Source organism: Shewanella sp. 10N.7 (genome assembly GCF_020806285.1).
GTDB lineage: Bacteria > Pseudomonadota > Gammaproteobacteria > Enterobacterales > Shewanellaceae > Shewanella > Shewanella electrodiphila.
This window is the reverse complement of record NZ_JAJGZS010000012.1, coordinates 59,523-117,193: the sequence shown is the minus strand read 5'-3', so window position 1 is coordinate 117,193 and position 57,671 is coordinate 59,523. Positions and strand designations below refer to the sequence as shown.

The window sequence follows — 57,671 nt, the reverse complement described above, 5'->3', positions numbered from 1 at the left end:
TTCACATTCCTTTTCTGTTTTGTTTTTATACTGTTTTGGCAGTGACAAATTTTCAATAGTTCGACTCGTTCCATTTCGCAATGTACGCACAAAATTTTTCTTTTGCCAACTTGACTCATCGATGAAGCTTCCAGTTTATCATTAATGTTATTATTAGTTTATTAACTATAAAGAATAAAACGTTAAGGTTCTGTGTATTAAATCAAAGAAAGTGAGTTGATTTTAAATATTGTCACAGTTAATTATTCTTTTTAGAAATAAAGCGGCTGATTTTAAATGATTATTTATTTTTAAATAAAAATAATTCAATTGTTTTTGAAATTTTTATTGTTTATCGAAGGTCTAATTATTCGTGTGGTATGAAATGAAGTGTTTTACGGAATACATGAAATTAAATTGGAGCTTAACATGAATACTAAACTTACATTATCGGCAGCACTCGGATTATTATTGACAAGTTTTGCTGCGCAATCTTCTAGCATAACCTTCCATGACGACCTTGATGTTGATAGTGTCAATGGTGTTGTGATTGAGTTTGAACGTGAAGTCGACTTAGGCACTGGCGAACAGTTAATCGAAGTTAGCTACAGCGACTTGTTCCAAGATAACGCTGATGACTCTGGGCATTGGGTTAAGTCACAGCCTTTGTACTTAAAGTTAGATGTGTCAGGGAATGAAAAATATCACCTAGAATTACCAGAATTATATTCAGCTGATGATGCTAAAGATTTTTTACAAAACCCAGTTTTATCATTAACGATAGATGGTCAACAGCATCAAGATATTACTTTATTAAGTCAGTCTCAATTATTTACACTGTTACTTTTAAACAAATAGCTTATAATTTTATTTACTATTCAATATAGATGATTTAAATACTTGTGTAGACTTATATTTATTATGCTGGCCTTGAACGTTTATTAGTGATTTTTTACAGCTTATTTATATTTTATTATTACTCCATGTCATTTTATATGAAATGGCACTTATTGTGATTAATATCATTGGGCAAACAATGTTTTAAGATGTCGTTATAAAGATGTCGTTATAAAGATGTCGTTATAAAGTGGACGTTATAAAGATGTCGTTATGAACGTGACATTTGAAAGGTGACATTTGAAAGGTGACATTTGAAAAGTGGATAGAAATAAGTAGTTCATCCTAAAATAAACGCCATTTAATATAAATTAAATGGCGTTTTTGTTTGCCGATAGACAAGATGTGCTCAACATGCGCTGTGGTTGCACTAAGTTCATTTGCTAATGAGGGAAAACCTCTATAATTGAGTGTTGTAACTTGCGTTCCCCTGTTAGGATCCTTATCATCGCGATCCCAAATTTAAAAAGGCAGCATCATGGCAATCAGAATCAAGCTTAGACCCAAGCGTGAAAAATCACTCGAACGTAAACATCCTTGGGTATTTGCTAGTGGTATACATAACATTAAAGGTAAGCCGCAAGCAGGTGAAACGGTTGATGTTGTTGCGCATGATGGTCATTGGTTAGGCCGTGGTGCATGGTCGCCAGAATCGCAAATTCAAGTACGAGTTTGGACATTTGATAAAGAAGAGCAAATCGATAAAGACTTCTTTACTCGACGCATTCAGCGTGCACAAGCGGGTCGAGAAGCGCTTATTGCCGAACAAGGGTTAACGGGTTATCGACTGATTGCTGCAGAATCTGATGGACTGCCAGGCATCACCATCGATAAGTATGCCAATGTATTAGTGTGTCAATTATTAAGCACTGGTGCTGATTTCTGGCGTGACACCTTAGTTGAGGTCTTAGCTGAGTTATACCCTGATTGTGCTATTTATGAGCGCTCAGATGTGGACTCTCGTAAGAAAGAAGGGCTGAAGCCTGTCACTGGTTTGCTTCATGGCGACTTGCCTGAAATGCCTGTAGTGATAGAAGAAAATGGTATCAAGATTTCAGTGGATGTGACTAAAGGCCATAAAACAGGTTTTTATTTAGATCAACGTGACAATCGTGCAATTGCAGCGCGTTTTGTTAAAGGCAAGTCGGTATTAAACTGTTTTTGTTATACAGGCACATTTGGCTTATACGCAGCCAACGGCGGCGCGGCCAGCATCGAAAATGTTGATGTATCAAAATTAGCGTTAGATACGGCCCGTTTAAACATGGAAATTAACGGGTTTAGTGATGAGCATGTTAATTACCATGAAGCCGATGTGTTCAAGCTATTACGACAGTATCGTGATGAAGGTAAAACATTTGATGTTATCGTTCTAGACCCACCTAAGTTTGCCGATAACAAGGCGCAGTTAAATGGCGCGTGCCGTGGTTATAAAGATATTAATATGATTGCAATGCAACTGCTTAACCCAGGTGGAACCTTACTGACATTCTCTTGTTCAGGGTTAATGGCTGCCGATTTATTCCAAAAGGTTGTTGCTGATGCTGCGCTGGATGCGAAACGTGATGTACAGTTTATTGATCGTTTAAGCCAAGCTAGCGATCATCCTATTGGCAGTGCATTTCCAGAAGGGTTTTACCTTAAGGGCCTTGTTGCTCGGGTGTTCTAAGGTTTAAGCGGTTTCTTAATGAGTCGTGTTTTACTCATTAACGCGTTAAGGCTACCAATTGGTAGCCTTTTTTTGTTTCGAGAGTTTCTAGAGTTTCGCCATTATATAAAATGTAAAATGATGTTGTTTTGGATAAAAATTCGCAAATTAACGCAGTTTGCATAATGATTATATTAATCGACTTAACAGCTGAGCGAGTAGGTAATGAAAATGAAGGCTTTAATGATAAAACTAGTAGCAGTAGCCAGTTTTTCAATGTTGATGACTAGCGTGCAAGCACACGAAACGTTTGAACTAACCACATCAAATGATGGTACGTATATTCAGTCATTTGAGTTTAGTAATGGCCAAAGTTTAGTGATTGCAGAGGGGCGAATTGAACCTCGCTCAATTGGCTCGATTACCATTAAATTGTTTAAAGATTTATATGTAGGTGACTTTACCCAGGGGATTGTCATACCAAGAGATGGCACCATTCTTAACGTTGAAGTCATGGAGGATACTGATCAAGTACAAAAAGTGAAAATAACCACTGTGACTGCAGGCAGTGGTAATTATCAGTCTTCGCAATTGATTTGTGTCGAGAATAACAAACTATTTGAATGTGAATAAAAACAGGCTGCAAGAGCAGCCTGTTATTTAAAACATAATAAATGAAGTCACTAAGTTAACTGATCCAATAAAGCCCTAGGCTACTCATACATGCGAGCATCATTGTGGCTTCAAAAAACGTTTTGCTACTCAATAAACTCTGCTTTCCTTGCTTCAAGCTTGCGATCAACTGATTTTGCTTATAAAGCCGACAGGTAAGTTGTTCTGTTTGAGGGTCAATAAGTAATTGTAATCGACAGGGTTTACCGCTTTTAAGCTCAATTTTATGGGTACTACGTTGTCCAAAATTAACCTTAGTCGACACGATTTTGTCATTAACTAAAACACGTTCTAATCCGATCCAGTCACTAGCCAGCAATTCAATCTTTTCCTGATTTAATTGATATTTGAAACTCGTCATAAACATCTCCTTGGCTTGTGAACCTACCTTAAGGTAAGCAGACAAATGTGACGTTTTCCAGCGAGAAAAATGAAGTTTTTTTGAATCGATCGGTATGTGTTTGTTGAGATTAAAGATTTTATTTTAATTATTTTTAATTGACAAAATTTACTTTTGAACTAGTAGTTAAAGTATCTGGCTTTTGATGATGACACTATATTTAACATCTTAAAATCATAGGCTTAAGTTTAATTCTCGGCCTTATTGTTATCCACTTTTACCAAGCCGCAATAGTGTCCAAGCAAGTCTCGCCAGCTGACGATCCCAACTAACTCATCATCTTGTAGAACAGGGAAACAGGTAATGCCTTTACTAAGCATTAATTGCGATGCACTTTGGATATCTAATGACGGGGTAATAGTAATTGGCCCGTGAGCCATCACCTGATGAACGCGTTTATTGAGGGTCTCAATGTCTCTGGTGAGCTCTGCTGCTGTGCCTAAATTAGGGCTGAGAGCATTGAGCAAATCAGTACGGGCTAAAATGCCTGAAATGGTTTTGTTTTCATCAAGCACCACTAAATGATGAAAAGGCACATTATCAAATATTTCTTTTGCTGTGCTAATGCGGTCATCCATTTCAATGGTGACCACTCTCGGGCTCATTATTTGCTCAATTGTGACCATGATGATCCTCCTTTTCAATTAATCTATTTATATCAGACAATTGTAAAGTGAACAAATCATCACAGCCTTTATTTGCGGTATTCAAACCATATAAAAAGTCGCTGTTAGTCTATATTTTTAGTCTTTGAGTGATAATCGATGTAGCGCTGACGTTTTTTAGGCTTAAGAGCATGAACATCCACCAAAACCAGTCCGTCAATACAATTGCCGAAGTCAGTATCAATACCAAAATCGAGAAACTTCACACCATCATCTTGGCAAAGTTCACCATATTGCTTATAAAGCGGAGGCACTGCCGCGCCCATGTTTGCCAAGGTGTGCTTTAACACCTTAAAACAGCTTGAGTAATCATTATCCTGATATAAACCGTTCAACTGGTGTAGACGTTCATCTGTGAACTGATAGGGGCTATTAGATTGTGCCAGTTCGTTTGGCATTGAAAAGTGTTGCTGGTAAAAATGCACCATCATTTCTTTGGCTTGCTCAGGTAATTGGTCGCTAATCGACACAGGGCCAAATAAATATCTAAATTGCGGGTTTTTAGCTAAATAAGCGCCAATCCCTAACCATAAATAATCAAGACTCCGTTTACCCCAATATTTAGGTTGTACAAAACTTCTACCTAGCTCAAGTCCGCTTTCAAAATATGGCGCAAACTCATCTGAATACTTAAATAATGACTGGCTATATAGCTTTTCTGGGCCTTGTTCTTCATGGACTTTCTTAGCACTGGCGAATCGGTATGAGCCGACAATTTCCAATGCATCTTTATCCCACAACACTAAGTGCTGATAGTAAGGATCGTATTGATCGTTATCGCGGCGATTACCGCTGCCTTCGCCGACCGCGCGAAAAGCGATTTCACGTAATCTGCCAATTTCACGCATGATTGGGCTGCAATGATGGTGCTGATATAAAAATATCTGTTTGTTGTCGTTAGTCTCACCCAGTAACTCACACTGCTGCAGCGCATGTTGCAACTCACTTCGCGACTCAGGATGAGCGATTGCGTTTTGTGTAGCAAAAAGCGGGCTGCGGTTTTTACCAATCCGATAAAGATGATTCTTAAGCAACTGTACTTTGGTTTTACGGGAAAAGTCATTGCTGGTTATGGCTTCTTTGGGGATCAATTGCCCAATACGAACAGGCATAGTGCGCTTGGCTTGTTTAAACATCTCTTTGACCAGCATTAAGCTCGCAAGGGGTTTGTAAATCATCGATGCGCCGTAAAACGCTGCTGAGTTTTTAGCATCAACGAATATGGGTAACAAAGGTGCATTGCAAGTGTTAGCCATTTTTAAAAAGCCTGAATGCCACTTTAAGTCGGTCACGCCAGAAGGTCGTAACCGTGATACTTCTCCAGATGGAAAAATCAGAACTGCACCTTCACTTTTGAGATGAAAGTGAATATTTTCAAGATGTTGCCTTGGGGTTCCACCAGACATGTTATTAACAGGCAACAATAAGGAATGCATGGGCTCTAGCGCCATTAATAACTCGTTTGCTACCACTTTAATATCGGGTCTGACTTTACTGATGAGTTTTATTAATGCCAGTGCGTCGAGTGAGCCGATAGGGTGGTTGGCGTAGATCACCACTCGACCTTCTATGGGAATGTTTTCGATTTCATTACTTGGCACTGAATAATTAAAGTCAAAACACTCCAGAACGTGCTCAACAAAATCAACGCCTTTTAAATATGAAAATTCAGCCGCTATTTCATTGCACTGCTTTTCATTAAGTAAGTAACGCAGCATGGCCTTAGTGGGGGTCGCAAGCCATGGGGTTTGGTTCAGTTTGGGTAAGTTCTGCTGAACTACGTTCTCTACGGAAAAAATCATTTTGATGACCTTTGTTGTTATCAATGCGAAAAAGCGGTTTTACTTAACTCACATTTAGTTCGCTAACAGTATTGGTTAAGCGACTTTCTGCTTAAATTCACTGCTTGGCTGCACGTTAAGTTGGAATTGTTTAATGACTTTGGTGGTGGATGCTTCGTCACTCCAACGTAATAGTTGTAATTGACCGCTGAAGGTTTCTGCTATTAAGGTGCAGTTTTCAACCCAGTCACCGTCGTTGGCGTAAATAATGTCATCGTGAAGTGACAATTCAGGTTGATGAATATGACCGCAAACAACCGCTTGTACCTGTTGAGTTTTGGCATAACGTAAAACGGCATCTCGGTACATTTCTATCGCATGTTGTGCTTTGTTGACCCGCAGTTTGACGTAACTTGCTAGTGACCAGTATGGAAAGCCACAAGCGTGTCTGATTTGATGTAATTTACGGTTAAGGAACAGTAATACGTCATATAAATGGTCCCCTAATTTGGCATACGCACGGCTAACACAAACTTCAGAGTCAAACTGGTCGCCATGAAGCATTAAGATTTTTTCGCCTGTGATGCATTCATGGATATATTCATTTGCCATGGTTATTCCCCACAAATGAAAGTCGGTATAAGACTTAAAGGCTTCATCGTGGTTACCTGGGATATATTTTATCTGGGTGCCATCTTTGGCCAGTTGCAGTAATTTTTGTAAGACGAGGTTATGGGTTTCCGGCCAATAAACTTTCCGCTTCAGTGCCCAAATATCAATAACGTCGCCGACTAAGTAAATTTGCGCTGCTTTTGTTTGAGTCAGTAAATTCAGCAGAAATTCAGCCTTACAATCAACACTGCCTAAATGAATATCTGATAGCCAAAGGGCATTGAACTGTTGTTTTATATTTTCAGGAGGAAGCGATCGACCATTGGCAGTTATCGCTTCAGAGAATGGATTAAAGTTTGCTTTGTTATCAACATGACTTTGAGACATTGACGCTTCCCTGAATATGGATTTCAAGGCTAGCTTATGGGACGTTTTTGAATAACAGATGACGATAGTATGTCAAATCGGTGACAAACTTTATAAAACAACAGGTTGGCAATAGGTGATGAATTAAGCGTTTTAAATGATTTGCAGTGAATAGAAAGCTGCTAACACTTTATTAATAGACATAAAAAAGGGAGTCACTGTTTAGTGACTCCCTTTCATTTCTAACTGGTTTCGAATAACCAGATTATTTTGCTGCGTTAATGATGGCGCGAGCCATGTCATCTGCAACATCACCTGTTGTACGGTTATCTTTTTCAGCTTCATCAAAAATTTTGATTAAGGTGGTGTAGATTTCTTCTACTTTTGCGCTTGATTTAGCCGCATCATAATCACTTTCGAAAGAGACATTAATAATACCGCCAGCATTAATCACGTAATCTGGAGCGTATAAAATACCTTTATCTTTCAGGATTTCACCATGACGAACTTCGGCTAGTTGGTTGTTCGCGCAACCAGCAACAATCGTTGCTTTCAACTGTGGGATAGTCGTGTCATTAATCGTAGCGCCAAGTGCACAAGGTGCATATACATCAACATCTTGGCTATAGATATCTTGTGGAGCAACGACTGTCGCACCAAATTCTGTCGCCACTTTATCTAAAGATGCTTGGTGAATATCGGTAACGATAAGTTCAGCGCCTTCTTCATGCAAATGCTTACATAAGTAGTAACCTACGTGACCCACGCCTTGAACTGAAATCTTAAGACCTTTAAGACTATCAATACCGCGTTGATGCTTAACGGCTGCTTTGATGCCTAAGTAAGTTCCTAAAGCTGTGAAAGGAGAAGGATCGCCACTTTTACCTTCAAGACCTGCCATGTAAGGCGTTTCTTGATGTGCAATCATGATATCTGCAGTTGAAACACCCACATCTTCAGCTGAAAAGTACTTGCCGCCAAGTGTATGAATGCAACGGCCAAATGCACGGAATAGCGCTTCACGATCTGTTGTTTTAGGATCGGCAATAATCACTGACTTACCGCCACCCATAGTTAAACCTGCAAGGGCATTTTTGTATGTCATGCCGCGCGAGAGGCGTAATACATCGTTTACTGCTTCATCATCTGAATCGTAGTTCCACATACGACAACCACCTACGGCAGGGCCGAGGTTAGTGTTATGAATTGCAATGATTGCTTTTAAGCCACTTTCTTCATCTTGACAAAAAACGACTTGTTCGTGGTTATCAAACGATACATGATTAAATAAAGCCACTGGTGATCTCCGCTGTGCGATAAAATAGTCGTTAGAGTTATACGGGATAACGACTGCTTGTTATTATTTATTGCAGAACGATAGCATTTAGCGATACTCTCAACAAAGATAGATTCATATAATTTTGTGATCTACGTGGCAATTTAGCTTGCCACTTTACGTAAACGTAAACTTTTTATGCGTTTCGTTACATTTGTCACCTTTTTATAGGTGTTGATGTTATTTTATGATGACAAATATAACAATAAAATAGGAAGAAAGAATGACCGAATCAGTGGCTGAGCCTAAAGTAGAACAACCCGATCCAGAAGTGCAAAGACAACAATGGGTCCAAGCGCAATTTCAAAAAGCCAATCGTTTCCTTGCTGAGAAAGGGGTCATCCCGTCTAAAGTACTTGCTGATGAAAGCCGTTACCTTGTGCCTTACCTCGCTATTTGGAAAATGGAATCTAAGCAACCGACTAAACAAACGTTCTGGGTTATGTCTGGTGACTTACCTTCAGATTATGTCGACGTGAAAGTAGCGGGTACTGCACGTGAAGCAATTCGTCATTTTTCAATGATGTGGCAGTTAAAAGCTGAGAACCTGCATAAGTCAGGCGCGACACGTGATGAAACCCAACTAAAATTTGCTAATTTATTGGTATCTCGTGCAGAGAGCCTTTACAACATGCAAAATGATGAGAAGCTATGGGAAGAGCAAGCTTAGTTTTGACAACAAACTTTTGAGTTAACAAATGAATGTTAGCGAACAATAAAGGCACCTTAAGGTGCCTTTATTATGTCTAACGGATTTATTATTTATAAACGTATTTATGTATCGATGTACCTATGAATGAATTAAAGCGTTATTTTCTGTTCAAATGACGCTGCATTAAATTCTGGTTAACTTCAGCCATAGAAAGTTGCTGATCTTCTAACAAAACAATCAAGTGATACATCAAATCAGAGGCTTCATTAATCAACTCTTCTTTATCATGAGTTGCTGCAGCTAAGGCTGTTTCTAAGCCTTCTTCACCGACTTTTTGCGCAATTCGTTTAGTACCTCGTTCAAATAAAGAAGCGGTGTAACTTGAATCTGCACTTTGTCCTTTGCGAGAAATGATCACATTGGTTAAGTTATCGATAAACGAATGTGCGTTGCCGTCAGGCCAGCAACTTTCAGTGCCTGTGTGACAAGTTGGACCATTTGGAATGACTTGTACCAGCAAGCTGTCATTATCACAATCTTTATCAATAGCCACTAGATCTAACGTGTTCCCAGAGGTTTCACCTTTAGTCCATAAACGTTGTTTTGAACGACTATAAAAGGTGACTTTTCCTGTGGCTAAGGTATGTTCTAAAGCGGCCTTATCCATATAACCTAACATGAGCACCTTGCCAGTCAGGTGATTCTGAACAACTGCAGGGAGCATGTTGTCTTGTTTATCCCAAGCCAGTTCTGAAGTGTCAAATTTTACTGTTGAAGATTGTGTCATTATTCTTTTCTCTTGTTAATTAGCACATCTGTCTTATTTAGTGGCGTTTAAATGACTATATTTAATTATAGACGTATCGCAATATTCTCATTGGCTAAGTATTTTTTTAACTCATTGATATCAATTATGCCTTTGTGAAATACACTAGCGGCAAGTGCTGCATCAACATTGGCTTGTTCAAACACTTCTTTAAAGTGCGCCATGGTTCCTGCGCCGCCAGAAGCAATTAATGGCACATCACATATCGCTCTGACAATGCTGAGCTGTTTAATATCATAACCACCACGAACGCCATCTTGGTTCATCACATTGAGTACGATTTCACCGCAACCTCGTTTTTGCACTTCTTCAACCCAATCTTGGGTAAACCATTGCGTATCTTTGGTCGCAGCCTCGTCACCGGTAAATTGTTTAACCTTATAGCTGTCTGACTCGGCGTCATAAAATGAGTCAATGCCTATCACGATACATTGTCGGCCGAACTCATCTTGTAAGCGCGAAATCAAGCTAGGGTCGCTAAGTGCAGGGGAGTTAATTGAAATCTTATCCGCCCCATAAGCCAGCATTTGTCTTGCTTGTTCGATAGTTTTAATCCCGCCAGCAACACAAAATGGAATATCAATTTGTGCTGCAACACGGCTCACCCAAGATTTATCAATGACTCTGTCGTGGGCACTGGCAGTGATATCGTAAAATACTAATTCATCGGCGCCTTCGAGCGCGTATCTTGCGGCTAATGGCTCAATGTCACCAATGATTTCATGGTTACGAAACTTCACACCTTTAACAACTTGACCGTCACGGACATCAAGACAAGGGACTAAACGTTTGGCCAACATGCAATTGCCTCCGCAACAGTAAAGTTCTCAATTAATAAGGCTTTGCCAATAATGATACCGTTAACTTTGCTATTTCTTACCGCTGCAACATCATCAAGTGTGGCAATGCCACCAGATGCCTGCCAATTTATTTCTGGATATGTGCTTGCAAGCTCTTGATATAAGTCAGTGTTTGCCCCTTGAAGGGTACCATCACGGCTAATATCGGTGACTAAAGCATGTTTCAGTCCAACGGTACTGAATTCGCTCACAAGGGATTCAAGTGACTTGCCGCCTCCAGTTTGCCAACCAGAAACTGCGACAATTTTTTCACCTTGCTCATTAATGTTCACATCTAATGCTAAACAAATCGCATCGCTACCGTATTTCACAAACCAGCTTTTAACCAGTTCAGGTTCTTTAACCGCAAGCGATCCGATAACGACACGCTTAACGCCAATATCGAGTAATTCTTTAACTTGCTGCTCACTGCGGATCCCACCACCGACTTGAATGTCAGTGTTAAGTCCTGCTGCTAATTCTGAAATCAGTTTTATTTGACGTTTTTCAGGATTTTTTGCACCGGTTAAGTCCACAATATGAAGTAAGTTAGCACCCTGAGCTTCATATGATTGCAGCTGTGCTAAAGGGCTTAAATCAAAGGTCGTTTTTTGTTGATAATCACCTTGGTATAAACGTACAACTTGGCCATCGATCAAATCAATTGCTGGAATAATCATGCTTGGCTCCCCATGTTCAGGAAATTCTGTAATATTTTTGAGCCGATAGCGGCACTTTTCTCTGGATGAAATTGCACCCCGAAGAAGTTATCTTTACCGATGGCAGCACTAAATGATTCACCGTATTGTGATGTGGCAATCGTGTATTCACTGATTGGCGCTTTAAAACTATGGACAAAGTACACATAGCTACCATCTTCAATACCATCAAAAAGAGGGTGGTCTGAGACTGAGATTTGATTCCACCCCATATGAGGTAATGGCAAACCTTGACTGTCTAAGTCATTTATTTGTGTCGGAATCAAGCCTAAACAATCGATATCACTATCCGTGCGCCCGCCATGTTCATTGGATTTTTCTGCTAGCATCTGCATGCCTAAACATACGCCCATCACAGGCTGAGTTAGGCTATTAATGATTGTGACTAAGTCACGGTTCACTAACGCATCCATCGCAGCACCTGCTGTACCAACACCTGGTAAAACTACACGTGCGGCAGATTTAATCACTTGATGATCGGCAGATACAATGACATTAGCTTGTAAACGCTCGAAGGCGAATCTTACAGAGCTTAAATTTGCACAGCCTGTATCAAGAATCACAGTCGTGTTTGCTTGATTCACAGCACTCACATTATTCACCCTACTTAAACCATTGTCTGTTGTCGTTGAGTTTGTCATTTGTACAACCTTAAAGAACACCTTTACTTGAAGGTAAAATATCACCCTCGACTTTAACCGCTTGACGCAGTGTTCTACCTAACACTTTAAACAAGGCTTCAACCTTGTGGTGATCGTTATCACCTTCAGTACTGATGTGCAGGGTACAACGAAGACCATCTGCGAATGAACGGAAAAAGTGTGGCACCATTTCAGTGGCCATTTCACCTACCATTTCTCGGTCAAATTGTGCATTGAACTTGATGAGTGGGCGACCAGAGATATCCATTAGACATTCACCGTTTGCTTCATCCATAGGTAAGCTAAAACCAAAGCGCGCAATGCCACGTTTATCGCCTAATGCTTGACGTAGTGCATCACCAATAGCGAGTGCGGTATCTTCGACACTGTGGTGATCATCAATTTCTAAATCACCATCAACACTCACGTCCATTTTGAAATTACCGTGGGTTTGGATTTGATCAAGCATATGGTCAAAAAAGCCAATGCCAGTATCAATTTTGCCTTTGCTGGTATCGTCTAGGTTAATGTTAACTTTGATATCAGTTTCTTTGGTCGTACGTACCACTTCACTGGTGCGTCCTTTATTTAGCAGGGCATCGGTAATGGCTAACCAATCTAAGCTTTCACGTTGATATTGAAAGCTGGCAATGCCCATTGCATTAGCCAGTTCAACATCGGTATGGCGATCGCCAATGACTGCTGAAGTGGTAAAATCGACTTTACCTTGGGTTAAGTACTCTTTAACTAAGCCAAGTTTAGGTTTACGGCAGCTGCAATTTTCATGGTCAAAATGTGGACAAATGACCACGTCATCAAATTTAATCCCTTGGCTTTCGAATATTTGCATCATCATATTATGTGGTGCATCAAAGTCAGCTTGTGGGAAAGAGTCTGTGCCTAAACCATCTTGGTTTGAGACCATGACTAGGCGAAAGCCCGCATTTTGTAATTTTAACAATGACGGAATTACTTGCGGTTCAAAGACAAGTTTTTCTAATTTATCTAATTGCTTATCAATTGCCGGTTCTTCGACTAATGTGCCATCTCTATCAATAAACAATATTTTCTGCTTCATGGGACTTCCTTAAATTTTTTGTCATTCTGTATGGTTATCAGTGACGTTCTCACGAGGTTAAACACTAAGGGTTACTGCTGTATACAGCACTAACTTATGCCTTAATTCATGCCCTAACTCGAGCCCTGATAACGCTATTATTTGTTTTTACTAAAGATGGCAATGAGCCTATCGGTATCTGATTCTTGGCTGAAACTAAAACGAATTCGATTTTTTAAGCGTACATCTTTATATGCTCTTGCGACTATCCCAGCCTGCTGCAGCGATTGGCTGACTGCATCTGTGTTAGTAAATTCTGCTAACACAAAGTTGCCATTAGCGGGTAGCACTTTGGCACCGTAAGCTTCAAGCGCTTGGCTTAAGCGTTTACCTTGCTCAGCTAATAGACTCACTTGCTGACGCATTAATTCAACCCCCTGGGTTGATAACGCTTTTTCTGCCACTTCAGATACAGGTAGCGGCACAGGGTAAGGGGCGATGACGCGCATGATTAAATCGATAATGTCAGTGTTTGCCATTAAAAATCCACAACGCGCACCTGCAAGTGCAAAGGCTTTAGATAGGGTTCTTAGCACCACAAGGTTTGGGTATTTCTCGATTAAATCCGCGACTGAATACTCAGCTGAAAATTCAATGTACGCTTCATCGATAACCACAATAGCATTAGGCATAGCGGCAATAGCCTGTTCAATGTCTTGTTTGCTAATGATGGTACCCGTAGGGTTATTCGGATTACAAATAAAGACAACTTTGGCACCCGCAGTTTGCTCAGCAAAACCATAAGGTAGTTGATATTCATCAGTTAACGATAAATTAATAACATCAACATTCACGGTTTTGGCACTGATGGCATACATACCATAAGTGGGCCCGAAACAGGCAATACTGTCTTTTACTGGGGTGCAAAAAGCGCGAATAAGAAGTTCAATGCCTTCATCTGCGCCACGAGTTGAAACAATTGACTTTGCTGCCACGCCCGAATATTCACTGTATGCTTTTATCAAACTTTCAGGCTGGCATTCAGGGTAACGATTAAGTTTATTGAGTTCACTATTATTAAATGGTGATTCATTAGCATTAATCCATACATCACCACGACCACCAATACGTCTTGCGCTTTCATAAGGCGTAAGATCAAGTAACTCAGGTCTAGCGAGCCTTTGTGCGAGTGTTAATTCGCTGTTTTGCTTTATGGAATTAGCCATTATCTTCTTCTTTATTTAACCAGTGGTGATGTATGCGTTTATAACGAAGCCAGTCTAATGGCTACGGCATTTTTATGTGCATCAAGTAGTTCGTTTTCAGCTAATATCATGACTGTTTCCCCTAAACTTTGTAAGCCTTGTGGGGTGAGCTCTTGTACCGTAAAACGGCGCGAGAAATCAGCGAGCGATAAACTTGAAACACTGCGGCTGTAGCCATATGTCGGTAATACATGGTTTGTGCCACTGGCATAATCACCAACAGACTCAGGTGTATATGCCCCTAAAAACACACTACCGGCAGCACGTATATTGGCTAAAATGGCTCTTGGGTTTTCAGTCTGAATAATTAAATGTTCAGGGCCGTATAGGTTTGAAACCATCGCAGCTTCAGTCATGTCTTTCACTAATATAGTGCGGCTACAACTTAAGGCTTCTGCTGCAATATCTTGGCGAGAAAGTTCAGCAAGCTGTTTTTCTAGTTCAACATTGACCGCATCGGCGATATTGGCTGATTCAGTTACTAACATCACTTGCGAGTCTGGGCCGTGCTCTGCCTGAGACAATAAATCGGCTGCGATAAATGCAGGGTTTGATTTCTCATCTGCAATGACGAGTACTTCTGATGGCCCTGCTGGCATATCAATGGCGACACTACAGCGACCATCTTGCGATACTAAACGTTTTGCTTCGGTAACAAAGCGGTTTCCTGGTCCGAATATTTTATCGACTGCAGGAACTGATTCCGTACCAAAAGCCAGGGCGGCAATCGCTTGAGCACCGCCCACTTGATAGATCTCAGTAATACCACACACTTTGGCTGCGTAAACAATCGCATCATTGATGGGTGGTGGGCTTACTAGCACTCTTTGCTCACAACCTGCAATTCTTGCGGGTAGTGCTAGCATCATGACGGTAGAAATCAACGGAGCACTGCCACCAGGAATATACAAACCCACTTTTTCAATCGCTTCAGAGCGAAGTTCGCAGCGAATACCCGGCTGAGTTTCCACATCAATAGCTTTGAAAGCCTGTGCCTGGTGAAATGTCTCGATATTGCTAACCGCATTTGCAACTGCTTGTTTAACGTCATCACTGACTCTTTCACAAGCTTGTTCTATCTCAAGTGCCGATAAACCCAAAGATGAAACATTAATACCATCAAAACGTTGGCTATACTGCTTAAGTGCTTCATCTCCATCTGCAACGACGGTATTGATGATGTCACGTACAGACTGTTCAACACTGTTGTCGCCAATCAAAGGCGAGCGAAGTAACGCTTGCTGCTGTGCTTGTTGGCTTAATTGATCCCAATTAAGTATTTGCATTGATTGTTTGATTTGCATTTACCGCTCCGCTACTGCTATTTCGTTAACGCTAGTATTTTTATCTGCTGATGAGTTATTAAAACTAGCCAGCCATTTTTTCAATTGGCATCACTAGAATTGAGCTAGCACCGAGCGCCGTTAACTCTTCCATTGTGTCCCAGAATAAATCTTCTGTGCTGACTGCGTGAATTGCGACGCGATCAGTATCATCGTTAAGTGGTAAAACCGTTGGGTTTTCAGCACCTGGCAGTAGGGCTACAATTTGATCTAATGTTTCTCTAGGTGCGTGCAATAAGATGTACTTACTTTCGCGGGCACGAACTACGCCGTTCATGCGAGATAAGATTTTATCGATTAATGCTTGTTTACCGGGCTCTTGCTCTTCAGCTGACTGGATAATACAAGCCATTGATTGGTAGATAACGTCAGTTTCGTACAATCCATTGGCTTCAAGGGTTGCACCTGTTGAAACTAGATCGCAAATCCCATCAGACAGACCTGCACGCGGCGCGACTTCAACAGAGCCTTTTAACATACAGTCACTGTAGTTAATGCCTTTTTCCTGCATATAGCGGCGAAGCAGGTTAGGGTATGAAGTCGCAATGCGAAGTCCTTCAAGTGAGCTGGCATTTTCATAGCTAAACTCATTTGGTACGGCTAATGATAAGCGACAAGCACCAAAGTCTAATTCACGCAGCTTTACACACTCAGCTGGCTTGCCTAAAGTTTGGCGTTCAATTTGTTCTTCTTCGAGAACATTCTCGCCAATAATACCTAAATCAACGACACCGTCCATGACCAAACCTGGAATGTCATCATCACGTACACGTAGTAAATCGATTGGCATATTGTCAGCGTGAACGATGAGTCGTTGCTCATTCACATTGAATTTAACGCCACAACTTTTCAGTAATTTTTGTGACTCTTTTGATAGTCGACCAGATTTTTGAATCGCAATACGCAGTCTGTTATTTTCGCTCATGGTGTAACCCCTAATAAATTTAATATAAAAACAATAATTTAAGCCTAAAAACTAAAAAACCCCTGAAATTTCTTTCAGGGGTTTGTGTATTTTTTTACAACCGCCTGAAGGAAATAGTCCTCCGGCAGTGAGCATCCGAAGGCTACCGCAAATGGTGATGATGATGGTTTGTATCGATTCGGATGAACATAATAAATTCTCTTTAAATTAGCTTGTGTAATTTCATTACAAACAATCTAACCCCTTTTAAATTTGTTTGCAATACAGAATAAAGACTTATTGTGATTTTTTTTAAAATAAAAAATATAACTTATATCAGTATGATTTTTAGACTTATTTTTACTCTGTTTGTATATACAAGTAAGCGAAAACTGCTGATATATCGACAGCTTTTATTGTGAAAATTTTATAAAGGAAATAAAAGTAAGAAAGTTAATTTCAAACTTAGTCTTACTCGTCAATTCAACTTAATATTTAATGTTACCTAGTATTTGAATTGTTAAGCGTGCTAATTACATAGATAATATGATAGATAAAAGCCGTTAGTCTGATAACCCGATAAAAAGTGGTACCAATGAGTTCATCTTTAAGAGTTAATTGTGAGCAGTAGATTACAAAAAGAAGTCGAATTAGCTTTTTCATCTGAAGGCGCTTTAGCGAAAAGTATTCATCAATACCGACCAAGACAGAGCCAGTTTGATATGGCAATGGCGGTGAGTGATGCCGTCGCGAATAAGCACAATCTCATTTTAGAAGCGGGTACAGGCGTTGGTAAAACTTATGCTTATCTGATCCCTGCATTATTGAGTGGCAAACAAGTTATCATCAGTACCGGCAGTAAAAACCTTCAAGAGCAATTATTTTTTAAAGATTTACCCTTATTGCTGAAAATGTTTTCTGTCGCGCCAAAAACTGCTTTATTAAAGGGCCGCAGTAACTATTTATGTCAGCTAAGGCTTGAGAAAAACCTGCAGAACATCAGCAAAATGTCTCCTCAAGTGGTAGATGAACTCATTAAGATCAACCAGTGGGCCAGTATGACCAAAGATGGTGATATTGGAAACCTGACTGCCGTTGCTGAAAACTCTGCCACTATTGGCACGGTGACTAGCACTAAAGAAAGCTGTACGGGTAAAAAGTGCGCTTATTACGATGCTTGCTTTAGTCGTAAAGCAAAAATTAAAGCCCAGGATGCAAAAGTGGTGGTGGTCAATCATCATTTGTTTTTTGCTGATCGCTTATTAAAAGACACAGGCTTTGCTGAATTATTACCTGAAGCGGACGTGGTGGTGTTCGATGAAGCGCATTTAGTGCCAGATGTTTGCATTAATTATTTTGGCCAACAAATTGCCACGCGAGATATAGACCGTCTATTAAATCAGGTGATTGATGTTTATCGCACCGAGCTGCGTGACACCATCCAATTAGAGCAATTAAGTCAGCGAAGCTTAGTGAAATTATCCCATTGGCAAAACGAGTTACTGGAAGCTGAAGTGACCGATTGGCGCCAAGTCATATCGAACAAAGCACTTGCGACTCAATCATGGGACTTATTAACCGAGCTGATGACAATTTTGAAGGTCACCACTGAGCATGTCGGGCGTAGCGAGACATTAGATTCAATCGTCACACAACTTGCTACTTTGATTGGTAATTTGCAGAGCTATTTTGAATGCCATGATCAAAACGCCGCGTACAGTGTTGAACCTAGTGGCCGCTTTACCATGTTGAGAGTTGCGCCAATTAATATTGCCAAACAATGTCAGCAGTTATTTGATAAAAACACCCAATGGATTTTTACCTCAGCGACATTGCAAGTAAATCGTCAGCTTAAACATTTCGCAGACGAATTAGGTTTAGGAAAAGCAAAACAAATTATTCTAGATAGCCCATTTGATTACCCAAATCAGGCGTTATTTTGTGTGCCAAGGCATCTGGCTAAATCAGGCCAATCTGCGGCTAATGTCAATCAACTCGTTGATGTTTGCACTCAAGCTATTAATGCAGCGCAAGGCCGTACCTTTATTTTATTTACCAGCCATCACATGCTACAGCAAGTGGCAATAGCACTGCAGCGTAAGGTCAATTACCCTTTATTAGTCCAAGGCCAAGCCAGTAAGCAAAGCTTATTGAATAAATTCCGTCAGCTCGGCAATGGGGTTTTACTGGGTACTAGCAGTTTTTGGGAAGGCATTGATGTTAGGGGACGTTTATTAAGTTGCGTGATCATTGATAAACTGCCATTTGTATCACCTGACGATACCTTATACCGTGCAAGAGCCGCCAATGCAGAGCGCAGTAATAAAGATCCATTTCAGACTATTTCATTACCTCAAGCAGTGATCAGTTTGAAGCAAGGAGTAGGGCGTTTGATAAGGGATGAAAAAGATCGCGGCGTATTAATTTTGTGTGATAACCGTATAGTGAACCGTCCATATGGTGAAGCTTTTATTAACTCTTTGCCGCCAATGAGCCGTACTCGAGATTTAGATACTGCGTTAAGCTTTTTAAAACGTATCCCATAAGTTATTATATCGTCCATTATTTAAAGATATATTCTAGGGCCTGTTGATCTTTGCTGGTTAAGTTTAGTTCGAAATAAAAGCGTTGTAATCGAGGCGGATGAGTTGATGCCTAGTCATCTAAGCATAATGCATCCAACAAAGAGTAAAACGCTTTTAATCGAACCCCTTGGGCAGCGTTTGTTGGCCATTTTTACTACGTTATCGACTTTTTATGTAGAATAACTACACTACAAAGTCTCTGCCTTGTATAAATGGCCAACAACTCGCTGCAAAAACAACCATGAAAGATCAACAGGCCCTAGGGTTAACAAGGCTTACATGACTCAAATTGATTCAGATTTAACAATACTTGCATTAGATACTTGTACAGAATCTTGTTCTGCGGCTTTAATTAAACAGCAGCAACGATTTAGCCGCTCAGCGAATGCACCAAGAGAGCACAGTCAGCGTTTATTGCCAATGGTTGATGAAGTATTAAAAGAAGCCGAGATCAAAATTGCAGATGTAAACTTGATTGCATATGGCCGTGGACCTGGGAGCTTTACCGGGATCCGTATCTGCACAAGCATGACGCAAGGTTTAGCCCTAGGACATGATATTCCTGTTATTGGCATATCGACGTTAGCGACAATGGCACAAATGGCCATTGACTCAGCTGATGCAAAACAAGTTTTTGTCGCTATTGACGCTAGAATGAATGAAATTTACTGGGGTCAGTTTATTGCAGTCGACGGCATTGCGACTTTGGTTGACGAAGAGTATGTGACCAACCCAGATAAAGTCACGCTTACGTTAGATTCTAAGCAACAAATTATGCTTTGCGGCACAGGCTTTGATGCTTACCCAGATTTGTTAGCTGAAGTTGATTCAATCATCATGACAGATATTAAACTTCCTGATGCTGAAGCTATGCTTAAGTTAGCTAAGGTTGGTTTTGAGCAAGGTTTATCTACGACAGTTGATGATTTAGCACCAGTTTACCTTCGGGATACTGTGACTTGGAAAAAGCTTCCTGGCAGAGAATAACCTAGGTTATCATCACATTTTGAATCTGTGCACGTGAGTTAATTAACCAAAGGAGGACAATTTATGCAACCAGCTATGCAATCAACTATGCACTCATCAATGCAATCATCAATGTATTCGGCCGTTCAGCCATTGTCTTCCTATAACCCTTTCTCAATCAGTAATGGTTCGGCGCCTCAGGCTATTAAGCCAAACGCTTCAGCTCAAGTAGATGCTGTTAGTGATATATCAGCCATTAAAGCGCAATCAAAAACCAACGCTGCAGTTAATAACGTTAATCAAAATGATGGCCAACTTGTTCCGGATAATGAGCAAGTGCTTTATTTTGATGAGTCAGCGATAAAATCTGCTGTTGATGCCAAAGTACAATATGATCAACAAACATCAAGTCATGCTCATCAGCATCATTCTCAAGGCAGTGAAGGTGCAATAAAAGAATACCTGCTCAATCAGCACGCTGCTCAACGGGATCAAATTCAACAAATGGTGGGCATTGATTTATATGCATGAACCTAAGCCGAAAAGCTTATCTGCTATTCCGTCCAAAGGGTTATTTTTTCTAGAACTTTTTGTGGCATTCCTTATTACCAAATTGCCTATTATTAGTATCCCATTTAAATGGTTTGAAAGTTACTTTCATGAAATTTCTCATGGAATAGCCGCTATTATTACCGGTGGTATGGTTAATCAAATCCAGTTATTTCCAAACGGTGCGGGCTTGTGTTTCACCCAAGGTGGCTTTGCGCCATTAATCACCTTCAGTGGCTATTTTGGCGCTGCGCTTTGGGGATATCTTATATTTTTATTAGCCACATGGCGCGCCGGAATCCGCTTTACTTTAGGTTTACTAGGCTTAACAGTCGTGGCATCTATTGTGTTTTGGGCGCGAGATATACTCACCATTGGTATTCTCATTTCTCTGGCAATGTTTTTATTACTGCCGCTTAAATTTGACCATAGTGCCTGGTTGAATAGTTTATTGCGTATTCTCGGTCTTATGATTGTGCTCAATGCCATGACAAGCCCTACGGTATTATTTGGGCTATCTACTCAAGGTGATGCAGCTAAGCTTTCTCAGCTTACTTGGTTGCCTTCTTGGCTCTGGGTCATCATGTGGTTGGTGTTTAGTTGTTTTATGTTATGGATGTGCTGGCGAAGAGTTGACGACAAAAAGCCAGAAACAGTTTAGAGTGATCAACTTAGCAACATTTGCCGTATCAGTTACTGATTTTAAAAGACAATTTCTTCAGGGAGAAGACAATGAAACGTACGTTACTATTAACCACTGCGCTGGGATTAAGTACACTAGGTTTAGCCACAGTCAGTAGTAGTGTCATTGCACATGACCATGCAAGCAGCGAAAAAGTCCAAGCAGTCAAAATTAACCCACAACTTGCAGCAGCCGTTGCGAGTGAATTTCGTAGCGAAAAAAATGCTGCACGTGATGAATATCGTAATCCAGCTGAAACTCTCGCGTTTTTAGGTATTCAACCAGATGATACCGTTATTGAACTATGGCCAGGCGGTGGTTGGTATACTGAAATTTTAGCGCCTTACTTAGCTGAAAAGGGCAAGTACATTGGTGGTATTTTTGAGACTAACCCGAAAGAAGATACTAAACGTACGCAGTACTATGCTAAATCGGGCAAAAAATTTGAAACTTGGTTAAGTGACAACAAAGAAGCGGTAGGTAATGCTTCAACCGTGACTTTCCAGCCTCCTGCATCAGTTGATTTAGGTATCGATAAAAGTGCTGATTATGTACTGACTTTCCGAAATCTTCATAATTGGGCTGGTCAAAAACAGCTAGAAAACGCGTTCACTGCATCTTATAAAGTGCTTAAAGATGGCGGAATATTTGGCGTTGTTGAACATCGAGCAAACCCAGGAATGTCGTTTGACAGTGGCTACATGGATCAAGCTGAAATGATTGCATTAGCTGAAAAAGTGGGCTTCACTTTGGTTGCTGCATCTGAAATCAATGCGAATCCAAAAGACACTAAGGACTATGCGAAAGGCGTATGGACATTGCCACCACGTTTAGCCCTAGAAGATCAAGATAAGCAAAAGTATCTTGATATCGGCGAAAGCGATCGTATGACACTTAAATTTGTCAAAAAAGCTAAGTAATCTTTTAAGTTAAGTGATCGTTTAACTAAAATACGTATTTGTATTTAGCAAGATAAGAAGTCTGAAATGAATGAGTCAATTGCAAAATCGCAGCAGTATGAGGATGTCGATTTTCAATTGGCTCATATTCGTTTAGCCGCCAAACGTTATGGCGATAAAAATAAACCGATATTACTCGCGCTACATGGTTGGCTAGATAATGCTGACAGTTTTGTGCCATTGGTCAACGCATTTCAGCAGCTTAACCTATTCAATGACTTTCAATTGATTGCGATAGATTGGCCGGGTCATGGCTTTTCACAGCATCGTCCTGGGCATTATCCACTGCATTGGATAGATTACCTTTATGATTTAGATGAGTTGATGACAAAGCTAACTAGAGAGCAACCAGTCACAATCATTGGTCATTCACTCGGCGGTATTGTTGCAGCAGCTTATAATGCTGCTTTTCCAAACAAAGTCACTCAACTAGTGTTAATTGAAGCTTTGGCGCCTTTATTTGAGTCTGTTAAACATTCAAAAGAGCGACTCACTCGCAGTTTTAAACAGCACCATCGATATAATCAAGCAGTGCTGCAACAATCTAAGCAAGCCCAAGAACCCAATAGGCAATTATCCATTGAACGTGCAGTCAATGCCCGTCATCAATTAACTGGCATGGACAAACAGTGGTGCGAGTTAATTATTAAGCGTAATCTTGAAATTAAAAATCAGTGTTATTGTTGGAAAAGTGATCCGCGTTTAAAGCTTGATTCACCTTATAGATTAACCTTTGAACAGGTTGACGCTTTAATGAGCGTCAGTGACACACCATGCCTATTAATATTAGCCGAACAGGGCTTTAAACAGTTAAAATTAGCTTTGCCTCAAGCAACATTGTGGTTTAACGATTTAACTGATGTGCAAATAGAAGGGGATCACCATTTGCATATGGGCAGCGCGGACCAAGTTGCTAACACGATTAGAACATTTATTCTAAATTAAGCCTTTAGCAGTGCAAAATCACTAGGCTTTTTTTTTCATTTATGTGATTATGGTCTAAATTTAAACGGTCGTATGATTTTTTGTATGGCTGAGAATAATAATTAACAATAACGTTTTTACTGTCGCTAGTATCAATAAAAATAATTTACGCTAGCTTAAGATGCAGTGTTTTTGACACCGTTATTATTGAAGCCATTGCTTCATAGCATGTGTCAGGATAAATAGGAGAAACTTGTGGACCAGCCTTGGATAAATAATCTACCAGAAAACGTACCGGCGGAAATTGATACTAACCAATTTACTTCTTTAGTCGATATGTTTGAATCTGCAGTATCAAAGTATGCTGACCAACCTGCATTTATTAATATGGGGGCGACATTAACTTACCGTAAGTTAGAAGAAAGAAGTCGTGCATTTGCAGCCTATTTACAAAATGAATTAAAACTTGAAAAAGGTGACAGAGTCGCCTTAATGATGCCTAACTTATTGCAATATCCGATTGCATTATTTGGCGTATTACGTGCTGGTATGGTTGTAGTTAACGTCAATCCGCTTTATACCCCACGTGAACTAAAACACCAATTAGTCGACTCTGGTGCCAAAGCCATTGTTGTCGTATCTAATTTTGCACGTACGTTAGAAGAAGTGGTTGCTGAAACGCCTGTAGAGTCAGTGATCATTACTGGTCTTGGAGATCAACTAAGCGCACCCAAACGTACATTAGTTAATTTCATTGTTAAATACATCAAGAAGATGGTGCCAAAGTATGATTTGCCTCATGCACTTTCTTTTAGGCAGTCATTAACTAAAGGTCGCCGCCTGCAGTATATTAAACCTGAAATTAACGCTGAAGATTTGTCATTCTTGCAATACACAGGTGGTACAACTGGTGTATCTAAAGGGGCAATGCTTACCCATGGCAATGTGTTAAGTAACGTTTTACAAGCTAATGGCGCATATTCACCAGCGCTTAAAGACGGCACAGAATTTGTTGTTACTGCATTACCGCTTTATCATATTTTCGCATTAACGGTTAACTGCTTATTGTTCCTTCATAAAGGCAGTAAAAACTTATTAATCACTAACCCTCGTGATTTACCCGCTTTTGTGGGCGAACTTAAAAAGTATCCTTTTACTGCGTTAACTGGGGTAAACACCTTGTTTAATGCCTTAGTCAATGATGAAGATTTTAAGAATCTAGATTTTAGTCGTCTAAAATTGTCAATTGGCGGTGGTATGGCGGTGCAAAAAGCGGTTGCTGATAAATGGCAGAACATTACTCAAACCCGCTTACTTGAAGGTTATGGCTTAACTGAAGCTTCACCATTGGTTACGTGTTGCCCATATAACCTTGATGGTTACAATGGATCTATTGGTTTCCCTGCACCTTCAACGGACATTCAAATCCGTGATGATGAAGGCAAGGTGTTAGCACAAGGTGAGACCGGTGAATTGTTTGCTAAAGGTCCTCAGGTGATGAAAGGCTATTGGCAGCGCCCTGAAGAAACAGCTAAAGTCATTGATAAGAATGGCTGGTTAGCGACAGGGGATATCGGTTACATGGATGAAAAGGGCTTTTTCTTCATTGTTGACCGTAAAAAAGACATGATCCTCGTTTCAGGGTTCAATGTATTCCCTAATGAAGTTGAAGATGTCGTTGCATTGCACCCAAAAGTGATTGAAGTTGCTGCTGTTGGCGTACCAAATGATGCCAGTGGTGAACTAGTTAAAATATTTGTTGTTGCTAAAGATAGCAGTTTAACTGATGCCGATATTATTAAGCATTGTCGTCATCATTTAACAGGATATAAGGTACCAAAGCTGGTAGAATTCAGAGATGAGTTACCAAAATCCAATGTAGGTAAGATTTTACGACGAGAACTTCGAGACGAAGTTAAATCAGCGTAAAGTAGAGCCGGCAATAGCCGGCTTTTTATTGCATCTCATTTATGCTTACATTGGCGCTAAGTTAATACTGGAGAGAATTTTGTTATCGTTTGAATACATTAGCGACCAAGCAAGCCTTGAGCAATTAGTCGCTCAATACCAGCAAAGTGAGTTACTGGTATTAGATACCGAGTTTGTCAGAACAAGAACCTATTACGCTAAGTTAGGTTTAATTCAAGCATATGACGGTAAAACGTTGGCTTTAATTGATCCAGTTGCTTTACCTGATTTAAGTTGTTTTTGGCAGTTATTATCCGATCCGAAGATCACCAAACTAGTCCATTCGTGCAGTGAAGATTTAGAAGTGTTTGCCCGTTATGGTCAATGCCAGCCATCGCCGTTATTTGACAGCCAAATTGCAGCCAGTTTATGCGGTTTAGGTCATGGTGTTGGTTACGCAAAATTAGTGCAGCTGTTTTTAGACATTGAAATTGACAAAGGCGAGTCGCGTACTGACTGGATGAAACGTCCGCTAACAGATGCGCAGCTTCAATATGCAGCCAATGATGTTTACTACTTATATAAACTTTACCCAGAACTGTTAGCTAAAGTCACTGAAGCTAAAAGAATGGATTGGTTACTTGAGGAAGGTGAGCGCATGACTGACGGGCGCTTAACGCCGCCTAATGAAGAGCTTGCTTATTTAAAAATCAAAAACGCATTTCAGTTATTCCCAAAGCAGTTGGCATACTTGAAAGTGTTAGCGACATGGCGATTACAAAAAGCGTTAAAGAAAGACTCAGCGCTTGGCTTTATCATTAAAGATCATGCGTTGATTGCGCTCGCTAAAAAACAGCCTAAAACGGTAACTGAGCTGAATCAGTTAAATGATTTAACGGATCATGAGAAACGTTTTCATGGCAAAGAGTTAATCAAAATACTGCAAACAGCAGACTTAGAAAACTTACCTGAAGCCGTTGACGTTATTGCACTTAAGAATGGTTACAAAGCATCATTTAAAGAAGTTAAGGTGATTTTAGCGGCCATTGCTGAAGAAAAAGAAGTAGCAATTGAGTTTATTGGATCAAAACGTTTGATACATGAATTCTTGCTATGGCTTCATCATAAGAAACAAACGCCAACGCCTTTGTTATTGTCGGGCTGGCGCGGCAAGCTTGTTAATGAAGCGCTTGATAATATCAAATTTGGATAAAATTTCCTGTAATTGACTGTGTCAATTGCTATAAATCGAGTCAATAAAAAAGCCTAGATAATCCAATGTTATCTAGGCTTTTTTTATGCATATAAATCAGATACTGACTTACTCATACGACTAGCTCATACGATTAGCTCATTCGAGCGTTACATCATAAGACCATCAATATATGCCTAAGGTTACTTACCGTCAGGTAGGGTAACATTGAGCTCTAATACTGAGAGTTTGTCATCATTTTGGTCAAGTTGCACTGACACTTGATCTTCAGATATTTGTACATACTTACGAATGACTTCAATGATTTCTTGCTTCATTTTAGGGAAGTAATCAGGCGCATCACGCTCGCCGCGTTGATGGGCGACAATTATCTGCAAACGCTCTTTTGCTGTAACAGCAGTATTCGGTTTTTTATTGCTTCTGAAATAATCGAGTATTGACATAATTAGCTACCAAAAATCCTTTTCAAGAATCCCTTTTTCTCTTCAGTAAGGAACCTAAACGGCACTTCCTCACCAAGTAAACGTTGTACTGTATCAGCGTAAGCTAAACCTGCGTCGCTTTCGTCATCGTTAATGACAGGAATGCCTGAGTTCGAGGCTTTGAGTACAGCTTGCGACTCAGGAATAACCCCCAATAATTTGATGGCTAAAATTTCAGACACATCCTCAACACTGAGCATCTCACCTGTTTTAACTCTAGCAGGAGAATAGCGAGTTAGTAATAAAAACTCTTGAATTGGTTCAAGATTTTGTTCAGCGCGGCGAGAACGGCTCTGCAACATACCTAAGATACGATCTGAATCTCGTACAGAACTCACTTCTGGGTTTGTGGTTACGATAGCGATATCTGCAAAATAAAGTGCCATCATTGCACCTTGTTCAATACCCGCTGGTGAGTCACAAACAATGTAATCGAAATCTTTGCTTAATTCGTCAAGTACACCGCCAACGCCTTCTTTGGTTAATGCATCTTTGTCACGGGTCTGGGAAGCAGGAAGAATAAACAGTTTGTCGCAACGTTTATCTTTGATGAGTGCTTGATTTAGATTCGCTTCACCATTAATGACATTGACAAAATCATAAACAACACGGCGTTCACAACCCATAATTAAATCAAGGTTACGTAAACCGATATCAAAATCGATTACGACGGTTTTTTTGCCTTTTAATGCTAAGCCGGTTGCAATCGCAGCGCTTGACGTTGTTTTACCAACGCCGCCTTTACCTGATGTGACAACAATTATTTGTGCCATTTGTTATTATATCCTTTTAAGTTGCCAACTATTGAGGCAATGATTCAACCATGAGTGTATCGCTAGTTAACCGGATGCAACCTCGCTGATCGCTACAATGCTGCTGCAAATGTTCTGCTAGCCAATATTGCCCAGCAATTGAAACTAACTCTGCATCGAGTGAGTTTGCAATGATAATACTGTTTCTATCACCAGCAGCTCCTGCCATAGCTTTACCGCGTAAAGCGCCATATATATGAATGCTACCATCTGCAATGACTTCAGCACCATTACCGACAGCACCAAAAATGATTAAATCGGCATTTTTTGCATATATTTGCTGCCCAGAACGCACATTTTGTTTAATGATTTTGGTTTCTTTTGTCGGAGCTGGCATGTTTTTGGCTTGTTTGCCTGATTTTACGATGGCTAAGCCTAATGTTTTAGCCTGCTGACTAATGCTTTCATTAGCAGATGTTACACCAACTATGATCAGTTGGTTATCAGTAAGAAGTTGTTTTAATGCAGCGAGATCAACATCATGACTTTCAATTGCGCTTAAATTTAAGATTAAAGGCGCACCAATGAAAAACTGGGGTGCTTGAGATAACTTAGTATCTAAATCAGCAGCAATGGCGTTAAAATCATGTGTATTAATATGAAGTACTGAAAGAGTAAAAGATGTGGCTTTCAACTCAAGACTTTGTGTGGCCATCCAGGCGTTAATCTCCAAAAATGTCAGTATGAGAACTGAATTGCAATAATTTATTAATTGTCCATGTTATAGTGTGCGTAGTTGACTATCAAGCAAGAAACAGAGGAATTTAACCCCAAAATGATATGTGCCGTATATAAAAGTAGCCGAAAACTTGATACCTACTTATTTGTTGAGAAACGTGATGTTTTTGATGCTGTTCCAGAACCTTTAATGAAAATGTTTGGCACGCCTAAGTTGGTCATGTTGGTTCCATTGTCTAAAAGAGAAGAACTTGCGATGGCTGATATCGAAAAAGTCAGATCTGAATTAGCTGACAAAGGTTTTTATCTTCAGTTACCACCACCGGTGACAAATTTATTGGATGAGCACCGTAAAAGTTTAGGGCTCAGTGATTAAAGTCGCTTATATTATAAGTGATGATTTATTTTGGAATATTGGTTTGTTTTGAATTCCAGTTTGTATAAGATAATATCTTGATTTTATGTGGTTATGTATTGGGTATTTCGACGTTAACACAAATGTGTTAACGTTAAGTTAATAAGAACAAAAACAGCAATAATGAGTTAATTTAGGACAATTTATGATTGGGAAGATCATTTCATCTGTAATAGTAACTTTTTTTACTATTAATTTTGCATATGCTCAACAGAGCGTCAGTTTTGATGATTACTTAGCTACATTAAAAGATAAAGCCTTGCTTGCTGGTGTATCACAGACCACCATTAATGAACATTTTTCAAAAATTAAAGTGTTTAAGCGTGCTACTGCAAATGGTTCTAACAGAACAATAAACCTTGAAAGTTACATTCCTCAAAATGCACCAGAAATTACTGTCAGCACAGCCCGAGCAATGTTTAAAGAGCAACATGAATCGCTAATTGCTTTAGGTGACCGTTACGGCATTCAGCCGCGTTTTTTAGTTGCCTTATGGGGGATGACCTCAGAATTTGGTGAGCAAAAAGGCAATTTCCCAATTCTATCTGTAACAGCATCTAATGCATATTCAGGCAACAAAGAGCAATTTTTTGTTGATGAGTTTATTGCAGCGTTAAAAATTCTGGATAGTACCCAAATACAATATGAACAACTTATCGGTTCATCAACAGGTGCCATGGGGCATATGCAATTGATGCCTTCGCAGTATTTACAATACGCTCAAGATGGTAATGGCGACGGATTAAAAGATATTTGGAATAACCAGTTTGATGCTTTTGCAACTGCCGCTGCGATGTTAAAAGATGCTGGCTGGAAAAATGATGAGACTTGGGGCCGACAGGTGAGCTCAATAAATCCAATAGACAGCTATATGGTTGGCACTGAATATAATGAGACATTCACTGAATGGCAAAAATTAGGTGTTAGACGTTATAACGGTAATGACTTACCTAAACGTGATGATATGCAAGTATCATTATTAATGCCTGATGGTGACAAAGGTCGTCAATATTTGGTTTATAATAATTTCCGCTTATTACAAGCATGGTCAGTTAAAGAACATTTTTTACTCACTGTAACTTACCTTTCAGAACGAATTAAAAATCCTCCAATCAATTAATGGTACAATGTCGGCAATTTAACGCTAATGCTGTATTGAACTATGTCATTTTGGATTGAAAAAAAACTGCACGAATTAACCACCGTACAATGGGAATCATTGTGCGATGGTTGCGGTAAGTGCTGCTTAAACAAATTAATTGATGATGAAACTGAAGAGTTGTATTACACCGATGCTGCTTGTCATTTATTAGATGATGAATCATGTAATTGTCGTCGTTATCCTGAACGTTTTAAATACGTACCAGCATGTACAGCCATTACGGTTGATAATGTCGCTGAATTGACTTGGTTACCTGATTCTTGTGCTTATAAACGCCTCAATGAAGGCCGAACGTTACCAAGTTGGCACCCGCTTATTACGGGCTCTAAAGACGCTATGCATGCGGCGGGGATATCAGTAAAAGGCAAAACCATTAATGAAAAACGTGTCCGTGATGTTTTTGACCATATTGTACTTTGGCCTTTAAAAGACATCGATTAGTTTGCATCGAAAATCGTTATAATACCCAACAAAAAGCACTCAATGATGAGTGCTTTTTTGTTGGGTATATAGTGTACGAGCTCAGTTAGTACATTAACAAATACTATTCACTATTTTGTCTTAAGCGGTTTGATTGCAGGGATAAGCATCACTGCTAGTACAATGAGATAAATAACAAACGTCACCACCATCCACTGCGCCATACTGACTGACAAAAATGTCCACGGATCATCACTACACATCCCCGTAGGTGAGAAAACCGAAGGAAGCCACTCATCAAGAGGCATCCAAGCTGGAAATTCAGGAAAGAATGAGCAGGTAGAAAAAGGCGAAGGGTCAACTTGTAACTCATTTAATTCAAGGGATAACTTAAGTCCCCATGCAGCGCTTACGCCCCAGCCAATTAATCCTATAAAACGCGTTAACCAAAACTTAGGTGCTAATGCGCCAAACACGCCAGCAATAATTAACCCAAGTACAGCGACTCGAACATAAATACACATCACACAAGGATCGAGTTCCATGATGTATTGAAAGAATAGGGCAGCAGCTTCAAGCCCAATGGCTGAAAGCAATAAAATAATCCATGCAGCGCGCGAACGCGTAAAATGTTGTAAACCAGTCAAATCAATCTCCTGTCGATTTATGACGATAAAAAAACACCCTCGAATGAGGGTGTTTTCTAAAGCAACGTTAAATCATATCAGTATTAATGTCCAACAGAGCTGCCAAGAACTTCTTTTGCAGAGTGATGGATAATAATTTGATTATCGTAGAAGTACTGGGTTGATTCCGTTAAGAACCCAGATTCAATCATAACAATACCAACGATAGACAATACGATTGTGTATGGTAACGCCATCCATACCATACGACCGTATGACAGTCTCACTAACGGTGCTAGAGCAGATGTTAATAAGAACAAGAATGCAGCCTGGCCGTTTGGCGTTGCAACAGATGGTAGGTTAGTACCTGTGTTAATGGCAACCGCAAGTAAATCAAACTGATCACGAGTAATTTGGCCATTAATCAGCGCAGCTTTTACTTCGTTAATATAGACCGTGCCAACGAATACGTTATCACTCACCATAGACAGTAAGCCGTTTGCGATATAGAAGATCACTAACTGTGCATTACCTTCAAAGCTCAGTGCCCATTGAATCACAGGCGCAAACAAATGTTGGTCAATAATGACGCCGACAACAGCAAAGAATACAGCTAGTAAGGCGGTAAACGGTAGAGCTTCTTCGAAGGCTTTACCTAGCTGATGTTCATCAGTAACCCCATTAAAAGCAGTGGTTAGAATGATGACAGATAAACCAATTAAACCAACTGATGCTAAATGGAATGCAAGACCGATAACTAACCAAACGCCGACAAGTGCTTGAACCAGCAGTTTCATCTTGTCTGCTTTGGTACGGTTTTTATCTTCGTAATCGGAGTAATCGCTTAAAATTCTATGCACGGCATCAGGTAGCTGGGCACCGTAACTGAACCATTTAAACTTTTCGACGATAAAACATGTGGTGATACCGGCAAAAAATACAGGGATTGTCACAGGCGACATACGAATAAAGAATTCACTAAACTGCCAGTGTGCTTGCGCTGCAATGATCAAGTTTTGTGGCTCACCGACCATCGTACACACACCGCCTAATGCAGTACCAACACCGGCATGCATTAATAGGTTACGTAAGAAACCACGAAAAGCTTCTAGCTCTTCGTCATTCAATTGTTCGCGAGTTTCAGAGGTATGGTCATGATCGCTGCTAAAGTCTTTACCTGAAGCGACTTTGTGGTATATCGAGTAAAAGCCAATAGCGACAGCGATAATAACTGCAATAACCGTTAGTGCATCTAAGAAAGCGGATAAAAATGCAGACGAGATACAAAACATCAACGAAACAACAATTTTAGAGCGCACCTTTGTGATCATTTTAGTGAACACAAACAGGAGCAATTGCTTCATGAAGTAAATACCGGCGACCATAAAGATCAGTAGTAGTAATACTTCTAGGTTTGCTTCAATTTCATGTAAGACTTGTGCAGGCGAAGTCATGCCGATAATGACAGCTTGTATCGCTAATAGGCCACCAGGTTGAAGTGGGTAACACTTTAACGCCATTGCGAGCGTAAAAATAAATTCAATGACAAGTACCCATCCTGCGATGAATGGACTGACAAAGAAAAATAAAAGTGGATTGATTACAAGAAACGATAATATTGCATATTTGTACCATCTTGGGGAATTGCCCAAGAAGTTACTAAATAATGCAGCACCAGGGGTTGACGGCATAATAGCCTCTCCAGTTGTGAATTTGATAAGTGAACTTTTGAGGAAGGAATCTGACAGACAAATCGTAGCCGAAATGAGAGTTTGTAAGATAAAACCGATTCGACAGTGCTTAAACTATGTTGTTTATTAGCTACTTATCATCAGTTTAATCAAGTTGATACAATTATTTCTTAGCGCTTATTATTTGTATTTTCAAAATTCGTTAGTTGTGCCACTAACTTACATCCATTTTGTTTGGCGCGTAGTTTAGCGCAAACTTTTTATATTGTAATGCGATAAAACTTATCCTTCGACAAAAAGGTAACCAATATAACTATTGGCTCACAAAGTTTTTGCGACTTGTATAATTAATCGCCGTTGGCGCATCTAAATCGATTGTTTAACGATTCACAATGGTGTGAAATGACATGACCTCTGGTATGATCAGTTCATTGGGTAACCACGGGATGTTCAAGTTGACAATTATCAATGCAAAAGGTCCTGCAAGTTTTGCAGAGAAGTATATCGTTCGTTCGATATGGGAAAATAAGTTTCCACCAGGTTCAATTTTGCCTGCAGAACGCGAACTTTCAGAATTAATTGGTGTAACAAGAACCACGTTACGCGAAGTACTACAGCGTTTAGCTCGTGACGGTTGGTTGAAAATACAACACGGTAAACCAACTCAAGTTAATAACTTTTGGGAAACCTCAGGACTTAATATTCTTGAGACAATAGCGGATTTAAATCCAGACGGATTTCCGTTACTTGTTGATCAGCTATTATCAGCAAGAGCCAATGTTAGCGCGATATATTTTCGCGGTGCGGTGCGCAATAACCCTGAAAAAGCACAAGAAGTATTAGCAAAAATACACCAACTAGAAGACAGTGCTGAAGCTTATGCGGAATATGATTATGAGCTGCATCATGCTTTGGCATTTTCGTCGGGAAATCCATTGTATGTCTTAATTCTTAATGGATTTAAAGGTTTATACAGCCGAGTAGGACGTTATTACTTCTCGAGTCAAGAAGCTCGATCTATCGCATTAGATTTTTATAAAGCATTAGAGAAATTGGCGATTGATGGTAAGTACACTGATGTTCCTGCGTTAATGAAGACGAATGGTATTAATAGCGGCATTATGTGGCAAAAACTGCGTGATGATATGCCTGCTGAAATCGCACAAAATGATAAATAAATGCGATTAATATAGCCGTTACATCTTTGATATTGATATAAAAAAACCAACCTGACAGTTGGTTTTTTTATGCTACAAACTTACGTAAGTAAAACAACTACAGAGTGGTCATTTTTCCTTCTTCGTTAGGAGCAGGGCATTGGGCTAGTTTTACGATTTTTCCATTCGCATCAAGTTGCTCAAGGCTAACATCAAATCCCCATAGACGATGTAGATGCTTCAAAACTTGCTCATTACTTTCCCCTAAAGGTATCCGTTTATTAGGCACATAGCGTAATGTTAATGAACGGTCACCATTAATATCTACCCGTTGAACTTGGATGTTGGGCTCAAGATTAGAGAGGTTATACTGTTGTGATAGTTTCTCACGGATCAAATGATAACCGCGGTCGTCATGAATGGCAGATACCGACAATCTGTTACAGCTGTCGTCATCGAGAATACTGAATAATTTAAAGTCCCGAATAACTTTTGGTGACAGGTATTGGCTAATGAAACTTTCGTCTTTAAAATTTTCCATGGCAAAGGTCACCGTGGTAAGCCAATCACTCCCGGCAATATCAGGAAACCACTTTTTATCCTCATCAGTTGGGTTTTCACAAATGCGTCTAATATCGATAAACATATTAAAGCCGAGTGCATAGGGATTAATGCCACTGTAATAGGGACTGTTATAGGCAGGCTGTGCGACAACGCCGGTGTGGCTTTGTAAAAACTCTAACATAAACCTATCAGTCACCGTTCCTTCATCGAACATGTGATTGAGTATGGTGTAATGCCAGAATGTGGCCCACCCCTCATTCATCACTTGGGTTTGTTTCTGAGGGTAAAAATATTGCGCCATTTTTCTCACTATGCGGACGATTTCTCGCTGCCATGGCTCTAATAATGGCGCATTTTTTTCGATGAAATATAAAATATTTTCTTGTGGCTCATCGGGGAAATTAATGCCTTCGTCTTGCTTGTGTTCATCAGGATTCTTAGGAACTGTACGCCATAAATCATTCACTTGGCTTTGTAAGTAACTTTCACGATCTTTTTGGCGCATCTTTTCTTCTTTAAATGACACTTCAGCAGGGCGCTTGTATCTATCAACGCCGTAGTTCATTAATGCATGACAAGAATCGAGTGTTAGTTCAACTTGCTCAACACCAAACCTTAACTCACATTCATGAATATAGTTCTTGGCGAAAACTAAATAGTCGATGATTGAACTGGCGTCAGTCCAAGTTTTAAAGAGGTAATTATTTTTAAAGAAGCTATTATGCCCAAAACTTGCGTGGGCCATCACTAACGCTTGCATTGTGATAGTGTTTTCTTCCATTAAATAGGCGATACATGGATCGGAGTTAATTACGATTTCATAGGCTAAACCCATTTGACCGCGACGATATCCTTGCTCGGTTTCAATGAAACGTTTACCGAAAGACCAATGTGTATACCCTATAGGCATTCCGATCCCCGCATAAGCATCCATCATCTGCTCAGCTGTAATCACTTCGATTTGATTGGGGTAACTGTCTAGCTTATAAAAAGCTGCGACTTTTTCAATTTCTTCCATGTAGGTTTCAAGTAATGGAAAACTCCAATCAGGACCGTCATCTAGTGGCATTTTTTTATTATCGTCAGCTTCGGTTGAATCAATATTTTCTGCTGTCATTGTGTTCTCCTTAGCTTGGCTGCTTTTTGAATAATTCACGGAACACGGGGTAGATATCATTAACCTCTTTAATATGTTGTACAGCGATATTGCCAAACTGCTCTTGTAAGGCTTCGTATTCTCGCCAAAGCGTTTGATGCGCGCGTCGGGTGATTTCGATATAACTGAAATAACGCGATACTGGTAAGATTTTATCAGCTAATAACTGTCTACACGCTGGGGAGTCATCAGCCCAATTATCGCCATCAGATGCCTGTGCAGCATAGATATTCCACTCTTCGGCGGGGTAGCGTTCCTGTTGAATTTCATGCATTAAATTTAGTGCACTTGAAACAATGGTACCGCCTGTTTCTTGGGAATAGAAAAACTCATGTTCGTCAACTTCTTTAGCTTGAGTATGATGACGAATATAAACCACTTCTAAATTTTTATAGGTTTGAGTTAAAAACAAATACAACAGAATGTAGAAACGTTTTGCCATATCTTTAGTGGCTTGATCCATCGAACCTGACACATCCATTAAACAAAACATCACGGCTTGGCTTGATGGCTTTTCTCGTTTGGCAAAATTATTAAAACGTAAGTCAAAGCTATCTATAAAAGGCACACTGTCGATTTTTTTCTGTAAATCTTCTATTTGTTGTTTCAAATCCATGATGATTTCAGCTTGCGTACCTGGGGTATTTTCAAGCTCATTTAATGTGGATTTAAGCGCTTTCAGTTGCTTCTTTTTTCCGGCCGTCATGGCGATACGGCGGGCGTGAGACGAGCGAAGCGACCGAACAATATTAATGTTGGCGGGGACACCGACATTAGTAAAACCAGCACGATAGGTTTCAAATTCAACCATTTGCTTCGCATTGGTTTGCTGAAGATCTGGTAGGGCTAAGTCTTCAAATAATAATTCTAAGTATTCATCATTTGAAATTTCAAATAGAAATTCATCTTTGCCTTCACCAGAATTTGAAGCTTCACCTTCACCACTGCCATCACCAGCTCCGCCACCTTTAGGACGTTCAATTTGATCGCCTTGATTAAATTGGTCGTTGCCAGGGTGAACACGCTCACGGATCCCACCTTGTCCTTGGTGAAAAATAGGCTCGCTGATATCCCGAGTGGGGATACTAATTTTTTCGCCTTTGTCGATGTCAGTAACACTTCGGCGGGTAACAGCGTCGCTTACTGACTTTTTAATTTGTTTTTTATAACGTTCAATAAAACGTTGTCTGTTAACCGTGCTTTTGCCCTTTGCATTGAGGCGTCTATCTATAAAATTTGCCATACACAACTCCTAATGGACTTTGACCTAATACCGATTTATCGTAATACAGGTCAAAGTGAGCAAGATTTATGACGATTTACGCACTCTCAAGTACCATTCAGACAGTAACCTAACTTGCTTTTGGGTATAGCCTTTTTCCATCATTCGATTGATAAAGTCATCGTGTTTTCGCTGATCATCAGCAGATGTTTTAGCGTTAAATGAAATTACGGGTAGCAAGTCTTCAGTGTTGGAGAACATCTTCTTCTCGATAACAACGCGTAGTTTTTCGTAACTGGTCCATAATGGGTTGTTACCTTCATTATTGGCTCTAGCACGTAATACGAAGTTAACGATTTCATTACGGAAATCCTTGGGATTACTGATCCCAGCAGGTTTTTCAATTTTTTCAAGTTCTGCATTAAGAGCTGATCTATCAAATAATTGTCCTGTTTCAGGGTCACGGAATTCTTGATCTTGGATCCAGAAGTCTGCGTAGGTGACATATCTATCAAAGATATTTTGTCCGTATTCAGAGTAGGACTCTAAGTAAGCTGTTTGAATTTCTTTCCCGATAAATTCAACATATTTAGGGATGAGGTATCCTTTCAGGAATTCTAAATAGCGTTCACTCATTTCACTTGGAAATTGTTCTTGTTCAATTTGTTTTTCTAAGACATAAAATAAATGGACGGGGTTAGCAGCAATCTCTGTGTCATCAAAATTAAATACCCGCGATAAAATCTTAAACGCAAAACGAGTGGATAACCCTTGCATGCCTTCATCTACCCCAGCGTAATCTCGGTACTCTTGGAATGACTTAGCTTTGGGATCAGTATCTTTCAGTGTTTCACCGTTATAAACACGCATTTTTGAATATATTGATGAATTTTCAGGTGCTTTTAAACGTGACAAGATACTAAACTGAGCAAGGGTTTCAAGGGTACCTGGTGCACAAGGCGCCGAAGACAGTTCAGAATTACTTAATAGCTTTTGATATATTTCAATTTCTTCTGATACACGTAAACAATAAGGCACTTTGACGATATACACTCGGTCTAAGAAAGCTTCATTGTTCTTATTATTTCTAAAGGTCGTCCACTCAGACTCATTCGAGTGGGCGAGGATCATGCCATTGTAAGGCAGTGCAGATAACCCTTCTGTGCCGTTGTAGTTACCTTCTTGAGTTGCAGTTAATAGTGGATGAAGCACTTTAATCGGCGCTTTAAACATTTCCACAAACTCCATCACGCCCTGGTTTGCACGACATAACGCCCCAGAGTATGCATAAGCATCTGCGTCATCTTGTGAAAAATGCTCAAGTTGTCGTATATCGACTTTACCTACTAAAGCAGAAATATCTTGGTTATTTTCATCACCAGGCTCAGTTTTCGCAATAGCTGTTTGATCTAAAATTGAGGGGTAGACTTTAACCACTTTGAATTTGCTTATATCACCACCAAATTCATGCAAACGCTTCACGGCCCATGGAGACATGATAGTTTTAATGTAACGAGTTGGAATATTATATTCATTTGTTAATAGCTCACCGTCTTCATCTGCATCGAATAGGCACAGAGGACTATCATTTACAGGGCTACGGACGCCATTAGCAGTTAAGATGAAGATCGGTACTTTTTGCATCAGTGATTTGAGTTTTTCAGCTAGCGAAGACTTACCACCACCTACAGGCCCAAGTAGATACAAGATCTGTTTCGATTCCTCTAAGCCTTGTGCTGAATGTTTGAGATAAGACACAATTTGCTCAATTGATTCTTCCATACCGTAAAAGTCTTTAAAGCTAGGGTAGTGGGTAATAAGACGATTTGAGAAAATACGACTCAACACCGGATCTTTCGAAGTGTCGATGGTTTCAGATTCACCGATGGCCAGTAGCATTCTTTCTGCTGCAGACACATATGCACTTCTATCTTCTTTACAGATTTCGAGAAATTGCTGTAATGAATATTCTTCATCTAGCTTTTGTTCATAACGTTGTTGGTAATGTTCGAATATGCCCATAAGAAACCCCTTGAAACTTAGCTGAAAGAAAGTGATTGATAGCGCATTTTTAATGACTAAAACTGAAAATAATTTCCATCATTTCTTGTGTGTAAAAACCATTTACTAGGTTAAGTCTAGGTCAGAGGTTTGATATTTGCGAGGTGGGATAAATAAAAACTTCAATAAAAACAAAGATAAACAGTTGCATTTGCAACTGTTGCAAAAGTGGAGTTATAAATAAGTGAATATTGCGAACAATTTTGAGAATCAGAAACTATCCCAATTTGAGTAATAAAAAAGGAGCCATAAGGCTCCTTTTGTCTCATCTCATTTGTACCTAAATAGGTAGATTAACCAGCGAAGTTCGCGTTAACGAAATCCCAGTTAACTAATTCCCAGAACGCTGCCATGTAGTTAGGACGAACGTTACGGTAATCAATGTAATAAGCGTGTTCCCAAACATCAACAGTTAACAATGAAGTCACTGATTCGTCAGTTAAAGGAGTTGCTGCATTGCTTGTGTTCACGATTGAAACTGAACCGTCAGCATTTTTTACTAACCAAGTCCAAGCGCTACCAAAATTGTTAACTGCAGAATCAGTGAACTTAGCTTTGAATTCTTCAAAAGAGCCGAATGCTGCATTGATTGCATCAGCAATGGCACCAGTAGGCGCGCCGCCAGCGTTTGGTGCTAGGCAGTTCCAGTAAAAAGTGTGGTTCCAGATTTGAGCTGCGTTGTTAAACATGCCACCAGTTGAAGTTTTAACAACTTCTTCTAATGTTTTGTTGGCAAATTCAGTACCTTCAACAAGACCATTAAGCTTAACAACGTAAGTGTTGTGATGCTTACCGTAGTGATATTCGATAGTCTCTTCAGAAATGTGTGGTGCTAGTGCGTTCTTAGCATATGGTAATGCTGGTAATTCGAAAGCCATTATTATCTCTCCATGGACATAGGTTATCGTTTTTATGAGTACCACTTAGGCATCATTGCTCTGCCGACATTGTACTTAAAATTTTTGTGATGTGAATCATTGTTTGATGAATAATGTCGATAGACGCAATCTAAAAAAGCTATTTTTATTATAACCCTACAAACTGTGGGATTTTGTTATTGCCCTAGCTCTTGTACAATGGGTGTAGATTATTAAGTTGCACTTAGGAATTACAATGGAAACAGTAGACAAGATCAAACAGCAAATCAGTGAAAACCCAATCATCGTATACATGAAAGGGTCACCAAAGTTACCAAGCTGTGGTTTTTCATCGCAAGTTGCACAAGTCATGATTAACTGTGGTGAGCAGTTTGCATTTGTTGATATTTTACAGCATCCAGATATTCGTGCTGAATTACCAAAATTTGCTAATTGGCCAACTTTCCCACAATTGTGGGTTGAAGGTGAGCTAATTGGCGGTTGTGACATCATCACTGAAATGTACCAAAAAGGTGAGTTACAACCAATTATCAAAGAAACTGCTGATAAGTTTCGTACAGAAGAAGACGCTGAATAAGCCCTTTTTTATCGCCAATGATTATTAGCAACAGAGCCAGATGCTAATACGATTAAAGCGTATTAAAAAGCCCTAACAATTCGTTAGGGCTTTTTTATTTATGTAGAATTTGTTTAATTGGTTAAGTACTTAATGAGCACTTTCCTCAGTGTCTTTAATTGTCTTTGGCAGAATAAGATTCATTAAAATAGCCACTAACCCACATAAACTGATACCAGTTAAACTAAACTCACCAATACCAAACGCCATCCCGCCAATACCAAAGACTAATGTAACCCCAACAATACTTAAATTTCTTGGTTCATTTAAATCGACTTGATTACGGATAAGAGCATTAAGGCCTACAGCTGCTATAGAGCCAAACAGTAAGCACATAATGCCACCCATTACAGGTAGGGGAATGGTTTGCATTAACGCGCCTAACTTGCCAATGAAGGCTAGCGTAATGGCTGTTATTGCTGTCCATGTCATTATCCGAGGATCGAAGCTTTTAGTAAGCGTGACAGCGCCAGTAACTTCAGAATATGTCGTATTAGGTGGGCCGCCAAAAGCTGATGCGGCCATTGTTGCAATGCCATCGCCTGTTAAGGTGCGGTGTAATCCTGGCTTTTTAAGATAATCTTTACCGGTAACATTGGAAATGGCGAGAAGGTCGCCGATGTGCTCAACTGCTGGCGCAATCGCGACAGGGATCATAAATAGTATGGCTTGCCAATGAAATTCAGGTGCAACAAAGTTTGGCACTGCTAACCATGGCGCTTGGTTAACTGCTGTAAAATCAACAATACCGAACGCCATACTAAGGCCATAGCCAACGAGTATCCCAGCCAGAATCGGCATGACTTTTAAAATGCCTTTTGCAAAAACAGCAATTGCTACAGTGGTCGATAAAGACATAAGTGCAATAAAGAGCGCGATATTTTGATCGACTAAAACGGCGCTGCCGTCCCCAGTTTTACCCAGTGCCATATTAACTGCCATGGGAGCGAGTCCTAGACCAATAATGATGATGACGGGGCCAACGACTACTGGCGGCAGTAATTTATGGATAAAGCCACTGCCGTTAATTTTAACTAACGCACCCAAAATGACATAAACAAAGCCTGCGACCATTAATCCGCCCATCGTGGCGGGTATTCCCCAAGTTTGAACCCCGTACATAATGGGGGCAATGAAAGCAAAGGATGAAGCCAAAAAAATGGGCACTTGTCTTTTAGTGATTACTTGAAATAACAGTGTGCCAATACCTGCGGTAAACAATGCCACGCTGGTATCTAAACCACTCAGTAAAGGCATCAATACTAATGCACCAAATGCGACAAATAACATTTGCGCACCTTGCAATGGGATGAATAAACGTTTCATGTGTAGATAATTTTCCATTCAGGTATAAATTAAGCTGTAAGATAGGCCAATAATCGTTAAATGTCTGTAATGTAAATCAAGTTTAAGTCTAGATTTAGCATTATTAGTGGCAAATCTTGCTTGAAAATTGGTTAGGCAATGTAATTTTAGAAGCAAAATTAATATGCTACACTTCGATCACTTTCATCTATTGCTGCTTATTTTCTTATGCTAAAAATATTTTTACAAATCATTGTTATGAGTGCGCTATTCAATTTTTATAGCCCTAAAGCGATTTCTGCAGAAATCGGCCTTTTAGATGAGGCTGATATTGTTGTCACGTCTAGAGATCGAGCTGAGCGACAAGCTGCGTTGAAGACTGCTTTGTCTGCGGTATTTGTAAAAAACTCGGGTCTGCCATCTGTATTAGAACACCCGTTGGTTAAAGCACAAATCAATAAGCCTGAAGTACTGCTTACTCAATACGGTTACAGTGAAGTTGATAATGAACTGATATTGAAAGCGAACTTCGACCATAAACGAATTATTTCTACGCTACGTCAAGCTGAACTTCCAGTTTGGGGGCGTCAACGTCCTCTAACTTTATTGTGGCTATCAATTGAAGATGAAGGTGAGCGCAATATTTTATCTGATGCCTCAGAGCTCGATACGCGTTCACAGATTCATTTAGATTCAAGTAACAAAGGTATTCCTGTTATTTTGCCAATAATGGATTTAGATGATGTGATGAAAATAAGCGTATCTGATGTACGAGGCATGTTTACTGACGTGGTTGCAGAAGCATCTACTCGTTACCGCGCCGATTACTTTGCTGTTGCTGACATGGATAAAGTGGGCGGTTTTGTACGTTTTCAAGTGTCACTATTTGATAAAAGTAATAAAGGTGGATTAATGCAACCTTTGATTCATCAACAAGCTGAAGTGTTGGATTACCAACAAGCTACCGATCAGATTTTAAGCACCTTGGCTGAATACTTTGTGAGCCAATATGCTTTTGCGGACAGTGGCAATAGCGCAGAAACCTTGCTGTCTCTATCAGGAGTACAGAGCATGGCTCAATTAGTTGAAATTGAAGCTTACTTAAATCAGTTGAGTGCGATTAAAACAGTCAGTTTAAGTCAGTTTAAAGCTAATACGGTAACCTATAAACTTGAGTTATTTGGTGATGCTGACGATTTACAAAAACTTTTGAACATCAACAAGCGTTTAACTGAAAGTACTTTTGTCGAACCAGTTATTGAACAAGAATCAACGGAAGTTTCACCAGAACAGGTCACCACGCTCTACTACCAGTGGCATTAGTCGCTAGTTTTCTAGCCAATAGAGACGTGATCACGATCTAACTGATCACAGTTGAATGAGTTAGGCTAGTTAAACAACAGCAGACACTAAAACGATTGTGTTATACTAACTGTCGCTTGTTTACATTATTAGAGAATTTTTGAGTGACCCAAAACTCACCAAAACAATTATCATTACCCGTATACTTACCTGACGATGAGACTTTTCAAAGTTATTACCCAGCCATGGGTAACGATGAGTTGATTCAAAAGCTTCAAGCTGCTGCAGAAGGTAGCTTAGCGTCAAGTTTATACTTATTTGGCCCTGAAAAATCTGGCCGAACGCATTTAATGCATGCTGCTTGTGCTCATGCCAATGATCTCGATCGTCGTACCTTATATATTCCCCTAGGGATCCATGCCAGCATTTCTCCTGCTCTTTTTGAAGGTGTTGAGTCACTACAATTAATTTGTATTGATGATATTGATGCTATTGCTGGTCATCCTATTTGGGAAGAAGCATTGTTTCATCTATATAACAGAGTGACTGAACAGGAAGATTGTCGTCTTATTGTCAGTGGTAGTTCGTCGCCAACGGAAGCGGGTTTTGCCTTACCTGATTTAATCTCTCGTATGCAGTGGGGGTTAATTTATCAGCTACAACCTATGGCGGATGAAGAAAAGTTAGTGGCTCTGCAGCGAAGAGCTGCAATGCGTGGCTTACAATTATCTGATGAAGTAGGGCGCTTTTTATTAACTCGAATGGCACGTGATTTACGCACATTGTTTGATGTACTTGATAAACTCGATAAAGCCTCTATGGTTCACCAGCGTAAACTCACAATTCCCTTTATCAAAGAAATGCTTAGGTTGTAAGCTGTGCAGATTATTTAAATAAAAAAGCCACCTTAGGGTGGCTTTTTTATTTTTCTTTACCGCATAAAACTAGGCTGGGCGATTATGTTTTAGCGTTTATCTTTAGCGCTTGGGAATAGGCATATCTCTGTGCTCTCTGCCAATTTGAACAGGACGTCTTTGTGCGTTGTTGTCAGTGGTACTTAAGCTACTAATTTTTGATAGTGACTGACTACTAGGGCTTATCCCAAGGTTATCATCCCAATCTTGCCCTGCTGTCATATTAATAGGTTCCGGTAAATTGTTGAGTAAGGTTTTACCGTCTTCTTCTGGCATAATTTGGTCAATCACAAACGCAGCTCTATCTAATAACTCAGGTGAACCAATTCTGCCACGCTGTCCCCAGTCGACAATTAACTTAGTAGGGTCTGTAACTGCAACATCCCTTTGTATTTGATAGCGATGGCTCATAAATGATTCTTCAAATAACATAGCTGCGTCTTCGCGAGTAGAAGAATAAGCATAATAGTCATTGGCATGATCAGTTAAGAAAAAACTGGTCACATCATTTGGAAGGTAAGCTTTTTGTGTATTGTTTGCTGTTTCTCCTTGAAAACTCACACCAGCTAAACCATACATTTCACTGCTAGTCAGCGGGTCAACATTTTGTAGTTGATCCGATATGAGGGCGTTGTTGTCCGTACGGCGATAAAAGTCATCAATTAATGTAGGGCCAGTTAACGTGCTATGAATCGAGCGCGGGAAAAAGTCATTCGCATGAGCCAGCTCGTGATAAAGCAAACTGGCTAAACTTGGGGTGATGTCTGTTAATGTACGAGTTTGTCTTACTGCTCGGTCGATACGACCATAGGCATAATCATTATCTTTCACGTATCGCCATGGCATGATGAACTGTAAATCATTACCGAAGTCACTGCGATAATCTGGCGCTTCATTGATGCTGTCTCGCTGCTCTGGCGTGAACCACAAGTATTCAGGATCGAGATAAATAGCCCCTGTAGCGACCCAATAAAAAGACGGTCTCACATCATAGCTAATGACAACAGCGGTGACAGATTGCAGTAGCTTAATAAAGTCGCTATTGGGATCAGATTGCTTTAGGAAGGTTTCAAAATTCTCTCCCATCCAGTCATGAGATACCACAACACGCTCCATCACAGATTCAATATTCTCTGAATTGGAGACTTGGCCAATTAATGGTAAATCAGCAATATCACAAGTTTGGTTAAGTTGGTTTGAATATACGCAATCTGAAGCATTAGCAGAATAAACAGAAGCAGAATTATAGGAATAGGTTCGTGCAACGGGTTGATCAAAGTAAGGTGATGTGATTGCAGATTCATTGGTGACTAACACAAACACTTCATCGGAAAGTGTTTCACCAGCAAACTGGCCAGTGGCCTTTAAACCGATGACACTGTCTGAACTCACTGACGGGGCGGTAAATAAGGGGCGTTCAGGATCGGTTAAATCTAATTCAACGGCTTGGTTAGAAAAGTAACACCACTCTATCTCATCAACAGTTTGCTCATTGATACGAGCTACCCTGAGGCTGACCCCATTACCTTGGACAACTTGGTGGTCACTGTTGATATTTAATTGGTTAATTGCACTGCCTGCTGTAATTGAGACAGTTTCGCTGAGGTCTATTTGTGGACCTGACACATTAGCAGTAAAACTGTAGTTGCCAGAACTCGGAATAATAAATGATAAAACAGGACTATTTTCTGAACTCAGCGAGACGTCAGGGCCTGATGTTTGTTGCCATTGATAGGTAAGACCAGCTGAATCGCGATTGTTAATATTTGCAATTACTGTGGCAGATTGCCCCGCAGAATAACTTTGCTCAATATTGAAGTTTAAATCAGACGTTGTGTCGACTATTGTCAGGCCAGAACTAGTGTCACAAGTATTAATTGGTAAAGCATTATCTGGTGTAGTTTGACCATCACTGGACGAGTCACTTGAGCTGCCGCCACAGGCACTTAACATTACAGTTGCAATCACTAAACTGCTCATTGCAAATTTTTTTGTGGCCCCTTGATAAGGTTTTTGAATCGCGGCCTCAGCTGAAATACGCTTGTTAAACAAAGTCTTCATACACAATCTCCGTTGCTTAGCACTATACTCAATCAAATGACTGACATTTCACTATAACATGTGAATACTTGTACAAAAAGAATGAATTAACGACTCGTTAACAGCAATGTGGTAATGATTTTACACCAGATAAAATGAAAAAAGCGCCATCAGGCGCTTTTTAGTGCTGTATTAATGAGACTAATCTGTTTTAGATTTCTTTTTTAAACCTAAGCCCAGTTCTCTACCGCGCATACGTGCGTAATATGGAAATCCTATTAACAAGGCACTGATTAATACTGATTCTATTAATGCAAAATAAAGGGCGTCTTCAGTGATATACACTAAGGTTAAGCCATGTAATAAATATAAACACAGAATAAAACTGGCCCAAGCATAGGTGTAAGGATTACCCGTTAATATGCCTTTGATAGGTAATAATAATGGGACGATCCACAGTAGACTAAATGCCATTGAGTATTCGCCGGTAAAGCCTTGTTGGATAAACCATCCAGAAAGCAACATGAGTAATGCTACATAACCTACTCGGCATAACTGAAACAAAGTGTGTGTTGTCATTTTAGGGCTCATAAAATCGCTAAGACGTTTTCTGGAGGACGACCGATAGCCGCTTTGTTGTTAGCTAGCGCAATGGGTCTTTCAATTAGCTTTGGCGTAGTAATCATCGCTTGGACTAACTGAGCATCTGTTAATGACTCGTCTGCTAAGTTCTGTTCTTTGTATTCTGTTTCTTTAGTGCGCATTAGCTCTCGTGGCGAGATAGCTAATAAGCTTAAAATCTGGTTAATGTCTTCAGCAGTAGGCACCGTCTTCAAGTATTCAACAATGGTCACCTTTGCATGGTTTTCTTCGAGTAATGCCAGTGTTTGACGGCTTTTTGAGCAGCGAGGGTTATGGTAAAGCGTTACGTTTGTCATAGGATCACTTCTTGTCTTTATTTTGGCGACAGTTTATCAAACTTTGAATCAGATCGTTAGCCACATCAAGGGGATGTGGCTAATTTGAGATTGAATAAGCTGAGCTGTTATTTTAATGCGTCTAAAGACCGCTTAGCTTGTCTAAATTGACGTATACGCGCTTCAATTCTGGCAATTTGTAACGTTTGGCCTTCTGAGTGACGGTAAGCATAATTGAGTTGATCAATTGCACCATCATAATTTGCTGCAAGTGCCATAGCTTCTGCATTACTGTAATGCTCAAGCGCTTTATTACCCAGTTTACGGTAAGCTTGAGTCATAATTTGATAAGGTAATACGTTCTGTTTATCTAAGAAAATTAAATCTTCTAATAACGGAATGGCATTGCGCGGCTGGTCTGCTTCAACATAGATATTGGCTAAGTTAGCCGCAATGACTAATGACGTTGGTTTTAATCGATGATGATGCTTTAACAGCTCGATAGCCGCATCGTAATCGTCTTTTTGCGCCAGTAAATCTGTTTTAGTATCGATAAAAAACAGATTGTTTGGGTCGCCTGCTAATAACTCATCAATAATCTTTTCAGATTCTTCAAACTTCTTGATTCTGAATAAAGCTAAAGCTTTGCCGTACAATGCAGCACTTTTAAAGGTATAGCTTTTTTTGTTTAGTTGTTTGTCAAACAAAGAAATCGCAGCCTGATCGCTATAACTTGAAAATCTAATTTGAATACGGGCTTTAGCTAACTGGTAATTAAGTTGATCAGGTATATAACGATTAGGATATTGTGTGGCGCGGTTTCTTGCATCAGTAATACGCGACTCAGGTAATGGGTGAGTCAGTAGCATTTGTGGCGGTGTAGTAGTAAAACGGTATCGAATGGCTAATTTTTGGAAAAAGTCAGATGCACCATTTGGATCAAACCCTGCATCAGCTAGGATTTGCATACCAATTCTATCTGCTTCACGTTCATGTAAACGGGTGAAGTTGATTCTCGCTTGGGTTGACAAAGCTTGAGTCGTTGCAAGTGCAGCCATACCGGCTTGTGGCGCGGCAATGGTCAACAAAATAGCACCTAGCATACCAACGATAGTTGCTGTTGAACTCTTATCTTGTGCTTCTAGTGAGCGCGCTAAATGTCGTTGAGTAACGTGAGTAATTTCGTGGGCAAGCACTGATGCGAGTTCACTTTCAGTATCAGCGTGCAGAAATAACCCTGTATGAACACCGACATGGCCACCGAAGAAGGCAAATGCGTTAATTTCATCATTTCTTAATAGAAAGAAATAGAAGGGGGTTTTAACTCCTGTGGCATGAGCTACCAATTTGTTACCTAGTTCAGATAAGTATTGATTCAATACAGGGTCGCTTATAACCGGTGCAGATGAACGAATGACCCGCATGTAAGCATCGCCATACACCATTTCTTTTTCAAGACTAAAAGTGTTAACAGCAGCCGTACCGAGGTCTGGAAGGTCATTATTCGCGAAGCTTTTAGCAACACCAGCCGTGAGTAATAAACTAACCGCTGTGGTTACGACGCCTTTAGAAAACTGAGAAAACGATAATTTGCGCAAATGAAACCTTTATTATAATTATTTCAATAGGGTGGCGAGCAAAGTTAAAGCAACACTATAACGGTATCGCTTGTGGTTTATTGTCCTTGCTAGGATAATAGCCATAGAATGTGTAAAGCAAGTTCATAATGAAATTTATTGATTTAACTGCTCATCAATGTCCCTATCCCTTGGTGCAAACTAAATTAGCATTAAAAAAGATGCAACCAGGTGAAACGTTGGCAATTAGTATCTCTGACTCCGGTTCACGTCGAGATGTTCCGCTATTTTTAAAAAAATTTGGTTATCAAGTTCAAATAACTGAGGATAATGACAATTCAATGTCATTGGCCATCACAAAGCTTAACAATATATAAGTATAATTATATCTATCTACTGAGGTAGAATCCGATAATAACAACCACAACTGTGATTTCTTTTTAGGTAACACAATGCTCTCATTTTTAAGCGATTGGTATAAAGCCAGATTCAGTGATCCCCACGCGATTACATTATTGTTTATTTTACTTGGGATTGGATTATTACTGTATTTTGCTGGCGGTTTGTTAGCGCCTTTATTAGTGGCGTTAGTTTTAGCGTTTTTACTAGAATGGCCTGTAGCGCAAATCGCGCGTTTTGGTATTAACCGAACTTTAGGCGCATCGTTAATATTAGTCTTGTTTATTGGTCTGATGGTCTTAGTTGCTTTTGGACTCGTTCCCAGCCTTTGGCGACAGGGGATTGCTTTAGCGACAGATTTACCGCAAATGATTGATACAGGTATGCAATCGCTAGTATCTTTTAGTGAAAACTATCCGCAATACATTAGTATCGAACAAATTGATGCAATGGTTGTTGAACTTAAAAAACTGGTCGACACTCAGCATCTTTTAGATATCGGTAAGCAATTATTAGGCTTTTCTGCATCATTACTCGTGTTAATGGTTTACGTGATTTTAGTGCCTTTATTGGTGTTCTTTTTCTTAAAGGATAAAGAGCAATTGATTAAGAGCAGTAAACGTTTCTTTCCTAATAACCGCGACTTAGCAAGAAAAGTGTGGTTTGAAATGGACCAGCAAATCTTCAATTATATTCGTGGCAAAGTCATTGAAATTGTCATTGTAGGTACAGTCAGCTACATCTTTTTTGCATTAATGGGATTAAGGTACTCTGCGCTACTTGGCGTGCTAACAGGGCTTTCAGTACTTATTCCTTATGTAGGTGCAACATTGGCGACTTTACCTATTGCGCTGGTGGCCTTTGTGCAATGGGGAGTCAGCCCTGAGTTTGGCTATGTGATGATTGGTTATGGTGTCATTCAGGCATTAGACGGCAACGTGTTGGTGCCAATTCTATTTTCTGATGCTGTAGATTTACATCCAGTGTTAATCATTGCCGCAGTACTGGTATTTGGTGGCCTGTGGGGCGTATGGGGAGTCTTTTTTGCAATCCCACTGGCGTCATTAGTCAAAGCTGTGATTAACGCTTGGCCTGATAGTCACTCCCCCTTTGTAGCTAAGTCAGATGAGTCTGCAGAATCTAAATAATAATATTGAATAATCTTATTAAATAAATGTAGAGTTTTGATTTACTGCAAAAACCCATACGAGATAAAACTAAAAAAAAGAGACTCAATTGAGTCTCTTTTTTATTGCAAATATTATGATTTACTTATCTTTTAAATCACTGTTACCTGGTGATTTCTCTGTGGTATGTTTATCGCTGGTAGCGTTATTTTTATCGTCAGGTTTTTTAGGATCGCCAAATTGAGGCATTTTAAATTTAGCGCTGTATTTTAATACCGCTAAATTACTGGCAATGATGCCAACAACTAAGATAATAATAATCCATACTTCTATACCTGATAAATCCATGCCTACCTCAATAAATTACCAACAAGTTTAATCAACAGCTAAACGTTGCTCACATTTGCGAATATCTTCAGGTGTATCAACTTCTGGTGAATCAAAAGCACTGATAGCAACTTTAATTTTATGACCGTATTCTAATGCACGCAGCTGTTCTAACTTTTCTAAATCTTCTAAACGGCCCAAAGGTAACTTAGCAAAAGCATTAACGAAACGACGAGTATAAGCATAAACACCAAGGTGTTTATAAACTGGGAAGTCATCCGTATCACGACCGAATGGAATACACGAGCGTGAAAAATATAATGCATTAAACTCATTATCGAAAACCATCTTAACGTGCAGAGGATCGTCACGTTCTTGCTTATCAATGATTTCAAAGCCTAAAGTTGCCATTTCAAACTCACCTGGGTGACGCTCAAAAAGACTGATAATTTGTTCAATTGAAATAGGGTCAATAAGTGGCTGATCACCTTGAAGGTTTATCACCAAATCATCATCTGCTAAACCAAGTTGGCTAATCGCATCGTTTATTCGATCGGTACCAGAGGCCGCGTCAGGGCTCGTCATGACAACTTGACCACCAAATGACTCTACCGCTTCTTTAATTCGGTCATCATCTGTAGCAACATAAATATTATCTAATCCTTTAGCTAATGAAGCACGTTCGAAAACGTGTTGGATCATTGGCTTACCATTAATAGGTGCTAGGGGTTTGCCAGGAAAGCGGCTAGAACCATATCTAGCAGGGATTAAAAGAGTAACTTTCATCAATAAACCTACTTATCTTAAAACGATAAACAAAAGGGCTCTAAAGAGCCCTTAAAGATAGCTTTTAGGGCTAAATTATATGCGGCGGAATAACTTAGTTAGCATTTCATCGGTAACTTTTTCTTCCCAGCCCGCGCCGTAAACATTGTCCCATAATGGGCCCATACTCTTAGTTACAGCAACCATCTTAGCGATAGTTTCATCTGGTAAATCTTTACAGATGTTTTTTGGCAACGTGATGTTATGAACTTCCATCATTTTACGGAATTCTTTAACGCCTTCAGGGTAAAACTCTTCAAGTACGTCAAATGCCAAACAGTTGCCGATACCGTGATGGTAACCCAGCACGTAACCTAAGCCATATGATACAGCGTGACAGGCACCCACTTGGCTGTAAGCGATACTCATGCCGCCCATGTATGATGCCATCATTAGCTTGTCATCTTTTTCTTCGTGATTATCAACGAAGACTTCACGACATAAATCCATAGACTTTTCAGCGAATGCTTTAGCAAATTCGTTTAGGTATGTACCTTCTAATGATTCAACACAGTGGATGTAACAATCCATACCTGTATAGAACCACTGGTCAGTCGGTACGCCAGCAATGAGCTCTGAATCCATGATAATTTGGTCAAATACAGTGTAATCTGAATTCAAACCAAGCTTACGAACAGGACCACAAAGTACAGCGGTGCGAGACGCTTCAGCACCTGTACCTGAAACTGTAGGGATACCAATATGGTGTACCGCTGGGTTCTTAATCAGATCCCAACCTTGATATTCAGCACTGCCACCTTCATTAGTCAGCATTAGCGATACCGCTTTAGCTAAATCAAGGGTAGAACCACCACCAAGACCGATTACACTTACAGGAAGTTTAGTATTAAATGCTTGAACTTGTTCAGTTAGGGCATCAACTTGCTTCGTTGTAGGTTCATCATCAACGTTGACGTAGATTAATAAATCATGTGCTTTAGCAGGTACACGACCAGCTAAAGGCTTATTTTGGTGTACGTCATCAACTAGAAATACGACGAAGTCATTTTCAACTTGGCGTTCTTCAGCTAGTACGTCATCTAATTGTGCAAATGATCCGCGACCAAAAATCATTTTTGGTACACATTTGAAATTTTTGAAACTCATTACAACTTCTCCGTTGAGATTAGTACTGTAAAAAGTACTATCGCGCCAATGTGATAAATGGCGCGATAGAAATAATCGGGTTAATTAAGCAAAAGCACGTTTGATGTTTTCAATACGCTGCGCTATTTCTTCTTCTGTCCAAGACAGTTTGATTAACATTGAAATAGTGCGGCTCATGATGGCATCAGACTTAGGTGTTTCAACCTTAGTGTAATCTGGACGATCTTGAATTAATGTGATCGGCAATGCAGCAGGAGACTTAAGCTCTTGGATATGCTTCCAGTTATTCAGGTAATGCCAGTTATTAACATACCAGTAGAAGCATCCATCAACACCGTTTTCAGCTAACTTCTTATTGATTTCAACTGTGCGCTCTTCTGTTGGCATCAAGAAAGTAAGGAAGCCTGCAGAATCACCCTCTGGATCAGGGATTTCACGGAAAGTTACTTCTGGAATATCTGCCATAGCATCTTTGATCAGCTTTTTATTGGTACGCTGAATATCAATGATTTTGTCTAGCTTACGTAATTGAGCAAGACCCATTGCTGAGTTCATTTCAGAAATACGGAAGTTTAGCCCCATAATAGGGTGGCCTTCAGCGCCGCGGTCATTACCTACATGGTCATGGCCGTGATCTGAGAACATATGCGCGTGGTTATAAATGGTTTCGTTGTTAGTCATGATCGCGCCGCCTTCACCACAAGTGATGGTTTTAACAGAATCAAATGAGTAACAACCAACGTCACCAATGGTACCTAGTGCTTGACCTTTATAGCTGCCACCAATAGCTTGGCAAGCATCTTCTAAGATCACTAAGTTGTGCTTTTTACATACCGCTAAAATTTCATCCATTTTAGCCATAGAACCACACATGTGAACAAGATTAATTGCTTTAGTACGTGGAGTAATTGCAGCTTCAATGCCTTCTGGAGATAGACAAAGTGTTTCATCAATCTCAGCAAAAATTGGCACAGCGCCGGCCATAAATACGGCTTCTACAGACGCAACAAAGGTAAACGGAGGAACGATAACTTCATCACCAGCACCGATACCAGCTGCAGCCATAGCCGTTTGTAATGCGGCGGTGCCACTAGAAACAAGATGTGCATGCTTAGCATTCATCTTTTCGCAAAGAAGGGCTTCCATCTCACGAGTCTTCCAACGATCATTACGCATGTGATCGAAGTTATAACGAAAGGTAAAACCATTTTCCATCACATCAGCGACTTCTTGCTTTTCCTCTGGACCAAATAATTCAAAACCTGGCATGGAAATTATCTCCTAAAAAATGCAGTGCGCGAGGTCGCGCTAAATAAACCCGAAGATTATAACTGGGTTAGGGCGTTAATTGCATTAACTATATGACCTTTCGCTGTGATTGTATGGTCGTTACAGTGCTTTATATTCATTAATCGCTAATTTTTATGTAAAGCAGACTAAACAAAGCGCTATAACTGTTTCTATATATGAGATAAAAACAACAAAACCCACATATAAGGTGGGCTTTGTTATTTGCTTATTTCAGCATGAACGGCTTATTAATTTTAGTTAATAAGCATTATTCTTCTGTATTATTGGCATTATTATTTGCATGTTCGCTGAAGACTGTTACGTCTAGATCGGTTAATAAGCCGTTGTTAATACCGTAAATCCAACCGTGAATTGCAACCTCTTGGCCTCTGTCCCATGCATCTTGCACGATAGAGGTGCTAGTAACATTAGCCACTTGCTCCATGACATTCAGCTCACATAAGCGATCAAACCTCTGTTGTTCATCAAGTTGCTCTAAATCTGAACGGTGGATGCGGTAAATATCTTTTAAATGGCCAAGCCAGTTATCAATAAGACCGAATCGCTCTTTGGTCATCGACGCTTTGACACCACCGCAACCATAGTGGCCAACTACCATAATGTGTTTTACTTTTAATACTTCAACAGCATATTGGATGACCGACAAACAATTTAAATCAGTATGGATAACCATATTGGCAATGTTGCGATGAACAAACACTTCTCCTGGCATTAAATCAATTATCTGATTAGATGGTACGCGGCTGTCAGAGCAACCAATCCACAAATATTCAGGATTCTGTTGTTCTGCCAGTTGCTTGAAGAAATCAGGGTCTTCTTCGTTTATACGCTCAGCCCAGCGGCGATTGTTATCAAAAAGAGGCTTAAGTAATTTCATTTATTGTTATAGACCCAAATAAAAGTGAAAGATGTAGAGTGTATTTTGAACAGTTATTTAGCTGATGTTCATCATTTTCAAGAGTATATCAGCAAATTTGATTATGCTGGTCTATCCATTTAATTTATAAAATTGAAATCATTTCACCCTTAACGGAGAAATAATTCCAAGGTTTGATTCACTTTTTCTGCTTGTTCAATATTTGAAAAGTGACCGCTATTAGCAATTTGAAGTAAGCGACTTCCTGTAATGCAGTCTTGCATTAAATAAGCTTCTAGCATTGTGCGTAATTGGTTTTGCTCTCCAATCATAATCAAACAAGGCAGTGAGAATTGTTCTACTAATTCAAGGGTGTCACGCTTATAGAAAGCCAGCGGACTGAATAAGGCGAGTTGCTCTATTTGTGTGGGCGACAAATGAATTAACTTGCTAATGAAAGCTGATTTAGCCGTTGATGTTTGTGAATTAACAAAGAACATATCAGCAATGGTGTTTGCTAGTTGCTCATGACATTGCTTCTGTTCACTGATTTGATCTACCCATGCTTGGTATTTTGCACAATTCACTTGCGGTTCAAAGCCAATAAAACTATTCGCCATGACTAGTTTTGATATCTGAGCAGGCTTTGCAAGTACCATTTCAGCAGCAATCGCGCTACCCGTTCCATTACCAATCACACAACATTGATGCACATTTAAATAATCAAGTAATGATAAACAATGGTCAGCGATTGTAATAAGAGAGGTTGTACCCGTTGGCATTGAATCTGACTGTCCATGGCTCCACAAATCAACACTAATACAGCGATAGTTTTCAGAAAGTTGAGCGATCTGTGGTTGCCACATCGTGTTGTCAGCTAAAAAACCATGTACAAAAAAGAGAACAGGTCCTTGTCCTACATCAGTGAAATGAAGACGTTGATTGTCGATGCTAAAGCTGTTTGATTTTGGTTGAGTCATGGAGGTCTCTAAAACATTAAAATTAAAAAATCGTAAAACTGATTGAGTCAAAGCGCTTATGATAAATAACCGTTATTACTTTGAATGCGAGTCTACTATCTATTACAGATTAGGTTTCTCTAGAAGGTTATTTGAGTACTTGTTACTTGTTACTTGTTACTTGTTACTTGATTTGGGCGCGCTTGCGACATAAAAAACATAATGCTCGACTAATTTGTCGAGTTGTTTAAGTAGGGCTGATTGTAAAGTGATTTCAGCCTGTGACAAGAGAAGTCTTAATGATTCGGCTCGATATTGTGATAAAAACAACGAAGACTCAGGATAGTAACTGATATGCCAAGCTTCAGGGCTAACACCACTTTGGTCAGGCTGATAAGGTAAGTAGAAACCGAAGCGGGCAGCGTTATCAACTAACCACTGGGCTAATAAGGCGCATGGACCATTGTCTATGTACTCTGCAGTGACTAACTGTAGCTCTGCTTTACTGATGTTATTGGCATCAAATACATCGATATCAGTTCCCCAATGATGCCGTGATGCACCTGGAAGAGCAGACCAACATAATATTGCATCCACTAATTGCTCATCGGTTAAATTGGCAAAATGTACAGGGTTATTATTGATATCAAGTAACGGGCGTTTCCCTTGTGCCTTGCTATTCCAAATGGCCATTTGACGTTCAAAGTTACGATAAGCAGAACAAATTTGAATATTAATACCGTCACTTTGCGCTTGTTGCTGCATTTTTTTAAACGCAGTAGCAGTCGCTGAGGTCAGTAAAAACTGTTCAAATTGAACAAGGTGTGTCTCATCCAACCCATAAAGGGCTGGATGAGCTATTTCGGTCAGTTGAGCCTTAGATAATTGCTCTATTTGACGAGCTACTCGCAAAGCAGTTTTTCCAATATAGATTCATAGCATAAGGCTAGAATTTCTAAATCAGAGATTTTCACACATTCATTTATTTTATGAATAGTGGCATTGACTGGGCCAAGCTCAATCACTTGTGCACCGGTTGGCGCGATAAAACGTCCATCAGATGTGCCACCTGAAGTTTGCGGGTCAGTTTCATATCCGGTGACATCTAAAATAGCGGCTTTAGTCGCCTCTAATAAAGGCCCATCTCCAGTTAGAAACGGCAAGCCATTAAACACCCAATCAATATCATAATCTAAACCATGGTCATCAAGAATATTAAGGACGCGTTTTATTAGCTCATCTGCAGTCACTTCAGTTGAATATCTGAAGTTAAACATCACCTGCAAATCACCAGGGATTACATTTGATGCGCCAGTACCGCCATTGATGTTAGCGATTTGAAAGCTGGTTGGTGGAAAAAACTCGTTACCATTATCCCAATGCATTTGAGCAAGCTCAGCTAAAGCAGGAGAGGCTTTGTGGATAGGGTTATCAGCTAAGTGTGGATAGGCAACATGGCCTTGGATCCCTTTAACCGTTAAATTCCCTGTTAAACTACCACGTCGGCCATTTTTAACCACATCACCCAGTTTATGAGTTGATGAAGGCTCACCGACTAATGACCAAGTGATTTTTTCATTACGGGCCTCGAGCGTGTCAATGACTCGCGTTGTACCATTAATAAATGGTCCTTCTTCATCACTGGTGATAAGAAATGCAATTGAGCCTTTATGGTCTGGATGCTTAGCTACAAAGCGTTCAGTGGCAACGACCATCGCCGCTAAAGAACCTTTCATATCAGCGGCACCGCGACCATGAATATAATCATCTATGACGGTAGGTTCAAATGGCGGAGTATGCCACTTGCTTAAATCGCCCGTTGGCACAACATCGGTGTGGCCAGCAAAACAAAATACTGGGCTTTCAGTGCCGCGTCTTGCCCACATATTAGTGGTGTCATCAAACACCATTGATTCAATGTTAAACCCTGCGGTTGCCAGTCTGTCAGCCATCAGTTTTTGACAGCCCTCATCAAGTGGAGTGACTGATGGACGAGAGAGTAAATCTTTTGTGAGTGCTAATACTTCTTGTGTCATTACTTAAACCACGCTTGGTAATCGGCAGCTTTAAAGCCAATAAGAATTTGATTGTCTTGAACAAGCACAGGACGTTTGATTAATGTTGGAAACTCCACCATTAATTGCAGTGCTTTTTCTTTGGTAATATCAGCTTTTTGATCATCGGTTAGATTTCTAAAACTGGTGCTGCGTTTGTTAAATAGCAATTCCCAGTCTGCAAGTTCAAACCATTGATTAATGATGTCAGCGTTGATTCCTTGTTCACGAAAATCATGAAATGTGAAAGCTTGCTCATCAGCTTCTAACCATTTACGTGCTTTTCGAACGGTATCGCAGTTTTTAATGCCATAAATAACGCT

57 protein-coding genes (1 of these 57 only partly in view) are annotated in these 57,671 nt (G+C 39.9%); 21 read left to right on the top strand and 36 right to left on the bottom strand.

Annotated features, from left to right (window positions below; genetic code table 11):
* The first annotated feature begins 408 nt into the window (after window positions 1-408).
* From LMH66_RS09790 to LMH66_RS09780, 3 genes are all read left to right on the top strand, one after another.
* Window positions 409-837: a DUF2057 family protein gene (locus tag LMH66_RS09790; RefSeq protein ID WP_102526180.1), complete on the top strand. Its 429-nt coding sequence runs from the start codon at window positions 409-411 to the stop codon at window positions 835-837.
* A gap of 517 nt (window positions 838-1,354) precedes the next feature.
* Window positions 1,355-2,545, top strand: coding sequence for a class I SAM-dependent rRNA methyltransferase (locus LMH66_RS09785; protein ID WP_229369630.1), 1,191 nt, complete (start codon window positions 1,355-1,357; stop codon window positions 2,543-2,545).
* A gap of 222 nt (window positions 2,546-2,767) precedes the next feature.
* Window positions 2,768-3,157: a PliI family lysozyme inhibitor of I-type lysozyme gene (locus tag LMH66_RS09780; RefSeq protein ID WP_157936179.1), complete on the top strand. Its 390-nt coding sequence runs from the start codon at window positions 2,768-2,770 to the stop codon at window positions 3,155-3,157.
* A 55-nt stretch (window positions 3,158-3,212) separates the two neighbouring features.
* On the opposite strand, the gene LMH66_RS09775 is transcribed toward LMH66_RS09780, so the two are convergent.
* The 5 genes from LMH66_RS09775 to LMH66_RS09755 form a co-directional block, all read right to left on the bottom strand.
* Window positions 3,213-3,557 carry a hypothetical protein gene (locus LMH66_RS09775; RefSeq protein WP_102526268.1) on the bottom strand — a complete coding sequence of 115 codons (345 nt, stop codon included), beginning with the start codon at window positions 3,555-3,557 and terminating at the stop codon, window positions 3,213-3,215.
* Between the two features lie 227 nt (window positions 3,558-3,784).
* Window positions 3,785-4,222, bottom strand: coding sequence for a CBS domain-containing protein (locus LMH66_RS09770; protein WP_229369629.1), 438 nt, complete (start codon window positions 4,220-4,222; stop codon window positions 3,785-3,787).
* Window positions 4,223-4,326: 104 nt separating this feature from the next.
* On the bottom strand, window positions 4,327-6,087 hold the full coding sequence (locus tag LMH66_RS09765) for a GNAT family N-acyltransferase (protein ID WP_420709413.1): 1,761 nt from the start codon (window positions 6,085-6,087) through the stop codon (window positions 4,327-4,329).
* A 51-nt stretch (window positions 6,088-6,138) separates the two neighbouring features.
* Complete coding sequence (locus LMH66_RS09760) at window positions 6,139-7,041, bottom strand: UDP-2,3-diacylglucosamine diphosphatase (RefSeq protein ID WP_102526265.1); 903 nt, start codon at window positions 7,039-7,041, stop codon at window positions 6,139-6,141.
* A gap of 244 nt (window positions 7,042-7,285) precedes the next feature.
* Window positions 7,286-8,317, bottom strand: a complete 1,032-nt coding sequence (locus tag LMH66_RS09755) for a Leu/Phe/Val dehydrogenase (RefSeq protein WP_229369625.1) — start codon at window positions 8,315-8,317, stop codon at window positions 7,286-7,288.
* A 262-nt stretch (window positions 8,318-8,579) separates the two neighbouring features.
* On the opposite strand from LMH66_RS09755, the gene LMH66_RS09750 reads away from it, so the two are divergent.
* The gene (locus tag LMH66_RS09750; RefSeq protein WP_229369623.1) at window positions 8,580-9,026 is read left to right on the top strand and encodes a DUF4826 family protein; all 447 of its coding nucleotides are present in this window, start codon (window positions 8,580-8,582) and stop codon (window positions 9,024-9,026) included.
* Between the two features lie 139 nt (window positions 9,027-9,165).
* Here LMH66_RS09750 and hisIE read toward each other — a convergent pair whose 3' ends face one another.
* The 8 genes from hisIE to hisG all read right to left on the bottom strand — a co-directional run bounded on the left by hisIE (window position 9,166) and on the right by hisG (window position 16,623).
* Entirely contained in the window at window positions 9,166-9,795 is a 630-nt protein-coding gene (gene hisIE, locus LMH66_RS09745) for a bifunctional phosphoribosyl-AMP cyclohydrolase/phosphoribosyl-ATP diphosphatase HisIE (protein WP_229369620.1), read from the bottom strand.
* 65 nt (window positions 9,796-9,860) lie between these two features.
* Window positions 9,861-10,634, bottom strand: coding sequence for an imidazole glycerol phosphate synthase subunit HisF (hisF, locus tag LMH66_RS09740; protein ID WP_229369618.1), 774 nt, complete (start codon window positions 10,632-10,634; stop codon window positions 9,861-9,863).
* Window positions 10,616-11,353, bottom strand: a complete 738-nt coding sequence (hisA, locus tag LMH66_RS09735) for a 1-(5-phosphoribosyl)-5-[(5-phosphoribosylamino)methylideneamino]imidazole-4-carboxamide isomerase (protein ID WP_229369616.1) — start codon at window positions 11,351-11,353, stop codon at window positions 10,616-10,618. Before hisA ends, hisF begins: the two co-directional genes overlap by 19 nt.
* On the bottom strand, window positions 11,350-12,033 hold the full coding sequence (hisH, locus tag LMH66_RS09730; protein WP_229369613.1) for an imidazole glycerol phosphate synthase subunit HisH: 684 nt from the start codon (window positions 12,031-12,033) through the stop codon (window positions 11,350-11,352). Before hisH ends, hisA begins: the two co-directional genes overlap by 4 nt.
* Before the next feature lie 10 nt (window positions 12,034-12,043).
* The gene (gene hisB, locus LMH66_RS09725) at window positions 12,044-13,111 is read right to left on the bottom strand and encodes a bifunctional histidinol-phosphatase/imidazoleglycerol-phosphate dehydratase HisB (RefSeq protein WP_229369611.1); all 1,068 of its coding nucleotides are present in this window, start codon (window positions 13,109-13,111) and stop codon (window positions 12,044-12,046) included.
* 137 nt (window positions 13,112-13,248) lie between these two features.
* Entirely contained in the window at window positions 13,249-14,316 is a 1,068-nt protein-coding gene (gene hisC / locus LMH66_RS09720; RefSeq protein ID WP_229369609.1) for a histidinol-phosphate transaminase, read from the bottom strand.
* 38 nt (window positions 14,317-14,354) lie between these two features.
* Window positions 14,355-15,641, bottom strand: coding sequence for a histidinol dehydrogenase (gene hisD, locus LMH66_RS09715; protein ID WP_229369650.1), 1,287 nt, complete (start codon window positions 15,639-15,641; stop codon window positions 14,355-14,357).
* Between the two features lie 82 nt (window positions 15,642-15,723).
* On the bottom strand, window positions 15,724-16,623 hold the full coding sequence (gene hisG / locus LMH66_RS09710) for an ATP phosphoribosyltransferase (RefSeq protein ID WP_102526256.1): 900 nt from the start codon (window positions 16,621-16,623) through the stop codon (window positions 15,724-15,726).
* A 599-nt stretch (window positions 16,624-17,222) separates the two neighbouring features.
* On the opposite strand from hisG, the gene LMH66_RS09705 reads away from it, so the two are divergent.
* The 8 genes from LMH66_RS09705 (at window position 17,223) to rnd (ending at window position 26,388) form a co-directional block, all read left to right on the top strand.
* Complete coding sequence (locus LMH66_RS09705; protein ID WP_229369607.1) at window positions 17,223-19,148, top strand: ATP-dependent DNA helicase; 1,926 nt, start codon at window positions 17,223-17,225, stop codon at window positions 19,146-19,148.
* 318 nt (window positions 19,149-19,466) lie between these two features.
* Window positions 19,467-20,174 (top strand): tRNA (adenosine(37)-N6)-threonylcarbamoyltransferase complex dimerization subunit type 1 TsaB, encoded by a 708-nt coding sequence (gene tsaB, locus LMH66_RS09695; RefSeq protein ID WP_229369649.1) that lies wholly within the window; start codon window positions 19,467-19,469, stop codon window positions 20,172-20,174.
* Between the two features lie 63 nt (window positions 20,175-20,237).
* The gene (locus LMH66_RS09690) at window positions 20,238-20,684 is read left to right on the top strand and encodes a hypothetical protein (protein ID WP_102526253.1); all 447 of its coding nucleotides are present in this window, start codon (window positions 20,238-20,240) and stop codon (window positions 20,682-20,684) included.
* Window positions 20,677-21,363, top strand: coding sequence for a M50 family metallopeptidase (locus LMH66_RS09685; RefSeq protein WP_229369606.1), 687 nt, complete (start codon window positions 20,677-20,679; stop codon window positions 21,361-21,363). The genes LMH66_RS09690 and LMH66_RS09685 overlap by 8 nt, the downstream gene beginning before the upstream one ends.
* 71 nt (window positions 21,364-21,434) lie before the next feature.
* Window positions 21,435-22,304, top strand: a complete 870-nt coding sequence (locus LMH66_RS09680) for a class I SAM-dependent methyltransferase (RefSeq protein ID WP_229369604.1) — start codon at window positions 21,435-21,437, stop codon at window positions 22,302-22,304.
* Between the two features lie 66 nt (window positions 22,305-22,370).
* A complete protein-coding gene (locus LMH66_RS09675; protein ID WP_229369603.1) occupies window positions 22,371-23,288 on the top strand; it encodes an alpha/beta fold hydrolase in 918 nt (305 codons plus the stop codon).
* Between the two features lie 234 nt (window positions 23,289-23,522).
* Window positions 23,523-25,196, top strand: coding sequence for a long-chain-fatty-acid--CoA ligase FadD (gene fadD / locus LMH66_RS09670; RefSeq protein WP_229369601.1), 1,674 nt, complete (start codon window positions 23,523-23,525; stop codon window positions 25,194-25,196).
* A gap of 79 nt (window positions 25,197-25,275) precedes the next feature.
* Window positions 25,276-26,388, top strand: coding sequence for a ribonuclease D (rnd, locus tag LMH66_RS09665; RefSeq protein WP_229369599.1), 1,113 nt, complete (start codon window positions 25,276-25,278; stop codon window positions 26,386-26,388).
* Between the two features lie 182 nt (window positions 26,389-26,570).
* Here rnd and minE read toward each other — a convergent pair whose 3' ends face one another.
* The 3 genes from minE to minC are packed head-to-tail and all read right to left on the bottom strand — an operon-like array spanning window position 26,571 to window position 28,337.
* Window positions 26,571-26,831, bottom strand: a complete 261-nt coding sequence (minE, locus tag LMH66_RS09660) for a cell division topological specificity factor MinE (RefSeq protein WP_102526247.1) — start codon at window positions 26,829-26,831, stop codon at window positions 26,571-26,573.
* Window positions 26,832-26,833: 2 nt separating this feature from the next.
* Window positions 26,834-27,643 (bottom strand): septum site-determining protein MinD, encoded by an 810-nt coding sequence (gene minD / locus LMH66_RS09655; protein ID WP_102526246.1) that lies wholly within the window; start codon window positions 27,641-27,643, stop codon window positions 26,834-26,836.
* 28 nt (window positions 27,644-27,671) lie between these two features.
* Window positions 27,672-28,337, bottom strand: a complete 666-nt coding sequence (gene minC, locus LMH66_RS09650; protein ID WP_102526245.1) for a septum site-determining protein MinC — start codon at window positions 28,335-28,337, stop codon at window positions 27,672-27,674.
* Window positions 28,338-28,457: 120 nt separating this feature from the next.
* Between minC and LMH66_RS09645 the strand changes: the two genes are divergently transcribed.
* The 3 genes from LMH66_RS09645 (at window position 28,458) to LMH66_RS09635 (ending at window position 30,378) form a co-directional block, all read left to right on the top strand.
* On the top strand, window positions 28,458-28,736 hold the full coding sequence (locus LMH66_RS09645; RefSeq protein ID WP_102526244.1) for a YcgL domain-containing protein: 279 nt from the start codon (window positions 28,458-28,460) through the stop codon (window positions 28,734-28,736).
* 184 nt (window positions 28,737-28,920) lie between these two features.
* Entirely contained in the window at window positions 28,921-29,895 is a 975-nt protein-coding gene (locus tag LMH66_RS09640) for a lytic murein transglycosylase (RefSeq protein ID WP_229369597.1), read from the top strand.
* Window positions 29,896-29,937: 42 nt separating this feature from the next.
* Window positions 29,938-30,378: a YcgN family cysteine cluster protein gene (locus LMH66_RS09635; RefSeq protein WP_102526242.1), complete on the top strand. Its 441-nt coding sequence runs from the start codon at window positions 29,938-29,940 to the stop codon at window positions 30,376-30,378.
* Window positions 30,379-30,488: 110 nt separating this feature from the next.
* Here LMH66_RS09635 and dsbB read toward each other — a convergent pair whose 3' ends face one another.
* Both dsbB and nhaB read right to left on the bottom strand, forming a co-directional pair.
* A complete protein-coding gene (gene dsbB, locus LMH66_RS09630) occupies window positions 30,489-31,004 on the bottom strand; it encodes a disulfide bond formation protein DsbB (protein WP_229369594.1) in 516 nt (171 codons plus the stop codon).
* A gap of 83 nt (window positions 31,005-31,087) precedes the next feature.
* Window positions 31,088-32,674 carry a sodium/proton antiporter NhaB gene (gene nhaB / locus LMH66_RS09625; RefSeq protein WP_229369592.1) on the bottom strand — a complete coding sequence of 529 codons (1,587 nt, stop codon included), beginning with the start codon at window positions 32,672-32,674 and terminating at the stop codon, window positions 31,088-31,090.
* Between the two features lie 446 nt (window positions 32,675-33,120).
* Here nhaB and fadR point away from each other — a divergent pair, with 446 nt between their 5' ends.
* A complete protein-coding gene (gene fadR, locus LMH66_RS09620) occupies window positions 33,121-33,852 on the top strand; it encodes a fatty acid metabolism transcriptional regulator FadR (RefSeq protein ID WP_102526276.1) in 732 nt (243 codons plus the stop codon).
* A gap of 97 nt (window positions 33,853-33,949) precedes the next feature.
* On the opposite strand, the gene LMH66_RS09615 is transcribed toward fadR, so the two are convergent.
* The 4 genes from LMH66_RS09615 to sodB all read right to left on the bottom strand — a co-directional run bounded on the left by LMH66_RS09615 (window position 33,950) and on the right by sodB (window position 39,712).
* On the bottom strand, window positions 33,950-35,512 hold the full coding sequence (locus tag LMH66_RS09615) for a SpoVR family protein (protein ID WP_229369590.1): 1,563 nt from the start codon (window positions 35,510-35,512) through the stop codon (window positions 33,950-33,952).
* A gap of 10 nt (window positions 35,513-35,522) precedes the next feature.
* Window positions 35,523-36,794, bottom strand: coding sequence for a YeaH/YhbH family protein (locus tag LMH66_RS09610; protein ID WP_102526238.1), 1,272 nt, complete (start codon window positions 36,792-36,794; stop codon window positions 35,523-35,525).
* Window positions 36,795-36,860: 66 nt separating this feature from the next.
* On the bottom strand, window positions 36,861-38,795 hold the full coding sequence (locus tag LMH66_RS09605; protein ID WP_102526237.1) for a PrkA family serine protein kinase: 1,935 nt from the start codon (window positions 38,793-38,795) through the stop codon (window positions 36,861-36,863).
* Window positions 38,796-39,127: 332 nt separating this feature from the next.
* On the bottom strand, window positions 39,128-39,712 hold the full coding sequence (gene sodB, locus LMH66_RS09600; protein ID WP_102526236.1) for a superoxide dismutase [Fe]: 585 nt from the start codon (window positions 39,710-39,712) through the stop codon (window positions 39,128-39,130).
* A gap of 235 nt (window positions 39,713-39,947) precedes the next feature.
* Between sodB and LMH66_RS09595 the strand changes: the two genes are divergently transcribed.
* Window positions 39,948-40,289, top strand: a complete 342-nt coding sequence (locus LMH66_RS09595; RefSeq protein ID WP_102526235.1) for a Grx4 family monothiol glutaredoxin — start codon at window positions 39,948-39,950, stop codon at window positions 40,287-40,289.
* 129 nt (window positions 40,290-40,418) lie between these two features.
* On the opposite strand, the gene LMH66_RS09590 is transcribed toward LMH66_RS09595, so the two are convergent.
* On the bottom strand, window positions 40,419-41,654 hold the full coding sequence (locus LMH66_RS09590; protein ID WP_102526234.1) for a uracil-xanthine permease family protein: 1,236 nt from the start codon (window positions 41,652-41,654) through the stop codon (window positions 40,419-40,421).
* Window positions 41,655-41,861: 207 nt separating this feature from the next.
* On the opposite strand from LMH66_RS09590, the gene LMH66_RS09585 reads away from it, so the two are divergent.
* On the top strand, window positions 41,862-42,956 hold the full coding sequence (locus LMH66_RS09585; RefSeq protein WP_229369588.1) for a DUF2066 domain-containing protein: 1,095 nt from the start codon (window positions 41,862-41,864) through the stop codon (window positions 42,954-42,956).
* Between the two features lie 143 nt (window positions 42,957-43,099).
* The gene (hda, locus tag LMH66_RS09580; protein WP_102526232.1) at window positions 43,100-43,810 is read left to right on the top strand and encodes a DnaA inactivator Hda; all 711 of its coding nucleotides are present in this window, start codon (window positions 43,100-43,102) and stop codon (window positions 43,808-43,810) included.
* A 102-nt stretch (window positions 43,811-43,912) separates the two neighbouring features.
* On the opposite strand, the gene LMH66_RS09575 is transcribed toward hda, so the two are convergent.
* The 4 genes from LMH66_RS09575 to LMH66_RS09560 all read right to left on the bottom strand — a co-directional run bounded on the left by LMH66_RS09575 (window position 43,913) and on the right by LMH66_RS09560 (window position 48,404).
* Window positions 43,913-45,910: a PKD domain-containing protein gene (locus LMH66_RS09575; RefSeq protein WP_229369587.1), complete on the bottom strand. Its 1,998-nt coding sequence runs from the start codon at window positions 45,908-45,910 to the stop codon at window positions 43,913-43,915.
* Window positions 45,911-46,090: 180 nt separating this feature from the next.
* A complete protein-coding gene (locus tag LMH66_RS09570; protein WP_102526274.1) occupies window positions 46,091-46,468 on the bottom strand; it encodes a DUF2069 domain-containing protein in 378 nt (125 codons plus the stop codon).
* A gap of 8 nt (window positions 46,469-46,476) precedes the next feature.
* Window positions 46,477-46,827, bottom strand: a complete 351-nt coding sequence (gene arsC / locus LMH66_RS09565) for an arsenate reductase (glutaredoxin) (protein WP_102526231.1) — start codon at window positions 46,825-46,827, stop codon at window positions 46,477-46,479.
* A 107-nt stretch (window positions 46,828-46,934) separates the two neighbouring features.
* Window positions 46,935-48,404, bottom strand: coding sequence for a M48 family metalloprotease (locus tag LMH66_RS09560; protein ID WP_229369585.1), 1,470 nt, complete (start codon window positions 48,402-48,404; stop codon window positions 46,935-46,937).
* Between the two features lie 128 nt (window positions 48,405-48,532).
* On the opposite strand from LMH66_RS09560, the gene LMH66_RS09555 reads away from it, so the two are divergent.
* Window positions 48,533-48,760, top strand: coding sequence for a sulfurtransferase TusA family protein (locus LMH66_RS09555; protein WP_102526229.1), 228 nt, complete (start codon window positions 48,533-48,535; stop codon window positions 48,758-48,760).
* 75 nt (window positions 48,761-48,835) lie between these two features.
* The gene (locus LMH66_RS09550; protein ID WP_229369583.1) at window positions 48,836-49,930 is read left to right on the top strand and encodes an AI-2E family transporter; all 1,095 of its coding nucleotides are present in this window, start codon (window positions 48,836-48,838) and stop codon (window positions 49,928-49,930) included.
* Between the two features lie 120 nt (window positions 49,931-50,050).
* Here LMH66_RS09550 and LMH66_RS09545 read toward each other — a convergent pair whose 3' ends face one another.
* From LMH66_RS09545 to LMH66_RS09505, 9 genes are all read right to left on the bottom strand, one after another.
* Window positions 50,051-50,257: a DUF2897 family protein gene (locus LMH66_RS09545; protein ID WP_229369580.1), complete on the bottom strand. Its 207-nt coding sequence runs from the start codon at window positions 50,255-50,257 to the stop codon at window positions 50,051-50,053.
* Between the two features lie 27 nt (window positions 50,258-50,284).
* Window positions 50,285-51,022, bottom strand: coding sequence for an 8-amino-3,8-dideoxy-manno-octulosonate cytidylyltransferase KdsB (kdsB, locus tag LMH66_RS09540; RefSeq protein ID WP_229369577.1), 738 nt, complete (start codon window positions 51,020-51,022; stop codon window positions 50,285-50,287).
* A gap of 75 nt (window positions 51,023-51,097) precedes the next feature.
* The gene (gene kdnB, locus LMH66_RS09535) at window positions 51,098-52,168 is read right to left on the bottom strand and encodes a 3-deoxy-alpha-D-manno-octulosonate 8-oxidase KdnB (protein ID WP_229369575.1); all 1,071 of its coding nucleotides are present in this window, start codon (window positions 52,166-52,168) and stop codon (window positions 51,098-51,100) included.
* Between the two features lie 84 nt (window positions 52,169-52,252).
* Window positions 52,253-53,437, bottom strand: a complete 1,185-nt coding sequence (kdnA, locus tag LMH66_RS09530; protein ID WP_102526223.1) for an 8-amino-3,8-dideoxy-alpha-D-manno-octulosonate transaminase KdnA — start codon at window positions 53,435-53,437, stop codon at window positions 52,253-52,255.
* A gap of 289 nt (window positions 53,438-53,726) precedes the next feature.
* Window positions 53,727-54,356, bottom strand: a complete 630-nt coding sequence (gene can / locus LMH66_RS09525) for a carbonate dehydratase (RefSeq protein ID WP_229369572.1) — start codon at window positions 54,354-54,356, stop codon at window positions 53,727-53,729.
* 149 nt (window positions 54,357-54,505) lie between these two features.
* Window positions 54,506-55,315 (bottom strand): alpha/beta fold hydrolase, encoded by an 810-nt coding sequence (locus LMH66_RS09520; RefSeq protein WP_229369569.1) that lies wholly within the window; start codon window positions 55,313-55,315, stop codon window positions 54,506-54,508.
* A 156-nt stretch (window positions 55,316-55,471) separates the two neighbouring features.
* Window positions 55,472-56,206 carry a M15 family metallopeptidase gene (locus LMH66_RS09515; protein WP_229369567.1) on the bottom strand — a complete coding sequence of 245 codons (735 nt, stop codon included), beginning with the start codon at window positions 56,204-56,206 and terminating at the stop codon, window positions 55,472-55,474.
* Window positions 56,197-57,330 (bottom strand): succinyl-diaminopimelate desuccinylase, encoded by a 1,134-nt coding sequence (dapE, locus tag LMH66_RS09510; protein WP_229369565.1) that lies wholly within the window; start codon window positions 57,328-57,330, stop codon window positions 56,197-56,199. Before dapE ends, LMH66_RS09515 begins: the two co-directional genes overlap by 10 nt.
* Window positions 57,330-57,671: the 3' portion of an arsenate reductase gene (locus LMH66_RS09505; RefSeq protein ID WP_102526219.1), read on the bottom strand. The gene runs 9 nt beyond the window's last position; 342 of the gene's 351 nt are visible here — the last part of the coding sequence; the start codon falls outside the window, past its right edge; it ends in the stop codon at window positions 57,330-57,332. The genes dapE and LMH66_RS09505 overlap by 1 nt, the downstream gene beginning before the upstream one ends.

Coding starts and splice junctions, on each gene's coding strand:
- LMH66_RS09790 (WP_102526180.1), top strand. CDS start 409: ATGAATACTAAACTTACATTATCGGCAGCACTCGGATTATTATTGACA.
- LMH66_RS09785 (WP_229369630.1), top strand. CDS start 1,355: ATGGCAATCAGAATCAAGCTTAGACCCAAGCGTGAAAAATCACTCGAA.
- LMH66_RS09780 (WP_157936179.1), top strand. CDS start 2,768: ATGATAAAACTAGTAGCAGTAGCCAGTTTTTCAATGTTGATGACTAGC.
- LMH66_RS09775 (WP_102526268.1), bottom strand. CDS start 3,557: ATGACGAGTTTCAAATATCAATTAAATCAGGAAAAGATTGAATTGCTG.
- LMH66_RS09770 (WP_229369629.1), bottom strand. CDS start 4,222: ATGGTCACAATTGAGCAAATAATGAGCCCGAGAGTGGTCACCATTGAA.
- LMH66_RS09760 (WP_102526265.1), bottom strand. CDS start 7,041: ATGTCTCAAAGTCATGTTGATAACAAAGCAAACTTTAATCCATTCTCT.
- LMH66_RS09750 (WP_229369623.1), top strand. CDS start 8,580: ATGACCGAATCAGTGGCTGAGCCTAAAGTAGAACAACCCGATCCAGAA.
- hisIE (WP_229369620.1), bottom strand. CDS start 9,795: ATGACACAATCTTCAACAGTAAAATTTGACACTTCAGAACTGGCTTGG.
- hisF (WP_229369618.1), bottom strand. CDS start 10,634: ATGTTGGCCAAACGTTTAGTCCCTTGTCTTGATGTCCGTGACGGTCAA.
- hisA (WP_229369616.1), bottom strand. CDS start 11,353: ATGATTATTCCAGCAATTGATTTGATCGATGGCCAAGTTGTACGTTTA.
- hisH (WP_229369613.1), bottom strand. CDS start 12,033: ATGACAAACTCAACGACAACAGACAATGGTTTAAGTAGGGTGAATAAT.
- hisB (WP_229369611.1), bottom strand. CDS start 13,111: ATGAAGCAGAAAATATTGTTTATTGATAGAGATGGCACATTAGTCGAA.
- hisC (WP_229369609.1), bottom strand. CDS start 14,316: ATGGCTAATTCCATAAAGCAAAACAGCGAATTAACACTCGCACAAAGG.
- hisD (WP_229369650.1), bottom strand. CDS start 15,641: ATGCAAATACTTAATTGGGATCAATTAAGCCAACAAGCACAGCAGCAA.
- hisG (WP_102526256.1), bottom strand. CDS start 16,623: ATGAGCGAAAATAACAGACTGCGTATTGCGATTCAAAAATCTGGTCGA.
- tsaB (WP_229369649.1), top strand. CDS start 19,467: ATGACTCAAATTGATTCAGATTTAACAATACTTGCATTAGATACTTGT.
- LMH66_RS09690 (WP_102526253.1), top strand. CDS start 20,238: ATGCAACCAGCTATGCAATCAACTATGCACTCATCAATGCAATCATCA.
- LMH66_RS09685 (WP_229369606.1), top strand. CDS start 20,677: ATGCATGAACCTAAGCCGAAAAGCTTATCTGCTATTCCGTCCAAAGGG.
- LMH66_RS09680 (WP_229369604.1), top strand. CDS start 21,435: ATGAAACGTACGTTACTATTAACCACTGCGCTGGGATTAAGTACACTA.
- LMH66_RS09675 (WP_229369603.1), top strand. CDS start 22,371: ATGAATGAGTCAATTGCAAAATCGCAGCAGTATGAGGATGTCGATTTT.
- minE (WP_102526247.1), bottom strand. CDS start 26,831: ATGTCAATACTCGATTATTTCAGAAGCAATAAAAAACCGAATACTGCT.
- minD (WP_102526246.1), bottom strand. CDS start 27,643: ATGGCACAAATAATTGTTGTCACATCAGGTAAAGGCGGCGTTGGTAAA.
- minC (WP_102526245.1), bottom strand. CDS start 28,337: ATGGCCACACAAAGTCTTGAGTTGAAAGCCACATCTTTTACTCTTTCA.
- LMH66_RS09645 (WP_102526244.1), top strand. CDS start 28,458: ATGATATGTGCCGTATATAAAAGTAGCCGAAAACTTGATACCTACTTA.
- LMH66_RS09640 (WP_229369597.1), top strand. CDS start 28,921: ATGATTGGGAAGATCATTTCATCTGTAATAGTAACTTTTTTTACTATT.
- LMH66_RS09635 (WP_102526242.1), top strand. CDS start 29,938: ATGTCATTTTGGATTGAAAAAAAACTGCACGAATTAACCACCGTACAA.
- nhaB (WP_229369592.1), bottom strand. CDS start 32,674: ATGCCGTCAACCCCTGGTGCTGCATTATTTAGTAACTTCTTGGGCAAT.
- fadR (WP_102526276.1), top strand. CDS start 33,121: ATGTTCAAGTTGACAATTATCAATGCAAAAGGTCCTGCAAGTTTTGCA.
- LMH66_RS09615 (WP_229369590.1), bottom strand. CDS start 35,512: ATGACAGCAGAAAATATTGATTCAACCGAAGCTGACGATAATAAAAAA.
- LMH66_RS09610 (WP_102526238.1), bottom strand. CDS start 36,794: ATGGCAAATTTTATAGATAGACGCCTCAATGCAAAGGGCAAAAGCACG.
- LMH66_RS09605 (WP_102526237.1), bottom strand. CDS start 38,795: ATGGGCATATTCGAACATTACCAACAACGTTATGAACAAAAGCTAGAT.
- sodB (WP_102526236.1), bottom strand. CDS start 39,712: ATGGCTTTCGAATTACCAGCATTACCATATGCTAAGAACGCACTAGCA.
- LMH66_RS09595 (WP_102526235.1), top strand. CDS start 39,948: ATGGAAACAGTAGACAAGATCAAACAGCAAATCAGTGAAAACCCAATC.
- LMH66_RS09590 (WP_102526234.1), bottom strand. CDS start 41,654: ATGAAACGTTTATTCATCCCATTGCAAGGTGCGCAAATGTTATTTGTC.
- LMH66_RS09585 (WP_229369588.1), top strand. CDS start 41,862: ATGCTAAAAATATTTTTACAAATCATTGTTATGAGTGCGCTATTCAAT.
- LMH66_RS09575 (WP_229369587.1), bottom strand. CDS start 45,910: ATGAAGACTTTGTTTAACAAGCGTATTTCAGCTGAGGCCGCGATTCAA.
- LMH66_RS09570 (WP_102526274.1), bottom strand. CDS start 46,468: ATGACAACACACACTTTGTTTCAGTTATGCCGAGTAGGTTATGTAGCA.
- arsC (WP_102526231.1), bottom strand. CDS start 46,827: ATGACAAACGTAACGCTTTACCATAACCCTCGCTGCTCAAAAAGCCGT.
- LMH66_RS09555 (WP_102526229.1), top strand. CDS start 48,533: ATGAAATTTATTGATTTAACTGCTCATCAATGTCCCTATCCCTTGGTG.
- LMH66_RS09550 (WP_229369583.1), top strand. CDS start 48,836: ATGCTCTCATTTTTAAGCGATTGGTATAAAGCCAGATTCAGTGATCCC.
- LMH66_RS09545 (WP_229369580.1), bottom strand. CDS start 50,257: ATGGATTTATCAGGTATAGAAGTATGGATTATTATTATCTTAGTTGTT.
- kdsB (WP_229369577.1), bottom strand. CDS start 51,022: ATGAAAGTTACTCTTTTAATCCCTGCTAGATATGGTTCTAGCCGCTTT.
- kdnB (WP_229369575.1), bottom strand. CDS start 52,168: ATGAGTTTCAAAAATTTCAAATGTGTACCAAAAATGATTTTTGGTCGC.
- kdnA (WP_102526223.1), bottom strand. CDS start 53,437: ATGCCAGGTTTTGAATTATTTGGTCCAGAGGAAAAGCAAGAAGTCGCT.
- can (WP_229369572.1), bottom strand. CDS start 54,356: ATGAAATTACTTAAGCCTCTTTTTGATAACAATCGCCGCTGGGCTGAG.
- LMH66_RS09520 (WP_229369569.1), bottom strand. CDS start 55,315: ATGACTCAACCAAAATCAAACAGCTTTAGCATCGACAATCAACGTCTT.
- dapE (WP_229369565.1), bottom strand. CDS start 57,330: ATGACACAAGAAGTATTAGCACTCACAAAAGATTTACTCTCTCGTCCA.